The 57,671-nt window shown below is 42.6% G+C and carries 60 protein-coding genes (1 of these 60 running past the window's edge); 41 read left to right on the top strand and 19 right to left on the bottom strand.

Annotated elements, in window-relative coordinates; all coding sequences use genetic code 11:
• The 4 genes from KO501_RS03435 to KO501_RS03420 all read left to right on the top strand — a co-directional run.
• A protein-coding gene (locus KO501_RS03435) for an SCP2 sterol-binding domain-containing protein (RefSeq protein ID WP_216028256.1) crosses the window boundary here: on the top strand, nt 1–67 show its end. 587 nt of this gene lie to the left of the window's left edge; 67 of the gene's 654 nt are visible here — the last part of the coding sequence; the start codon falls outside the window, past its left edge; it ends in the stop codon at nt 65–67.
• A gap of 14 nt (nt 68–81) precedes the next feature.
• Nucleotides 82–1,716, top strand: coding sequence for a ubiquinone biosynthesis regulatory protein kinase UbiB (gene ubiB, locus KO501_RS03430; RefSeq protein WP_216028255.1), 1,635 nt, complete (start codon nt 82–84; stop codon nt 1,714–1,716).
• 293 nt (nt 1,717–2,009) lie between these two features.
• On the top strand, nt 2,010–2,219 hold the full coding sequence (locus tag KO501_RS03425; protein ID WP_216027005.1) for a cold-shock protein: 210 nt from the start codon (nt 2,010–2,012) through the stop codon (nt 2,217–2,219).
• A gap of 272 nt (nt 2,220–2,491) precedes the next feature.
• Nucleotides 2,492–3,199: a hypothetical protein gene (locus KO501_RS03420; RefSeq protein ID WP_216028254.1), complete on the top strand. Its 708-nt coding sequence runs from the start codon at nt 2,492–2,494 to the stop codon at nt 3,197–3,199.
• A 42-nt stretch (nt 3,200–3,241) separates the two neighbouring features.
• Here KO501_RS03420 and KO501_RS03415 read toward each other — a convergent pair whose 3' ends face one another.
• The 5 genes from KO501_RS03415 to tatA form a co-directional block, all read right to left on the bottom strand.
• The gene (locus tag KO501_RS03415; protein ID WP_216028253.1) at nt 3,242–3,790 is read right to left on the bottom strand and encodes a PEP-CTERM sorting domain-containing protein; all 549 of its coding nucleotides are present in this window, start codon (nt 3,788–3,790) and stop codon (nt 3,242–3,244) included.
• Between the two features lie 57 nt (nt 3,791–3,847).
• Nucleotides 3,848–5,272 carry an alkaline phosphatase PhoX gene (locus KO501_RS03410; protein ID WP_216028252.1) on the bottom strand — a complete coding sequence of 475 codons (1,425 nt, stop codon included), beginning with the start codon at nt 5,270–5,272 and terminating at the stop codon, nt 3,848–3,850.
• A 150-nt stretch (nt 5,273–5,422) separates the two neighbouring features.
• Nucleotides 5,423–6,220 carry a twin-arginine translocase subunit TatC gene (tatC, locus tag KO501_RS03405; RefSeq protein ID WP_216028251.1) on the bottom strand — a complete coding sequence of 266 codons (798 nt, stop codon included), beginning with the start codon at nt 6,218–6,220 and terminating at the stop codon, nt 5,423–5,425.
• Nucleotides 6,220–6,600, bottom strand: a complete 381-nt coding sequence (locus KO501_RS03400; RefSeq protein ID WP_216028250.1) for a preprotein translocase subunit TatB — start codon at nt 6,598–6,600, stop codon at nt 6,220–6,222. The genes tatC and KO501_RS03400 overlap by 1 nt, the downstream gene beginning before the upstream one ends.
• Complete coding sequence (gene tatA / locus KO501_RS03395) at nt 6,593–6,826, bottom strand: twin-arginine translocase TatA/TatE family subunit (protein ID WP_216028249.1); 234 nt, start codon at nt 6,824–6,826, stop codon at nt 6,593–6,595. Before tatA ends, KO501_RS03400 begins: the two co-directional genes overlap by 8 nt.
• Nucleotides 6,827–7,064: 238 nt before the next feature.
• On the opposite strand from tatA, the gene KO501_RS03390 reads away from it, so the two are divergent.
• Nucleotides 7,065–7,538, top strand: a complete 474-nt coding sequence (locus KO501_RS03390) for an Lrp/AsnC family transcriptional regulator (RefSeq protein ID WP_216028248.1) — start codon at nt 7,065–7,067, stop codon at nt 7,536–7,538.
• 424 nt (nt 7,539–7,962) lie between these two features.
• On the opposite strand, the gene KO501_RS03385 is transcribed toward KO501_RS03390, so the two are convergent.
• The 4 genes from KO501_RS03385 to ubiD all read right to left on the bottom strand — a co-directional run bounded on the left by KO501_RS03385 (nt 7,963) and on the right by ubiD (nt 12,756).
• A complete protein-coding gene (locus KO501_RS03385) occupies nt 7,963–8,949 on the bottom strand; it encodes a transporter substrate-binding domain-containing protein (protein WP_216028247.1) in 987 nt (328 codons plus the stop codon).
• Between the two features lie 133 nt (nt 8,950–9,082).
• Complete coding sequence (locus KO501_RS03380) at nt 9,083–10,411, bottom strand: M28 family metallopeptidase (protein ID WP_252728142.1); 1,329 nt, start codon at nt 10,409–10,411, stop codon at nt 9,083–9,085.
• Nucleotides 10,412–10,499: 88 nt separating this feature from the next.
• Nucleotides 10,500–11,195, bottom strand: a complete 696-nt coding sequence (gene fre / locus KO501_RS03375; protein WP_216028245.1) for an NAD(P)H-flavin reductase — start codon at nt 11,193–11,195, stop codon at nt 10,500–10,502.
• Between the two features lie 91 nt (nt 11,196–11,286).
• Nucleotides 11,287–12,756, bottom strand: coding sequence for a 4-hydroxy-3-polyprenylbenzoate decarboxylase (gene ubiD, locus KO501_RS03370; RefSeq protein ID WP_216028244.1), 1,470 nt, complete (start codon nt 12,754–12,756; stop codon nt 11,287–11,289).
• A 264-nt stretch (nt 12,757–13,020) separates the two neighbouring features.
• Here ubiD and KO501_RS03365 point away from each other — a divergent pair, with 264 nt between their 5' ends.
• From KO501_RS03365 to KO501_RS03215, 31 genes are all read left to right on the top strand, one after another.
• Nucleotides 13,021–13,266: a TIGR02647 family protein gene (locus tag KO501_RS03365; RefSeq protein ID WP_216028243.1), complete on the top strand. Its 246-nt coding sequence runs from the start codon at nt 13,021–13,023 to the stop codon at nt 13,264–13,266.
• A gap of 192 nt (nt 13,267–13,458) precedes the next feature.
• Nucleotides 13,459–14,046: a tetratricopeptide repeat protein gene (locus KO501_RS03360; protein WP_252728141.1), complete on the top strand. Its 588-nt coding sequence runs from the start codon at nt 13,459–13,461 to the stop codon at nt 14,044–14,046.
• Nucleotides 14,047–14,199: 153 nt separating this feature from the next.
• A complete protein-coding gene (gene rnr, locus KO501_RS03355; RefSeq protein ID WP_216028241.1) occupies nt 14,200–16,548 on the top strand; it encodes a ribonuclease R in 2,349 nt (782 codons plus the stop codon).
• Complete coding sequence (rlmB, locus tag KO501_RS03350; protein ID WP_216028240.1) at nt 16,549–17,289, top strand: 23S rRNA (guanosine(2251)-2'-O)-methyltransferase RlmB; 741 nt, start codon at nt 16,549–16,551, stop codon at nt 17,287–17,289.
• 255 nt (nt 17,290–17,544) lie between these two features.
• Nucleotides 17,545–18,915 (top strand): DUF4397 domain-containing protein, encoded by a 1,371-nt coding sequence (locus KO501_RS03345; RefSeq protein WP_216028239.1) that lies wholly within the window; start codon nt 17,545–17,547, stop codon nt 18,913–18,915.
• A 225-nt stretch (nt 18,916–19,140) separates the two neighbouring features.
• On the top strand, nt 19,141–21,204 hold the full coding sequence (locus KO501_RS03340; RefSeq protein WP_216028238.1) for an ATP-binding protein: 2,064 nt from the start codon (nt 19,141–19,143) through the stop codon (nt 21,202–21,204).
• 218 nt (nt 21,205–21,422) lie between these two features.
• Nucleotides 21,423–21,791, top strand: a complete 369-nt coding sequence (gene rplN, locus KO501_RS03335) for a 50S ribosomal protein L14 (RefSeq protein ID WP_070125772.1) — start codon at nt 21,423–21,425, stop codon at nt 21,789–21,791.
• A 12-nt stretch (nt 21,792–21,803) separates the two neighbouring features.
• A complete protein-coding gene (rplX, locus tag KO501_RS03330; protein WP_216028237.1) occupies nt 21,804–22,118 on the top strand; it encodes a 50S ribosomal protein L24 in 315 nt (104 codons plus the stop codon).
• 16 nt (nt 22,119–22,134) lie between these two features.
• The gene (gene rplE / locus KO501_RS03325) at nt 22,135–22,674 is read left to right on the top strand and encodes a 50S ribosomal protein L5 (RefSeq protein ID WP_216028236.1); all 540 of its coding nucleotides are present in this window, start codon (nt 22,135–22,137) and stop codon (nt 22,672–22,674) included.
• Nucleotides 22,675–22,687: 13 nt separating this feature from the next.
• Nucleotides 22,688–22,993, top strand: coding sequence for a 30S ribosomal protein S14 (gene rpsN / locus KO501_RS03320; protein WP_216026981.1), 306 nt, complete (start codon nt 22,688–22,690; stop codon nt 22,991–22,993).
• 12 nt (nt 22,994–23,005) lie between these two features.
• Nucleotides 23,006–23,398, top strand: coding sequence for a 30S ribosomal protein S8 (gene rpsH, locus KO501_RS03315; protein ID WP_216028235.1), 393 nt, complete (start codon nt 23,006–23,008; stop codon nt 23,396–23,398).
• 14 nt (nt 23,399–23,412) lie between these two features.
• Entirely contained in the window at nt 23,413–23,946 is a 534-nt protein-coding gene (gene rplF, locus KO501_RS03310) for a 50S ribosomal protein L6 (RefSeq protein ID WP_216028234.1), read from the top strand.
• Between the two features lie 12 nt (nt 23,947–23,958).
• Nucleotides 23,959–24,312, top strand: coding sequence for a 50S ribosomal protein L18 (rplR, locus tag KO501_RS03305; RefSeq protein WP_216028233.1), 354 nt, complete (start codon nt 23,959–23,961; stop codon nt 24,310–24,312).
• 12 nt (nt 24,313–24,324) lie between these two features.
• The gene (gene rpsE / locus KO501_RS03300; RefSeq protein WP_216028232.1) at nt 24,325–24,825 is read left to right on the top strand and encodes a 30S ribosomal protein S5; all 501 of its coding nucleotides are present in this window, start codon (nt 24,325–24,327) and stop codon (nt 24,823–24,825) included.
• 6 nt (nt 24,826–24,831) lie between these two features.
• Nucleotides 24,832–25,011: a 50S ribosomal protein L30 gene (rpmD, locus tag KO501_RS03295; protein ID WP_216028231.1), complete on the top strand. Its 180-nt coding sequence runs from the start codon at nt 24,832–24,834 to the stop codon at nt 25,009–25,011.
• Nucleotides 25,012–25,014: 3 nt separating this feature from the next.
• Nucleotides 25,015–25,449 carry a 50S ribosomal protein L15 gene (gene rplO, locus KO501_RS03290; protein ID WP_216028230.1) on the top strand — a complete coding sequence of 145 codons (435 nt, stop codon included), beginning with the start codon at nt 25,015–25,017 and terminating at the stop codon, nt 25,447–25,449.
• A 5-nt stretch (nt 25,450–25,454) separates the two neighbouring features.
• Nucleotides 25,455–26,774: a preprotein translocase subunit SecY gene (secY, locus tag KO501_RS03285; RefSeq protein WP_216028229.1), complete on the top strand. Its 1,320-nt coding sequence runs from the start codon at nt 25,455–25,457 to the stop codon at nt 26,772–26,774.
• 25 nt (nt 26,775–26,799) lie between these two features.
• Entirely contained in the window at nt 26,800–26,916 is a 117-nt protein-coding gene (rpmJ, locus tag KO501_RS03280) for a 50S ribosomal protein L36 (protein ID WP_073325329.1), read from the top strand.
• 163 nt (nt 26,917–27,079) lie between these two features.
• Nucleotides 27,080–27,436, top strand: a complete 357-nt coding sequence (gene rpsM / locus KO501_RS03275) for a 30S ribosomal protein S13 (protein WP_216028228.1) — start codon at nt 27,080–27,082, stop codon at nt 27,434–27,436.
• 15 nt (nt 27,437–27,451) lie between these two features.
• On the top strand, nt 27,452–27,844 hold the full coding sequence (gene rpsK / locus KO501_RS03270; RefSeq protein ID WP_070125761.1) for a 30S ribosomal protein S11: 393 nt from the start codon (nt 27,452–27,454) through the stop codon (nt 27,842–27,844).
• A 24-nt stretch (nt 27,845–27,868) separates the two neighbouring features.
• A complete protein-coding gene (gene rpsD, locus KO501_RS03265) occupies nt 27,869–28,489 on the top strand; it encodes a 30S ribosomal protein S4 (RefSeq protein WP_216026973.1) in 621 nt (206 codons plus the stop codon).
• 19 nt (nt 28,490–28,508) lie between these two features.
• Nucleotides 28,509–29,498: a DNA-directed RNA polymerase subunit alpha gene (gene rpoA, locus KO501_RS03260; protein ID WP_216028320.1), complete on the top strand. Its 990-nt coding sequence runs from the start codon at nt 28,509–28,511 to the stop codon at nt 29,496–29,498.
• A 41-nt stretch (nt 29,499–29,539) separates the two neighbouring features.
• Complete coding sequence (gene rplQ, locus KO501_RS03255; RefSeq protein WP_216028227.1) at nt 29,540–29,941, top strand: 50S ribosomal protein L17; 402 nt, start codon at nt 29,540–29,542, stop codon at nt 29,939–29,941.
• 595 nt (nt 29,942–30,536) lie between these two features.
• Entirely contained in the window at nt 30,537–31,577 is a 1,041-nt protein-coding gene (locus KO501_RS03250; RefSeq protein ID WP_216028226.1) for an HAD family hydrolase, read from the top strand.
• Between the two features lies 1 nt (nt 31,578).
• Nucleotides 31,579–33,504 (top strand): rhamnan synthesis F family protein, encoded by a 1,926-nt coding sequence (locus tag KO501_RS03245; RefSeq protein ID WP_216028225.1) that lies wholly within the window; start codon nt 31,579–31,581, stop codon nt 33,502–33,504.
• Between the two features lie 10 nt (nt 33,505–33,514).
• Entirely contained in the window at nt 33,515–34,960 is a 1,446-nt protein-coding gene (locus KO501_RS03240; protein ID WP_216028224.1) for a glycosyltransferase family 2 protein, read from the top strand.
• Nucleotides 34,953–35,969, top strand: coding sequence for a hypothetical protein (locus tag KO501_RS03235; RefSeq protein ID WP_216028223.1), 1,017 nt, complete (start codon nt 34,953–34,955; stop codon nt 35,967–35,969). Before KO501_RS03240 ends, KO501_RS03235 begins: the two co-directional genes overlap by 8 nt.
• 25 nt (nt 35,970–35,994) lie before the next feature.
• Nucleotides 35,995–36,918 (top strand): hypothetical protein, encoded by a 924-nt coding sequence (locus KO501_RS03230; protein ID WP_216028222.1) that lies wholly within the window; start codon nt 35,995–35,997, stop codon nt 36,916–36,918.
• A gap of 2 nt (nt 36,919–36,920) precedes the next feature.
• Nucleotides 36,921–37,589, top strand: coding sequence for a glycosyltransferase (locus KO501_RS03225; RefSeq protein ID WP_216028221.1), 669 nt, complete (start codon nt 36,921–36,923; stop codon nt 37,587–37,589).
• 79 nt (nt 37,590–37,668) lie between these two features.
• Entirely contained in the window at nt 37,669–38,868 is a 1,200-nt protein-coding gene (locus KO501_RS03220) for a glycosyltransferase family 2 protein (RefSeq protein ID WP_216028220.1), read from the top strand.
• Between the two features lie 3 nt (nt 38,869–38,871).
• Nucleotides 38,872–39,543, top strand: a complete 672-nt coding sequence (locus KO501_RS03215) for a sulfotransferase family 2 domain-containing protein (RefSeq protein WP_216028219.1) — start codon at nt 38,872–38,874, stop codon at nt 39,541–39,543.
• A 68-nt stretch (nt 39,544–39,611) separates the two neighbouring features.
• Here the strand turns inward: KO501_RS03215 and KO501_RS03210 are convergent, their stop codons facing one another.
• The 9 genes from KO501_RS03210 to KO501_RS03170 all read right to left on the bottom strand — a co-directional run bounded on the left by KO501_RS03210 (nt 39,612) and on the right by KO501_RS03170 (nt 50,980).
• Nucleotides 39,612–40,412 (bottom strand): sulfotransferase family 2 domain-containing protein, encoded by an 801-nt coding sequence (locus KO501_RS03210; RefSeq protein WP_216028218.1) that lies wholly within the window; start codon nt 40,410–40,412, stop codon nt 39,612–39,614.
• A 120-nt stretch (nt 40,413–40,532) separates the two neighbouring features.
• Complete coding sequence (locus tag KO501_RS03205) at nt 40,533–41,279, bottom strand: capsular biosynthesis protein (RefSeq protein WP_216028217.1); 747 nt, start codon at nt 41,277–41,279, stop codon at nt 40,533–40,535.
• On the bottom strand, nt 41,276–42,898 hold the full coding sequence (locus KO501_RS03200; protein ID WP_216028216.1) for an aminoglycoside phosphotransferase family protein: 1,623 nt from the start codon (nt 42,896–42,898) through the stop codon (nt 41,276–41,278). The genes KO501_RS03205 and KO501_RS03200 overlap by 4 nt, the downstream gene beginning before the upstream one ends.
• A complete protein-coding gene (locus tag KO501_RS03195) occupies nt 42,895–43,290 on the bottom strand; it encodes an HAD hydrolase family protein (protein ID WP_216028215.1) in 396 nt (131 codons plus the stop codon). Before KO501_RS03195 ends, KO501_RS03200 begins: the two co-directional genes overlap by 4 nt.
• Before the next feature lie 26 nt (nt 43,291–43,316).
• A complete protein-coding gene (locus tag KO501_RS03190; protein ID WP_216028214.1) occupies nt 43,317–44,612 on the bottom strand; it encodes a hypothetical protein in 1,296 nt (431 codons plus the stop codon).
• Between the two features lie 74 nt (nt 44,613–44,686).
• Nucleotides 44,687–46,630 (bottom strand): sulfotransferase, encoded by a 1,944-nt coding sequence (locus KO501_RS03185; protein WP_216028213.1) that lies wholly within the window; start codon nt 46,628–46,630, stop codon nt 44,687–44,689.
• Between the two features lie 11 nt (nt 46,631–46,641).
• Nucleotides 46,642–47,517, bottom strand: a complete 876-nt coding sequence (locus KO501_RS03180; RefSeq protein WP_216028212.1) for a WcbI family polysaccharide biosynthesis putative acetyltransferase — start codon at nt 47,515–47,517, stop codon at nt 46,642–46,644.
• Nucleotides 47,510–48,250 carry a sulfotransferase family 2 domain-containing protein gene (locus KO501_RS03175; RefSeq protein ID WP_216028211.1) on the bottom strand — a complete coding sequence of 247 codons (741 nt, stop codon included), beginning with the start codon at nt 48,248–48,250 and terminating at the stop codon, nt 47,510–47,512. Before KO501_RS03175 ends, KO501_RS03180 begins: the two co-directional genes overlap by 8 nt.
• Nucleotides 48,251–48,262: 12 nt before the next feature.
• Nucleotides 48,263–50,980: a glycosyltransferase gene (locus KO501_RS03170; protein WP_252728126.1), complete on the bottom strand. Its 2,718-nt coding sequence runs from the start codon at nt 50,978–50,980 to the stop codon at nt 48,263–48,265.
• Nucleotides 50,981–51,195: 215 nt separating this feature from the next.
• Here KO501_RS03170 and rfbA point away from each other — a divergent pair, with 215 nt between their 5' ends.
• The 5 genes from rfbA to KO501_RS03145 all read left to right on the top strand — a co-directional run bounded on the left by rfbA (nt 51,196) and on the right by KO501_RS03145 (nt 56,468).
• Entirely contained in the window at nt 51,196–52,074 is an 879-nt protein-coding gene (rfbA, locus tag KO501_RS03165; protein WP_216028210.1) for a glucose-1-phosphate thymidylyltransferase RfbA, read from the top strand.
• Nucleotides 52,075–52,164: 90 nt separating this feature from the next.
• Nucleotides 52,165–52,710, top strand: a complete 546-nt coding sequence (gene rfbC / locus KO501_RS03160) for a dTDP-4-dehydrorhamnose 3,5-epimerase (RefSeq protein WP_216028209.1) — start codon at nt 52,165–52,167, stop codon at nt 52,708–52,710.
• A gap of 8 nt (nt 52,711–52,718) precedes the next feature.
• Nucleotides 52,719–53,579 (top strand): dTDP-4-dehydrorhamnose reductase, encoded by an 861-nt coding sequence (rfbD, locus tag KO501_RS03155; RefSeq protein WP_216028208.1) that lies wholly within the window; start codon nt 52,719–52,721, stop codon nt 53,577–53,579.
• A gap of 16 nt (nt 53,580–53,595) precedes the next feature.
• A complete protein-coding gene (rfbB, locus tag KO501_RS03150) occupies nt 53,596–54,678 on the top strand; it encodes a dTDP-glucose 4,6-dehydratase (protein ID WP_216028318.1) in 1,083 nt (360 codons plus the stop codon).
• An 83-nt stretch (nt 54,679–54,761) separates the two neighbouring features.
• Nucleotides 54,762–56,468, top strand: coding sequence for a glycosyltransferase family 2 protein (locus KO501_RS03145; RefSeq protein ID WP_216028207.1), 1,707 nt, complete (start codon nt 54,762–54,764; stop codon nt 56,466–56,468).
• 48 nt (nt 56,469–56,516) lie between these two features.
• On the opposite strand, the gene KO501_RS03140 is transcribed toward KO501_RS03145, so the two are convergent.
• Entirely contained in the window at nt 56,517–57,227 is a 711-nt protein-coding gene (locus KO501_RS03140) for a hypothetical protein (protein WP_252728125.1), read from the bottom strand.
• Nucleotides 57,228–57,671 lie beyond the last annotated feature (444 nt).

The following is a 57,671-nucleotide window of genomic DNA, read 5'->3' as shown; positions in this document are numbered from 1 at the left end:
AGAACGATTTGCGGCCCGTTTAGCGCACCTTGAAGCCTCACTCAGTTTACCCCAAGAAACAGATTAACCTGGAATCACCCTATGCGCATTGGCCGATTGTATTTCATCAATAAAATCATGTTGCAGCACGGTTTAGATGAACTCATCCCGTCTCGTTGGTTACCTTGGTATGCCCGCGCCATGCGTAAGCTTATCTTTTGGATCCCAAACCAGCATAAGGATAAGCCAGCAGGCGAGCGAATTACCTTCGCGTTACAGGCCTTAGGCCCGGTATTTATTAAGTTTGGACAAATGCTGTCTACCCGACGGGACCTCCTATCGCCAGACATTGCTAACGAGCTAGCGCGGCTACAAGATAAGGTGACGCCGTTTTCCAGTGCAGAGGCGGAAGAAATCGTCCTTAAAAGCCTCAATGTTCCGGCACTAGATGTTATTTTCAGTGAGTTTGAAAAAACGCCCCTAGCGTCAGCCTCTATTGCTCAGGTGCACGCAGCTCGGCTAAAAAGTAATGGCAAAGATGTGGTGGTGAAGGTGTTACGGCCTGGTATTCGCAAGACCATCGATGCGGACATGGAGTTGCTTTTCACTTTAGCGGGGGTCTTACAAAAATGGCTGCCTGACGGTAAACGGCTGCGCCCTGAAGAAGTTGTCACCGAATATCAAAAAACCTTAGTGGATGAGTTGGACTTATTAAGAGAGTCGGCCAATGGCATGCAGTTGCGCCGGAATTTCGATAACTCGGACAGCTTGTATATACCCGAAATATACAGCGACTATTGTCGTCGAGACGTGCTGGTCATGGAACGTATTTATGGCATTCCCATTGCCAACTTAGATGCGCTTTTTGCCCAAAAGACGAATATGAAGCTGTTAGCCGAGCGGGGGGTAGAAGTGTTCTTTACCCAGGTATTTAGAGATAGCTTCTTCCATGCAGACATGCACCCTGGCAATATTTTTGTGTCCACAGAGCACCCAGAAAACCCCCGTTATATCGCCATTGACTTTGGCATTGTGGGTACCCTTAATCAAGACGACAAACGTTATCTTGCAGAAAACTTCATTGCCTTTTTTAATCGCGACTACCGTAAGGTGGCGCAACTTCATGCCGATTCGGGGTGGGTGCCTAGCGATACCAATATTGATGAATTTGAAATGGCAATTCGTACGGTATGTGAGCCAATTTTTCAAAAACCACTGGCGGAAATTTCTTTCGGTAACGTGTTGTTGCAACTGTTTAATACCGCGCGCCGTTTTAACATGGTGGTACAGCCTCAGCTGGTGTTATTGCAAAAAACCTTGTTGTACATCGAAGGCTTAGGCAGACAACTATATCCTCAGTTAGATTTATGGCAAACCGCAAAGCCCTTTTTAGAAAACTGGATGAAAGAACAAATTGGGGTGGCGGCCATGTTGTCGAAGGTAAAAGACAATTTACCGTATTGGTCAGAGAAACTCCCTGATATCCCCGATTTGTTATATGACAGCCTTAAGCAGATGAAAGGTTTACCTATTCAGATGACCCGAGGACAACAGGAGTTGGCCCGTTTGCAACTGGAAACCGCCAAAGCCAATCATTGGGTTGTGGTTGGGTCGACGTTCGTTGTTGTTGGGGCAATTTTACCCATCTATACACTACATTGGACGTTACCTGTGACCAGTGGTGTTATCGGTTTATGCTGTTGGTTAAGAGGGTGGCGACATAGCCATCCTAAATAGGTAGCGGTAACGTATTGCTGACAATACAGTTACATAGATATGATATTTTTCTTATATAGGTGAATTTTTGTATCATTTTTTTTCCTAGCTGTTATAGTGAATTTGGCTGTATTGCCAACGGTCTTTTAAGACGAGATAAATTTGTTTCTGCCATGATGTTAAACACTCTGGTTACGTTTGTAATTGTAGTAAGTTGTTTCTCCATTCAATGTAAGACCCAAAATATCCCGTCCTAAATAGATCACGAGTAAAGCGCCTTGTGCGCAGTTTCATAGAAAGTTTTTGAGGTCTACATGTCTAAAGTTACAGGCACCGTTAAATGGTTTAACGCAGATAAAGGTTATGGATTCCTGACTCAGGATAGCGGCGATAAGGATGTATTCGTACATTTTCGTGCTATCGTTTCTGAAGGGTACAAAACCCTGAATGAAGGTCAGCGAGTTGAGTTCGAAGTCGAGCAAGGTCAAAAAGGCCTGCAGGCTGCCAACGTACAGGCTATCTGATTTCAGAAAAACGGTGGCATTAGCCACCGTTTTTTATCTCTATCCACTTTACGTTTGTGCGTAAAGGGCTATTATCGTTCTTCATTTCTATTTTCACTTCCTGTTATCTCTTGTCTTGTTATTCCATCATTTGACCTAGAAATCGTGCATCTTCGTAGTACATGGTTACAATATATTACGAGAAGATAATTTGATATTCATCGCTAATCTGTGTACACACGCTAATAGACTGATGGCTTTGTATAGCCTGCAGAAAATATTAAGGAGCGTTCATGTTGTTCGTCGTTCATCGATTTCTTCGTAATGTATGGTGGGTTGCTTGTTTAAGCTTGCTATCCGTAGGTGTGCGAGCCGAAGGCACTGTGGTTGCCACCCTGCTTGGTAAGCCCATTTACGAAAATGCGGTGATGCCCTCCGCCGAGCAACTAAATATGGTGGCACGAACCCTGGGTGTGTCAAAAGAAATGGCGGTGGCACATTTTAAACATGCAAAGCTTTCCGATATCATTATTGAAGGGGTGCTGGATGACTATGCAAAACAGCATAATATCGAGCCTGATCCTGCATTAGTGACACGTTTTATTGACGTTTTTGGTGAAAGCCTAAAGTCTGCGGCAACATTACCCCAAGAGCCTGAGCAAGAAAGTGAAAAAGACAAAGCCGAGGTAGATAACCTAGTATCGGCTACGCCACCGACGGAAAAACGGGATCCCCAAACCGTTGCCCAAGAACAGATTAAACTATGGTTAATTAACAAAGCCTTATATGCGCAGTACGGTGGCGCTGTGGTGTTTCGTTCTAATACACCACAATTTCCCATTGCTGCTTATAATGCACTGTTCAAAGACTACGCCGCACAAGGCAAGTTAGTGATAAAAGAAGAAAGCTTTGCCGGGTTGTTCTGGCGGAGTTTTGCGCCCCCCTATAATGCTGAAATTGACCCGGAATTTGTAGATTTCAGCCACCCTTGGTGGTTTTAAATAACCCGGTAGAAAAACGGCAGGGTAGCCCTGCCGTGGCCATTATCTTTTAGCGGCCGAATATCGCCATGCCATGGCGCCAAGCATCATCATGACCAAAGCGAAGGTGGATGGCTCGGGTACTTCAGTGCCGGTTACTGTGCTGGTAAGCACATATTCAATAGCGCCAAAATCAAAGCCTTCATTGCCACCTAGGGCTAAAGTATATTCGCCTGCGCCAAGTAAACCGGCAGCCAGTGTATTGTCACCGGCGTTAGGAACATAACCGTCGGTGCCAACTAAATAGGCGTAGCTGTTCCCCATAAAGTCGATAAAGTCGTTGTTATGACTGAACAGAAACGACGGATCACTCGATAAGGTGCCTTGATACAAACTCAGGCCGATGGAAGCTACCGCAGACACGGAAAAGGCAATGTCTGTATCGGCAGTCAATTCGAAAGTGTAAAAGTCCACTGCTGCGGTATTGTCGGTTAACCAGCCATCGCTAGATGATACCGAGCCACTGTTGTCGTTAGTTAAATCCAAAGTATAAATATCTGCGTTCGCGCTTACCGTTACGAACATCGCAGCTAAAAAGAATAGGTGTTTCATTTTCATTGTTCCCTTAATAAATAAAAAAAAGGGGGCTGGCGAAAGCCCCATTTTGCGTTATAGCGCGCCGTCTTCCCACGGACCTGTAATAGCAAACGTAACACCTGGAGACTGTACGTTTACAAACAACCAGCGACCATAAAAGCAGGCGCCACACCATTCGCGACTGGTAAAGCTGGCACGGTCTGAGCCATCAGTTGAGGAGCCTACCGAGTCATAAAAGTTTTCAGCGACACCAGGGTAAATGCTGTCGATGGTTTGTAAGTCACCTTGGTCAAGCTCAATGCGGTTTTCGCAGAATGTGAAGGTGTCACCAGATTGGGTGAGGCCAACTAAACGTTTTGGATTAGAGCTTCCGTCTTCGCACATTAAAATACTGCCACGAGGAGACACGGCAATGTTGTCGGGACCGTCTACGTCTGAGCTGCTTGTTGATTCAAACACAACAGTAAGCTGCTGCTTGCGGGGGTCGAAACAGAAAATTTGGCCAAGGTTAGCGGCGCCGCCTGAGGTGGACACAAAGTAGATTTTTCCGTCATCGTACCAACAGCCTTCGCCGCGCTCGATAATGGCCGCGTCGGACGCTTGGTCAAAACAACGGTCATTAAATGCATCAGGCTCGGGCACTTCCTGCCAGGTCACATCCCATGTTGTGCCTTCAACTAATCCACCACGTAAATCCATTCGGCTAGTGCCATCGAGCACCATGGCATATAAACGACCGCCGGATTTTAAATCGCCCCACTCACCGGTAGGCTCGAATTTGTAAAAACAAGATTGGCCAGCATCTTCGGTTTCGTAAACAAACCCTGTGGCAGGATCCACGGCCACCGCTTCGTGTGAAAAACGGCCCATTTCACGAATGGGTAAACCATCAGAAATACCAAATCCGGGTACTTCAAACACATAGCCGTGATCGTAGCCGCCGGTTGACTGGTAAGTTTCTTCGCAAGACAGCCAAGTGCCCCATGGGGTGGCACCGCCGGCACAGTTTCTAATGGTGCCACCTAAGCTGTTGTACGAAGACAAGAAGCGGCCGTTAACCACATCAAACAATACATTAGTGGTACCGCCATATTGTGCTGGGTTGTAAATACCTCGACCGCTAACAGGATCGCATTTAGATCCTTCTCCTTCGTTTAATTCATGGTTACGAACAAGACAAACGATATTCTGTTTTACCGCGGCCACGGCCATGCCATCGTGATCGGTAGGTGTGATGGTACGGTCAGACTGAATTTGCCCCGTCCAACCGTAAGAGCTGTACTCAAAGCCTTCAGGTAGGGCTAGTAAGGGTAAGCCTGTGGTTTTGTCCGCTTTTACGGTAAGGGGGCCATAGCTAGTGGAAAAGGGCAGGGTAGCGGCCTTTGACGATAACGACGCGAGGGCCGTACTTGCAGCGACAACCGAGCCACCTTTTACAAAGTCGCGACGATTGACTTCGGGTTGGTTTAATAGGGTTTTTTGTGTGTCTTGTGTCATTTTTATTTACCTGTACATAATGTGTGGTGATTAAATGCCAGGAACCCCGTCATCAACGGGTACAACTCCTCGAGGTCTCGCTGGCAACCAATGTACGGTGGAAAAATGACGCTCTTGCGTTAATTTTTTGACATTTTTAATACGACTTTATTACGAGCCCACAGAATCCGATGGGGCCAATTGGCTGTTGTTTGCTTTGGTTTCGCCCATCGCAACCAGCCACACCGACAACTCATAAAGCAAGATAATAGGCGTGCCAAGGGCTATTTGAGAGATAAGATCCGGCGGGGTGATAAACGCCGCCAACAGAAAAATAATCACAATGGCATGGCGTCGATAATGTCGCAGGGTCTGGGCCGTGATCAACCGTGCTTTAGCTAAAACTAATAGAAACACCGGCAGTTCAAAGCAAATGCCAAAAGCCAATATAAGTTTGATCACCAGTGACAAATATTCACTGACTTTGGCTTCTAACTCTACCCGAATGGTGTTGTCTGCCCCAGTGGTTTCAAAACTCATGAAAAATTCCCACGCCACCGGCATAACCACATAAAATGCCAATGCTGCCCCAGCAACAAACAGAACTGGGGTCATTAAAAATAGAGGCAACATGCCCTTTTTTTCGTGTTGATACATGCCAGGAGACAAAAATCGCCACACCTGTATTAGCATTAAAGGAATAGAAAAAAACAGCGCACTAAAAAATGCCACCTTCATGTAGGTAAAAAAGGCTTCTTGCAAGCCGGTATAGATCATTCTACGAGGGTGGGTACCGTCGAATTGTGCAGCCAAAGGCTGCTGTAAAAATTGATAAATTTCTACCGAAAAATAATAAGACACACCAAACACACAAAGGAAAAAGGCTAAGCAGTACAGCAATCTACTACGCAATTCGCAAAGGTGAGTAAGTAGGGGCGCTTTTGAGTCGTTTACCGTGTCTTGTGCCATTACTGTTTCTCCTTAGTCGCATCATCATCTGACGATGGGGGCGTGGGGGTGACCGTTTGACGGGCTACTTCAATGTGTTGTTGTCGGGCTTTGTGATCTTCGGCGCTTAACGAGCCGGGTACAAAGTCCTTGGGTAATCCACGCACTTCCGGCGGTAAAAATTCACGCCAACTCTCGTCCCCAGGCTGGGCTTTACCCGACACAATGTTCACCTCTTTTTGCAATTGGGTCATGCTGCCTTGTAAATCGGCGTACATGCGGCGAAGCTTGCTGGCAAGTTTGGCAAATAATTGAAATAGCTCGGGCAAATCTTTTGGCCCGATAATAATCAAGGCCAGCACCGCAACGAAGAAAAGTTCAGGCCAGCTTAAATCAAGCATGGGTATCTTCCTGTGCCTGACGGGATTGCACGGTAGGGGGTGAGGACGGGTTGATAGCCTTTGCGTTATTGTTCATGTCTACCGAACTAGGCTCGTCGTCTAACCCTCGTTTAAAGCTTTTAATGCCGCTGGCAATATCACCTATTAATGCAGGAATGCGACCGCGGCCAAACAGCAAAATAACCACAATAAGAACTAACAGCAGTTGCCAAATATTAAAACCCATAATGTAAACCTGTTTGGAGAGTTGACTGCCTATGCTGATTGGGTTTTATGACTAGGGAGTGAAACATTTATGAATAAACAATGAGACAAGACATGGCCAGAAAACCTGCTTAATAGCTTAGCCAGTGCTAATTAGTTTGAGTTAAGGAACTAATCGCCTTTAAATTACTGCAGAATAAAGCTATTTTGTGGGATTTTGCGTAGTAACTAGATTATAAACTGAGGTGCTCCAAACCCCCATGAAATTGCATAACCTCGATAAAACCGATAAAGCTATTTTGTCATTGTTGCAAAGTAACTGTGAAACTCCCGTCAATGATATCGCAGAAGCGGTGGGCCTGACTTCGACACCCTGTTGGCGACGTATCCAGCGCTTACAGCGCGACGGCTATATCACTCGGCGAGTCGCTCTGCTGAGTGCTAAACAATTAGGGTTGGCAATGACCGTATTTGTGCAGGTGAAGGCTGCCAGACACGACGACAAATGGTTGGATAAATTTGCCCAACATGCCGCTGGCTTTGAAGAGGTGGTGGAATTTTATCGGATGTCAGGCGAGTATGATTATCTGTTGAAGGTGCTGGTGACCGATATGGCAAGCTTTGATCATTTTTATAAGCGGTTAGTTGCCGGTATCGACTTAAGCGATGTGACATCCAGTTTTGCCATGGAGCAGATCAAGTATTCTACCGAAATGCCTTTGGCTCATTTATAGTGATAATGACTGGAGTGATTGAGACGTATGCTGCAGAAATAAAAATAGGCCTTAAAAGTAAGGCCTATTTAACGGGTGTTTAAGCTTTTGCTAATGGTTCGCTTTTGCGAGCAGCTTGGATTTCTTCTTGATCTTACAATCAAAAATCTTCTCAGCATTTTTCCTTCCAATATAGTATGCAACTGTATATGGGTGAGCCCGCTCAAAAAAGCGTGAAAATGACTTGGTCAATGCATGCATAAAAATGAGCCCTCCTTTTATTTACCCGGTACTATCATAGTATTATGACAGTAATATGTCTAACGTGTTAAAGCGAAAAAAAGTTCACTCCACGATAAAAAGATATGATTAGGCATACCAAAAACACGGGTGTAAATTCATAATTAACTGATATTTATGCAATTTATTATTTCTTTCCCTTAACTTACCACTGGCGAATAATTTTTTTGTAGATCTCTGGATCGAGCAAGCTGTCTCGCATAGTGGGCGCTGTAACCCCCAGAATGTCGTTTGCTTCTTCCCACGAATCGTATTTAGTGCCATCAATAACAAATAATGATCCCGTGTTGGGTTGAGAATTATCCAAAGAATAGGCGTGGGTTAACAGCGCAGGGTCGGTGAGGTGAGAAAGCTGTTTGGTCGATACGTAATCACCCACACCGTCGTTATCTACATCCTTGATAATCCAAGGTAGGCCAAGCAACCGGTTATAGCTGCCGTCTGTCTGCATGGTTTCAATGGTTGCGTTAAAGCGTGCCATTAACTGTGCGCTGTCGGCGGAGTTATCGGTAAGGGTAAGATAAAAACCGCCAGTGATAAGCGGCGCGGCGGAGCGAAAAACCGGCTCTTCGTTATCTTTTACTAGCAGTCGATTAAATTCATCAATTAGTAAGGCCGATGTCATTAAATAGGGAGCACGTTCATCGGCAAATTGTTTAAAGGCGTCGAAGGTGGTGGGGTTTCGTGACCATTTTATTTCACGAATGCCACGTATTTGGTCAGTATTGGCAAATCGGTTTTCGATGGCAATACGACTATCTCGCAGTTGGGGAATCAGATTTATGTCGATGACGTCAGGACGTTTACTGGCCACAAATAGTTTTAATGGCAAATAGGGTTGGGAGTAAAGGAGCCCGGTCTTTTTGGGATCCAAATCGAGAAACGCAAATTCGCCGTCGATTTGCCCCGCGCTTAGGGCGCTGCCTAAAAAGGCCCGACGTAATACCTGTAATTCCACGTCTTCACCCATACGGGTAAACGCTTCTTCCACGATGTGATTCAGTTTTGCCGGTTCGCCGCCATTATCTACATAGGTTGCCAGCGATGATGCCCCTAACTTGATTTGTGCTAAGGCGGTGGTACAGAAAAACACGGTTACCAATAAACAGAGAAAACTACATACCCTTGTCATCTAATATTTCCTAAGTAGTTCAGGGAACCACGGTATAGGTAATTGTTATGAAAGTGTAGGGTAAACCTGTAATAAATGAAAAAAAGCGCGACAAGTTGTCGCGCTTATAAGGTTTACCGTGTGTCGATAAGCGTTAGTCGCCAAAACTACCGGCGGCCCCTGGGAAAACCACGGGGCTTTCAATACCGGATTTACTTACGCTTGCTACTCCAAAAAAGTAGTTATCGATAACCACATTTTCTAAGGTGGCTTCGGTGACATTGCCCACGTACCGGCTAAATTGCCATTGGGGGGCATCGGTATAGCGCCAATATATTTTATAACCAGCGAGTTGGGGGTTTTGTGCGGTATCAGCGCCTTTCCAGCTAAGTGTGGTGGAAGGCTGCACGGCTCCTTTTATGGACACATCAGCAGGTGGTGTGGGTGCCCAAGACATGGCAGCTAGGCTTACCGCATTAAGGCTGGTTAGCTTTGCCGTGTAATCAAAATTTACCCCATCGAGTGTGTCTCCGTACTTAATGCCATCTTCTGTACGTAAGTCTTGATGTTGGCGGGTGTAATTTTCGTTGGTTTCCATTATACGGATCCCAGGGTAACCGAGGTCGTTGAATGGGCGGTGATGGCCGCCACGGCCATACCGATCCAAGCGGTAGATCACCATGGTATCGAGGTTCTCAATGTACTGGTCGGCAATACGATCAATATATCGAGCGAGGTTACGACTTGGAGAATCAACTTCACCGCCGGTAAAACGGCGGGTACGGGCTTCTGCTGCAGTTTCTGTTACCCGTGTGCCTTCGGCAAACAAGCGCGCTGTACTGTTATCGATAACCCCATTTACACCTTCGATATTGCCAATCATGTCGTTATTTAATACGGCTTTAATACGCCATCCATCTTTTTGCGCTTTGGCGGCTAAAATCTTGCCACCAAATAGCCCCTGTTCTTCGCCGGATAAGGCGGCATAAACAATGGTGCCATTAAAGGAATATTGGCTAAGCACTCGGGCGGCTTCTATAGCTCCAGCCACCCCTGTTGCATTGTCGTTAGCGCCTGGACTGTCAGAGGTATAGTCCATCACATCAGAAACCCGAGAGTCGATGTCGCCAGACATGATCACGTATCGGTTCGGATCGGTGGTGCCCCGTTGAATGGCGATAACATTCACAACTTCAACCGGATCAGGAATGCGTTTTTGGCCGCTAATGGTATCGCTAACGGTGATCACTTCTAAGCAACCGCCACAATCTGCCGATATTTTTTCAAATTCGGCTTTTATCCAGCGCCTTGCCGCTCCGATGCCTCGGGTGTCAGATTGGGTTTCAGACAGGGTGTGTCGGGTACCAAAATTCACCAGCGTGGTAATATCGCTTTCTATGCGTTCGGCGGAAATCGCCCCTGCAATATCGTGCAAGCGAGCATCATCATGGAATGTGGGGGCAGCGAATGTTGTGGTGGACATTAGCAAGGTTGCAGCAACAAGTGTGCGTGGCAACATAAACTCTCCTTTTTACTCTTGTTATAGGTTGCCACGTATATTGTGCGTGGCTTTATATGAATGCGTAAGCGTCACCAAACAGCTTGTCTGCTTGCAAGCCTAACGGGGTAAAATCATCGCGGGCGATTTTCGCCATTTCAAAACGACCAGCAATATAAACTTGTGTGTTCGATAAATCTGGAAAATCAGTCATAACTGCTTTGTGCACATAACCTGTTTTTCCTTGCCAATCTTGCTCGGGAAATTCCACCACAGGGGCAAAGGTAAAGGTAGGGTATTGGCTAGCCAGAGCATTGAGTTCTTGGGCTAAATACAGATCTTTTTCGTGACGTCCCCCCCAGTATAAGGAAACTGGCGTTTCAGGGGCGTCGTTTAATACCTGTTGTAGAATGGACCAGGTGTAAGAAAAGCCGGTGCCGCCAGCAATTAATATGATTGGCGTGCCATCAGCGTGTAAGCTGGCTTCTCCATGACCACCGCTTAGGGTAATCACCCCTTCGCGCCGCATTTTATCAAGCACTTCTGTTGCGTAGGCATTATTTTCGTCTGCGCCGATATGCAATTCAATACGGCCATTGTCATATGCCGGGTTAGCAATCGAAAAAGGGCGTTGATCCTTTTCACCCATATGCACCATGATGTACTGACCTGCTTTGAAGTCTACGGGTTGTGCTGGGGTAAGTTCTACCTTGTATACCACATCGGTTAACGGCGTAATCGACGCAACCTTACATTCAAATTCCGACATATTTACTCAATTGGTTAAAAAAAGAAGCCCAAAATACACATGGGCCGAAAAAGCAGAATCTCTGCAATTCGGCGCAAGATGCATATGCAAGTTACTTCATGATACCAAGTTCATCCCAGATGTCATCCACACGCTGTTTCACCTGCTCATCCATCACAATTGGTGTGCCCCATTCCCGGTCGGTTTCTCCGGGCATTTTATTGGTGGCATCCATACCCATTTTAGAACCTAATCCGGACACCGGCGACGCAAAGTCGAGATAATCAATGGGGGTGTTTTCAATTAACACCGTATCTCTGGCCGGATCCATTCGGGTGGTAATGGCCCAAATAACATCTTCCCAATTGCGAGCATCCACATCATCGTCACAAACGATCACAAATTTGGTATACATAAATTGTCGCAGGAACGACCACACGCCCATCATCACCCGTTTGGCGTGGCCCGGATATTGTTTTTTCATGGTGACCACAGCCATCCGGTAAGAACAGCCTTCTGGGGGCAGGTAAAAATCTACAATCTCGGGGAACTGCTTTTGTAAAATAGGAACAAAAACCTCATTGAGCGCCACACCGAGTATGGCCGGTTCATCCGGTGGGCGGCCAGTGTAGGTAGAATGATAGATAGGTTGTTTACGGTGGGTAATATGAGTCACGGTAAACACAGGGAATTCATCTACTTCATTATAATAACCGGTGTGGTCACCATAAGGCCCTTCGGGGGCGGTTTCTTCCTGCGCAATGTAACCTTCAAGCACAATTTCTGCACTGGCCGGTACCTGCAGTTGATTACTTACCGATTTAACCACTTCGGTTTTACTGCCTCGGAGTAAACCGGCAAAGGCGTATTCCGACAGGGTATCTGGCACTGGGGTAACAGCCCCGAGTATGGTTGCTGGATCGGCGCCGAGGGCTACCGATACCGGATACGGTTCGCCGGGATGGGTTTGACACCACTCTCTAAAATCCAACGCGCCGCCACGGTGAGACAACCAACGCATTATGACTTTATTTTTACCGATAACTTGCTGGCGATAAATACCCAGGTTTTGACGCTTTTTGTGGGGGCCCTTGGTGATGGTTAACCCCCAAGTGATCAATGGGGCAGCATCGCCCGGCCAGCAACGCTGCACCGGTAACATGGATAAATCCACATCGTCGCCGGAAATTACGACTTCCTGGCAGGGTGCTTTTTTCACTTCCTTGGCTGGCATGTTCAAGACTTGCTTAAACACCGGCAGTTTTTCCCACAAGTCTTTTAAACCTTTTGGGGGTTCAGGCTCTTTTAAGTAGGCCAATAAGGTGCCCACTTCGCGTAAAGCAGCCACCGACGTTTGCCCCATGCCCATGGCAACCCGTTCCGGAGTGCCAAATAAATTCGCCAGTACCGGAATATCAGAACCTTTTGGGTTTTCAAATAACAGTGCTGGGCCCTTTGCGCGCAAGGTGCGATCGGCAATTTCGGTCATTTCTAGGTTGGTGTCTATTGCTTGGGTGATACGTTTTAATTCACCCTTTGCTTCCAGTTGGTTAATAAAATCCCGCAGGTCTTTATATTTCATGGTTGCTGCTTAAACCGCTCGTCATCCTGTAATGGTGAGCAGTATATCATTGTAAAGGGGGCACTGTTCACTCCCAAAAAGGCAGTATGAAAAATTCGTCATGCTTTATGAATTGCCCCCTAACTGGCACATAATTGGCGGTATGGTCTAAATTAAGGTAGACAGCGCAGTAAAATGGTAGTGTTATAGCGTTGAAGTAGGTTGCTGTGATTGCCTGAGTTTTCTCACCGCGCTTACGAAAATACTTATAATTAGGAGAGCGTGATGGTGTTAGTAGATCAGAATATGGTCGACGAGTTAAATCTTCTTCTTCGTTTCCCCGCATCAAGTCTTATGCAAGGGTTAAAAATTCACAATGATGCCAGCCAGACTGTGGTTCACGCAGCAGGGCGCTTATACGCCAAAGGCATTATTACCCAGCCCGATGGTGGTTACCTTACCGACCTCGGCATTGATTTGGCTGAACACGCCCGTACCTTGCAGGTGGCTCTATCAATGAAGCTTAATTAAATCGGTCATTCCCTGTAGTTTACGCAAAAACAGTTATATCGGGTTTAAGAATTCTGTCATTTGGTCGATACTGATGAAGTGGGTGCAGCAATGTAACGACGTCGTTGTTGCTCGTGCTTTTAATTCTTTTTCCTGTGGCAGGTTGCGACGATGATAAAACATATTTCCTCTATTTTGACTGCTACCTTGTGCATGCTTGTGTCTGCATCTGCCTTGTCTGAGGAAATAAAAGCCGTACAGTTGTATACCCAAGACCAATTGATTTCTATGATCAATAAAAACACCCACCTAAATCGGGTCGTCACCGATCGCTGTCAGCTAGTACAGGATATAGAAGCTCATGCCGAAGTGCTTAAAGAGCCGGCGTACCAGTTTTTGTGGGGCGATATGCTAGCCTGGGGTGTGTGTGTGGAAGCCGATCCTAAGCGAGGCGTTAGTTTTATGCGTGATGCCTCAGAGCAAGGCTTACCCGCGGCCTTAGAGCAAATGGGACGTTATTACGCTAAAGGCACGTTAGTTCAACAAGATAAACAACGAGCGGTGTTTTATTTACGTGAGGCCGCTGCCATGGGTTTTTTGAAGGCTCAGTTAGAACTGGCGCAATTATTCGTTGATGGCTACGGGAGTCCATACGATTACGAAGATGCTTATCGTTGGTTGTACAATGCGGTCACAGACGATAAAGCTACCCACCAACAAATAGCATCTTATCTTGGCCAGCTAGAAAAACTGATGCATCCTAAAGCGGTGCGTAACGCGCGTAGACCCATGGATAGCTAACGGTTACCTGCAAATATCTCCTGCCAAATTTCACACATGACTGTGTTTTGTGACAAAATTGCTGTGACAACAAAATGATAACCGTCGAACAAGGCGATGTTTTCACCAGATAACTGTTATACTAAGGCCAAATTAAGTTAAAAAAGAGAGTACATGAGCGACGATCCCCATTTTCAACGAGAAAAAGAAAAATACGACAAGCCGGTAGCCAGCCGGGAATTTTTAATGTCTGTTATGAAAGAACAAGAAAAACCCTTGTCCTTTCTAGAAATTTGCTCGTTAGTAAATGCAACCGATGAAGAAAGCCGCATCGGCATTCAAAGACGCCTTCGCGCCATGGAAAGACAAGGCCAAATCCAATTTAATAAGCAGAAGAAATATGCGCTGCAAAACCGCGATGAACTGATCCGCGGCAGGGTGATTGGACACCGAGATGGCTTTGGCTTTTTGCGTCCAGAAGATAACAGTGGCGATCTTTACATCACTGCCGGTCAGATGAACCTGTTTATGCACGACGATATTGTGGAAGCCCGAGAAAGTGGGACTGATCGTCGAGGCCGACGTGAAGCATTTATCAATCAGGTTATTGAACCCCGCAGCGAGCCCATTGTTGGCCGGTATTTTATTGAAAACGGCATGGCTGTAGTGGTGCCTGACGATAGCCGTCTACAACACGAAATTATTATTCCAGCTGAGGCCACGAAAGGGGCCAGAATGGGCCAGGTTGTGGTGGTGGAAATCACCCAGCGTCCCCGTCGTCGGGTCAGTCCAGTAGGTAAGATTATCGAAATTCTCGGTGAGCACATGGCACCTGGAATGGAAATCGAAATGGCGCTACGCACCTACGATATTCCTCACGTTTGGCCCAAAGCGGTTGAGCGTTACGTTACCAAGTTTGGCAGTGAAGTACCTGAAGACAGTAAAACCGGCCGGGTTGATCTGCGCCAACTGCCTTTAGTGACCATCGATGGTGAAGATGCCCGAGATTTTGACGATGCCGTATTTTGTGAGCCTCTTGATAATGGCGGCTGGCAACTTTGGGTGGCCATCGCCGATGTAAGCACGTATGTGAAATTAGGCACGGCGTTAGATAAAGAAGCGCAAAACCGGGGGAACTCGGTTTATTTTCCAGAGCAAGTGATCCCCATGTTGCCGGAAGTCCTGTCTAACGGGTTGTGTTCTTTAAACCCAGAAGTAGACCGCCTGTGTATGGTGTGTGAAATGACCATCACAGAGCAGGGTAAATTAGACAACTTTCAGTTTTATGAAGCGGTAATGAACTCTCATGCCAGACTGACATACACTAAAGTTTGGCAGATCTTGCAAGGGGACAAAACCCTGAATCAGCGCTATAGCGATCAGGTTCCTCATTTACGTAATTTGCACGATTTATATCGGGCACTTAAAAAGTCTCGTTCCCAGCGCGGCGCCATAGAATTTGAAACACAGGAAAGCAAATTTGTATTTAACGCCCAGCGTAAAATAGAAAACATTGTGCCTGTGGTGCGCAATGATGCCCACAAGATGATCGAAGAATGCATGATCATGGCAAACGTCAGTGCAGCGCAATTTCTTGAAAAGCATTCGATGCCTGCGCTTTACCGGGTGCATGATAAACCGGATGCCGACAGGCTAACGGCCTTTATTTCCTATTTAAGCGAAATTGGCATTCCTCATCGCATTACCGAAGAGGCGAGGCCAGCAGATTTTACCGATGTGGTAAGTAAAACCAAAGCAAGGCCAGATCAAGAACTCATTCAAACCATGTTATTGCGTTCAATGAAGCAGGCAGTGTATGGCGGCGACAATGTGGGCCATTTTGGCCTGGCACTGGATGCTTACGCCCATTTTACATCGCCGATTCGTCGCTATCCTGATTTGGTAGTACACCGGGCGATCAAAGCCATCTTGAAAAAGCAAAAACAAAAAGTGCACGGTGCTAAAGCCTATACCGATGAAGAAATCGACCAACTTGGCGAGCAGTGTTCCACCACCGAACGCCGAGCTGACGATGCTACCCGAGATGTGGCAGATTGGCTTAAGTGCGAGTTTATGCAAGACCATGTGGGGTCAAGTTTTGAAGGCGTGGTGAGTTCGGTAACTAACTTTGGTTTGTTTGTACGTATTACCGAATACCATATTGATGGCTTAGTTCACATTACCTCATTAGACGATGATTACTACCGTTATGACGATGTTAAGCAAACCCTGGTTGGTGAGTCTGGCGCGCGTCAGTTCCGTTTGGGCGATACGCTAATAGTAAAAGTGGCGGCGGTTAACCTTGATGAGCGCAAAATTGATCTGGTATTAGACGGTGTCACATTGAAAGGGCCGGGTGGCAAACAAGTCACGGTTCGCGCTAAATCTGGCAAGAAAGAACGGGGCCGTAAAGACAGTAGCAAACGCAAAGCCAACAACGGTAAGCAGCAAGACGGAAATAATAAAACAGAGCGTGGCCCGAAAAAACCACGTTCTCGTGCGGGTAAAGGTAAAAAGAAATAAATGGCACAACAAGAATGGCTATATGGTCTGCATGCCATGCAGGCAGTACTGGAAAATGAGCCTGAACGGGTTATCGAAATATTTGCGTTAAAAGGTCGGGATGATGCTCGCTTAACGCAAATTGTAAATCAAGCTCGTCGTTTTGGTATTAGTGTGCAGTTTTGTCAGCGTAAAGTTCTGGATGACAAAGTGCATGGTGAACAGCATCAAGGTGTGGTTGCTCGTGCTAAACCGCAACGGGTGATGGACGAGAGCGATTTAGACCGAGTGCTTGAAAAACAGTCAGAACCCTTCATTCTCGTTCTTGATGGCGTAACCGATCCCCACAATATTGGTGCTTGTTTGCGTACCGCTGATGCGGCCGGCGTGCATGCGGTGGTTGTGCCTAAAGATAAAGCCGGTGGACTGACTGCCACGGTGCGAAAAGTGGCTTGTGGTGCGGCCGAATCTGTTCCTTTTATACAGGTTACAAATTTATCCCGTACGTTAAAACACATGCAGGATAAAGGGGTTTGGGTAACCGGTACCGCCGGAGAAGCTAAACAAACCCTTTACGAGGTAAGCCTTACCGGGCCGACCGCCTTGGTGATGGGCGCTGAAGGTAAGGGCATGCGGCGACTAACCCGCGAGCACTGCGATCAACTTATTAAACTGCCCATGGCTGGAGCAGTCTCTTCTTTAAATGTTTCTGTGGCTACAGGCGTATGCTTGTATGAAATAGTCAGGCAACGTCAGCAATAAACGTTTATATTACACGGTCAGCGTTTACGTTATTGACGTAACGCTCCCTGTTTTTTGGCGACAATTGCACCGGTTGGTTATCAAGTTTTACAAAGCATGTTGAATGTAAAGATTTGGTAAAGCTATGAACTAGCGCAGGTTTCGTAAAGACTTAACAGGGTAAGATAATGCTGTATAATGCGGCTTCGCTGTAGAATGTGGCTTCGGCAAATGTCGTGGCTCAAACACCACTTTTAGTTAAGGATTTACGTTTTTATGGTATTTCGAACACTTACGTCGCTGATGAAATTCGCAGCCGTGCTCGCTGTAGCTGTAGGGCTTACTGCCTGCGGCAGCGATAGCGACTCCGACTATTCATACGCTTATATACAGTTTTATAATGCGTCTCCTAATGGTTCTACTGTTACCATGCAGGATGACGATGGCGATGAACTAGGCTCCGCCCAATTCGGTGATTCAACGTCGTTGATTTCAACCGATAACGGTGATTTGGATTTAGAGTTTATCCGTACTGACTCAGACGATCAGGAAGTGTTGTTACACGAAATGACCGTAAAACTTAAGACGGGCTACAAAACTCTTATCGTATTAAGTGGCGATTTCGACGATCCTGATTGGACTGAATATCAGTTTAAGCGTGAATCTATCGAAGACGATCACTTCCGTTTGTTCGTAACCAGCGTGCGTGAAGATCAAAGTCAATATGACTTCTACATGAGCGATGATGGCGACCCGTTTGAAGCTGCAAACTACCTAGGCACTATGACTTACGGTGAGTTAAACGAGCTTGAATTCTGGGATCCAGATGACGACAGCGACGACTTCGATTCTGATGAATACACTATCTACATCACTAATCCAGGTGAAACAGAAGTGTTATTCGAATCTCAAACATTGGATTTCGATTATGACATCGAATATGTACTTGCAGTACGTGATTTAAGTGGTGCTTTGAATGATGGAATGTCAGTAGATGCCATTTTGAACTCCTCTTATGTAACTAATATCACCGATGTCGATGCCGATGCTCAGTACCGTATTTATAACAGTACCGATTACGATGTGACGGTTACCTTTGGTGGTGAAGACGGCGTAGACGACACTGTATTCACTTTAAATGCAGGTGAATTGTCTGACTTTACCGATATTGACTACGGCGACTATCGCGTTACTGTTGATACTGAAGAAGACGGTATTGAATCGTTAAGCAACAAACTTGTTACCTTGAACCAAGGTGAAAGTAAGGCGATCATGATCGACCTTAACGGTAATAAATTAAGCGCAAACTCCTTTGTAGAAAGTGACTTGCCTCAGTCTTACGACAAAACCGTTAGCTTCGTAAACTTAGTTGATGATTTTGATGACATCGATTTTTATCTAGTACGTAACGATGAAACTATCGATACTGCAGATTACTACACGCTAAACATGGAATTTGAAGAGAGCAGCACATTAGTTCTGCCTTCAGACTACTATGAAGTTATCGCCGTGTATGAAGACGACAACGATGAGCAAATCTTACTGGATAGAACCGCCCTATATGGTTTCACAGAAGATGAAAACTACATTGTTACCGTTGAACCTGCGGATAACGCCACCGGATACGAGATCAATGTTCTGTTTTAACCAAGCAGGTTAATTACAAAATACCCTCGAAATTTAATTCGGACACAAGCGGCAGAAATTTCCTTTTGGATTTTTCTGCCGTTTTTTTATTTGCGTGTTATTCTTAATTCATAATCGTGAGAATATGTTCAAACAGTGCCTAGCTATGCAGACATCATAGGCGACATAGTAAAAGACTGTTTATGATGTTCGGTGCAATGGTGGTTCTATGAATTGCAGGGGTTTATGAATTTACTAAGAGCGCTTCACGAGATATCGTCCGATGCGCAGACAACGACTGATGAAAAATTAGAACGTTTGCTGCGTTTGGGTCTAGATGCGTTGGGCATGGATATCGGTTTAGTAAGTCGTATAACTGAGAATGATTACACGGTTATTGCCGCAGTAACCCCTGATAACAGCATAGAAAAGCACACTGTTTTCCCCCTCGCCGATACCTTCTGTAAGGATACCTTACAAGCCAATTCTATTGTGGCCTATCACAATGTTCCTGAGCATCCTGGCATTACCCATCCGGCCTATCAAAGTTTTTCGTTAAGAAGTTATATTGGGATCCCTTACTTTGTTAATGGCGTTCGCCAAGGCACGGTTAATTTTTCCAAACCCGATGCCCGTGAATGGGCGTTTGAACCCCATGAACAAGACTATATTGTGTTACTGGCCGAGTGGGTGGGTTCAGAGTTATCTCGACAAGAACAAGTGAATAAGTTGCTTGAACAGCAACATCAGATGCAGCATCAAAACCGGCTGCACAAACAAATGGCTGAACTGGCCCGGGTGGGAACTTGGGAGGTAGACCTTGAAACAGGTAACGTCTGGTTGTCAGACTCTCTGAGGTTTCGCTACGAAGTGCCTGAAGGGTATCCACTGACCATGGAGACGACTAAAAATTTTGTACTCCACGAAAAAGACCAGCAGACCATTGGACGTATGTTCAGAGAGTCTATTGAAACCAAAGAACCTTGGTCTTATGAGTTCGAAGCAGTATCCCTGACCGGTAAGCGCTTTTGGGTACAAACCCGCGCTAAAGTAGATGAGCAGGCCGATGGCGGTAAACGCTTTTTTGGTGCTACACAAGATGTTACCCACAGGGTGCTTGCAGCCAAAGAAATGGAACATCGTCGCCAGATCGCCGAGCAAGCGTTGCAATCAAGAAGCCTGTTTCTGGCCAATATGAGTCATGAAATTCGTACGCCCATTAATGGTGTACTAGGCATGTTAGATGCATTGTCGAAAACCCCGTTGTCAGCAAAACAAAAAGAATATTGTCAGTTAGCGAGTCAAAGCGCAGATAACCTGCTGCAAATTATTAACGACGTGTTGGATTTCTCAAAAATTGACGCCGGCGAGCTAGTACTCGAAAGCCTACCACTGAATATAAGTAAGGTTGTACACGAGCAACAACGTGTATTTGCAATGACCGCACAGAAAAAGCAACTTAGGTTAACGGTGGATACCAAGGCCACTGACGGTTTGCAGTTGTTAGGCGATCCTACCCGTATTCGCCAAATATTAACGAACCTACTTAGCAACGCCATTAAGTTCAGTTACGAAGGTGAAGTGAGTGTAAAAACACGGGCAATAAAGCAAACCGATAGCCAGTATTTAGTGCAAATAGAGGTTAAAGACACCGGGGTAGGGATCGCACCAGAACATCAGTCAGCGATATTTTCCCCTTTTCAGCAAGGCGACAGTAATACTACCCGTCGTTTTGGTGGCACGGGGTTGGGGCTTTCCATTGTGTCGCAAATTGCTGAGCAAATGCATGGCGGTATACGGGTAAAAAGTCAGTTAGGAGAAGGGTCGACCTTTATTGTGGCGCTTTCTCTGCCTATCTCTAATCATTCTTTAGAGGCAGACGAACCCACAGAACTTCCCGTTCCTGTGCACCACTCCCGCTTAGAAAAGAAACGGGTATTGGTGGTGGAAGACAACGAAATAAACCAAATTGTTGTAACCGAGCAATTGCGGGCATTTAGCATTACCCCAGAAATTGCGGCGCATGGGGCAGAGTCGGTGGAGATGGTTGTGCAAAGCCTTTCGTCGGGTCATCCTTACGATCTTATTTTAATGGATTGTCAGATGCCCATTATGGACGGCTACCAAGCGTCGAAAAAAATACGTGAGTTGGGAGAAACAGCCCAAGTCATTCCAATTATTGCCCTTACCGCTAATGTGTTGGTAGGGGAAAGAGAAAAATGTATTTTAGCCGGTATGAACGATTATTTGACCAAACCTGTGGATTCAGTACAATTTGGTCGTTGCATTAATCGCTATTTACTGGCTTAATACGCCCATCGGCACAACTTTGCCGATAGAGTGCAGACACAAAATCCCATCCGTCGCATCGTTTAAAAATAATTCACTTTTACGCTATCACTTCCCTATCTTTTCTGTTATCATTTCGCGCCCTTTTTATGGGGGTATGTATATAAAAACGTCAATTTCTGTCGTTTTTAGCAGCGAAACGACTCGTATGAGTCTTAATTTTAGAGCGGAGCACTAACATGATCCAAATGCAAACTAACCTGGACGTTGCAGATAACAGCGGCGCTCGCAGGGTTCAGTGTATTAAGGTTCTTGGTGGCTCGCATCGCCGTTATGCAGGTATCGGTGACATCATCAAAGTTACCGTCAAGGAAGCAATTCCTCGCGGTAAAGTTAAAAAAGGTGACGTACTGAACGCAGTGGTGGTGCGTACTAGAAAAGGCGTTCGTCGTGCAGATGGTTCTACCATCCGTTTTGACGCAAACGCGGCTGTATTGTTGAATAACAATAAGCAACCTATTGGTACGCGTATCTTTGGACCGGTAACCCGTGAGTTGAGAAGTGATAACTTCATGAAAATCATCTCATTGGCCCCAGAGGTACTATAAGGAGTCACGATAATGGCTAGAAAAATTCGTCGTGATGATGAAGTAGTCGTATTGGCGGGTAAAGACAAAGGCAAACAAGGCAAAGTCCTGAAAGTGCTGGTGTCTGAAGACCGTGTAGTTGTAGAAGGTGTAAACCTTGTCAAGAAACACCAGAAGCCTAACCCTCAACTGGGTCAAGCTGGCGGTATTATTGAAAAAGAAGCATCTCTGCACGTTTCTAATGTAGCGGTTGTTAACCCGGCAACGGGCAAAGCAGATCGCGTTGGTTTCCGTGAAGATGACGGTAAGAAAGTTCGTTTCTTTAAGTCTAACGGTGAACTTGTTTAATTAATTGGAGAGTACGATGGCGAAACTGCATGATTTCTATAAAGAAACAGTAGTAGCTGACCTTGCGAAGCAGTTCAGTTACAAAAGCGTCATGCAAGTCCCTCGGATTGAAAAAATCACCCTGAACATGGGTCTGGGTGAAGCTGTAGCAGACAAAAAGGTACTTGAGAACGCGACTGCCGATATGGCTGCCATCGCGGGTCAAAAACCTGTTGTAACTGTTGCACGTAAATCTGTTGCGGGTTTTAAAATCCGTGAAGGTTATCCGATTGGCTGTAAAGTAACCCTACGTGGCGAGCGTATGTGGGAATTTTTAGAGCGTTTGATTTCAATCGCAATTCCTCGTGTACGTGACTTCCGTGGCTTAAGCGCAAAGTCTTTTGACGGTCGTGGAAACTACAGCATGGGTGTTCGTGAACAAATCATCTTCCCTGAAATCGATTTCGATAAAGTGGATAAGGTTCGCGGTATGGATATTACTATCACTACCAGCGCAAACACTGATGATGAAGCACGTGCTCTGTTGACCGCGTTCAACTTCCCATTCAGAAAATAAGGGGTGTAGGGTTATGGCAAAAGAATCAATGAAGGCCCGCGAAGTAAAGCGTACCAAGCTTGTAGCTAAGTACGCCGAAAAACGTGCCGCACTTAAAGCGATTATCAGCGATGTTAACGCCTCTGAAGAAGAGCGTTGGGATGCTGTTCTGAAGCTACAACAACTGCCACGTGATTCGAGCAAAGCTCGTCAGCAAAACCGCTGTCGTGTAACTGGTCGTCCACATGGTTACCTACGCAAATTCGGTCTGAGCCGTATCAAGCTTCGTGAAGCTGCGATGCGCGGTGAAGTCCCTGGCCTTAAAAAAGCCAGCTGGTAAGGAGTAGCTAAAATGAGCATGCAAGATCCTATCGCGGATATGTTTACCCGCATCCGTAACGGCCAGATGGCACAGAAAGTATCTGTGGTAATGCCTTCTTCTAAACTTCGCTCTGCAATTTGTGAAGTATTGAAATCTGAAGGTTATATTACAGATTATGCTGCGTCTGGTGACGTTAAGCCTACTCTTGAAGTGACACTTAAGTACTTCGAAGGTAAGCAAGTAATTGACACTATTGAACGTGTAAGCCGTCCTGGTCTGCGCATCTATAAGAAAAAAGATGAGCTGCCAAAAGTTATGGGCGGTCTGGGCGTTGCTATCGTGTCGACTTCTAAAGGTGTGATGACTGACCGTGCAGCGCGTAAAGCTGGCATGGGCGGTGAGATCATCGGTTATGTTGCGTAATCGGAGGAGTTGAAATGTCACGAGTAGCAAAAGCCCCCGTTAACGTTCTTTCTGGTGTAGAGATTTCTATCTCTGGCCAAGAAGTAACGGTTAAAGGTAAAAAAGGCACCCTAACACGCGTATTTAATAACGCTGTTGAAGTTGTACAAGAAGAAAGCCAGTTGAAAGCATTACCTCGCGAAGGTTTTGCCGATGCATGGGCTCAAGCTGGTACAGTTCGCGCGCTGTTGAATTCTATGGTTCAAGGTGTGTCTGAAGGTTTCGAGAAAAAACTACAGTTGCAAGGTGTTGGTTACCGTGCGCAAGCACAAGGTGCCAAACTGAACCTAACATTAGGTTTCTCACACCCTGTAGTTTATGAAATGCCTGCGGGCATTACAGTTGAAACTCCGAGCCAAACTGAAATCGTCGTTAAAGGCGCCGATAAGCAGGTGGTAGGACAGGTTGCGGCGAACATTCGCGCGTATCGTCCACCAGAGCCTTACAAAGGTAAAGGTGTTCGCTATGCAGACGAACAAGTGCGTCGTAAAGAAGCTAAGAAAAAGTAGGTGGGTGATACGATGGATAAGAAAACATCACGCTTGCGTCGCGCAACTCGCGCACGCGCAAAAATTCGTGAATTGGCCGCGCATCGCCTGGTAGTAAACCGTACACCTCGCCACATCTATGCACAGTTAATCGCGCCTAGCGGTTCTGAGGTGTTGGCATCGGCTTCTACCGTTGAAAAAGATCTGGCTAAGGATCTGAAATCAACTGGTAACGCTGAAGCAGCAGCTATTGTTGGTAAAGCAATCGCTGAACGTGCTATCGAAAAAGGCATCAAAGATGTTGCTTTCGATCGTAGCGGTTTCAAATACCACGGTCGCGTAAAGGCATTAGCTGATGCAGCTCGCGAAGCTGGTCTTCAGTTCTAGGAGTGAAGAATAATGGCTAAACAAGAAGTTCAAAACGGTGAACTGTTAGAGAAATTGATTGCTGTAAACCGCGTTTCTAAAGTGGTTAAAGGTGGTCGTATCTTTAGTTTCACTGCATTGACAGTAGTAGGTGACGGCAATGGCCGTGTTGGTTTTGGTTACGGTAAAGCACGTGAAGTGCCAGCTGCTATCCAAAAAGCGATGGAGAAAGCCCGTCGTAACATGGTTAATGTTGATCTGAACGGTCATACATTGCAGCATCCGATTAAAGGTCGTCACTCTGGCTCTAAAGTTTACATGCAGCCTGCATCTGAAGGTACTGGTATTATTGCCGGTGGTGCGATGCGTGCAGTACTTGAAGTAGCTGGTGTGCAGAACGTACTTTCAAAATGCTACGGCTCTACAAATCCAATCAACGTTGTACGTGCAACAATCAACGCGCTGACAGAGATGAACTCTCCAGCAAGTGTTGCCGCTAAGCGTGGATTGTCTGTAGATGAAATTTTGGGGTAATCAGACATGGCAACGATTAAAGTAAAGCAAATCAAAAGTGCAATTGGCCGTTTGCCAAAGCACAGAGCGACGCTTAAGGGCTTAGGCCTTCGTAAAATCAACCATGTCCGTGAGTTGGAAGACACCCCAGCAGTACGTGGCATGATCAACCGTGTAAATTACATGGTTGAAATCGTGGAGGAGTAAGATATGCGTTTAAACACAATTTCTCCTGCAGAAGGTTCAAAACCATCGCCTAAGCGTGTTGGCCGCGGTATTGGTTCTGGTCTGGGAAAAACTGGTGGACGTGGTCATAAAGGCCAAACCAGCCGTTCAGGCGGTTCCATCAAGCCAGGCTTTGAAGGTGGTCAAATGCCACTTCAGCGCCGTCTGCCTAAATTCGGTTTCACATCGCGTAAAAGCTTTGTGTCTGATCAGGTTACACTGACCGAAATTGCTAAGGTAGAAGGTGATACAGCTTCTTTGGAAACATTGAAAGCTGCGGGTCTTATCAAGAAAGATGTGCAGTTTGTCAAAGTTGTAAAAAGTGGCGAAGTATCGCGCGCTGTTACAGTTAGCGGGTTGAAGGTTACTAAAGGCGCGCTTGAAGCAATTGAAGCTGCCGGCGGTAAAGTAGAGGAATAAGCTAGATGGCTAAACCAGGATTGGATTCAGGCGCGAAAAGCGGCTTGAGTGAGCTAAAGTCAAGGTTGTTGTTCGTACTCGGTGCGATCGTCGTATTCAGACTGGGCTCTTATGTGCCTATTCCTGGCATCGACGCAGCAGTACTTGCTGAGTTGTTTGAGCAACAAAAAGGTACCATCGTAGAAATGTTTAACATGTTCTCCGGTGGTGCGCTTGAGCGTGCATCCGTTCTGGCTTTGGGCATTATGCCATACATTACTGCATCGATTATTATGCAGTTGCTCACGGTGGTTCATCCACCGATGATGGAGCTTAAAAAAGAAGGCGAAGCAGGCCGTCGTAAAATTAGTCAATACACCCGTTATTTAACGCTAGTGTTGGCCACATTCCAATCTATTGGTATTGCGACGAACCTGCCTAACCTAATTAATGGTTTGGTTATAGACCCTGGCTTCGGATTCTACTTTACAGCAGTAGTCAGCTTAGTCACTGGAACCATGTTCCTTATGTGGCTGGGTGAGCAAATTACTGAACGAGGTATCGGTAACGGTATTTCTATATTGATATTTGCTGGTATTGTTGCCGGTCTACCTACAGCGATTGGTCAGACTGCGGAACAAGCAAGACAGGGCGATATTAACTTATTGTTCCTGATGTTAATTGGCGTTATCGTCATTGGCTTAATTTACCTTGTCGTGTTCGTAGAACGCGCACAGCGTCGTATAGTTGTGAATTATGCAAAGCGTCAGCAGGGCCGCAAGGTTTTCGCTGCACAGAGCACACACTTACCGCTTAAGGTGAACATGGCTGGTGTTATTCCACCAATTTTCGCTTCCAGTATCATTCTGTTTCCTTCCACCATTGCTGGTTGGTTTGGACAAAATGAATCTACAGCGTGGTTACAGGATATCGCATTAATGCTTTCCCCTGGTCAGCCCCTGTACGTGATGTTGTACGCAACAGCTATCATTTTCTTCTGTTTCTTCTATACTGCGTTGGTGTTTAACCCGCGTGAGACAGCAGATAACCTGAAGAAGTCTGGTGCGTTCATTCCTGGTATTCGTCCAGGTGAACAAACGTCACGTTATATCGATAAAGTAATGACTCGCCTTACCCTGGCTGGCGCACTTTACATAACCTTTATTTGTTTGGTGCCTGAATTCATGCTTATCGCGTGGAATGTGCCGTTCTACTTCGGTGGTACGTCGCTTCTAATTATCGTGGTTGTTATCATGGACTTTATGGCACAGGTGCAGACGCATTTGATGAGTAGTCAATATGAGTCTGTTCTGAAGAAAGCTAATCTGAAAGGCTACGGCCGCTAAGATTAGTGCACTACGGAGTGATGTAATGAAAGTTCGTGCATCAGTAAAGAAGATTTGCCGTAACTGCAAAATTATCAAGCGCAACGGTGTTGTGCGTGTGATTTGCAGCTCTGACCCTAAGCATAAGCAGCGTCAAGGCTAATCAAAAAGCGGTTAATAAGTTCGAACGGTAAGCTGAGCCTTATACTGGGTTCAGCTTACGTTATTTCGTTTTTATGAACCTTAAGTTGCAATTTTGTCGTCGGGTAAGTATCCTATCGGGCTTTTTAGGTCGTCGACATTAAATTTTAAGAGGAGTGCTGTTAATGGCCCGTATCGCTGGCATTAACATTCCTGAACACAAGCATACTGTAATCGCGCTTCAAGCGATTTTCGGTATCGGCGCAACTCGTGCTAAAGAGATCTGTGCCAATGCTGGTGTTGCAGAATCAACAAAAGTAAAAGAGCTTGACGAAGCGACTGTAGAGAAGCTTCGTGAGCAAGTGGCTAAGTTTACCGTTGAAGGTGATCTTCGTCGTGAAGTCTCTATGAGCATCAAACGTCTGATGGACCTGGGTTGCTTCCGTGGCATCCGCCACCGTCGTAGCTTGCCTCTACGTGGTCAGCGCACTAAAACTAATGCGCGTACCCGTAAAGGTCCTCGTAAGCCAATTAAGAAGTAAGCGGGGGAATAAGTTATGGCAAAAGCACCTACTCGTACTACGCGTAAACGCGCTAAACGTCAGGTTGCAGACGGAATGGCTCATATCCATGCGTCTTTCAACAACACTATTGTGACTATTACTGACCGTCAGGGTAACGCTCTGGCATGGGCAACGTCAGGTGGTTCAGGTTTCCGTGGTTCACGTAAATCTACACCATTTGCTGCTCAGGTAGCTGCTGAGCGCGCTGGTGTCGCTGCTCAGGATTACGGTCTGAAAAACCTTGAAGTTTTCGTTAAAGGTCCAGGTCCAGGCCGTGAGTCTGCGATCCGTGCACTTAACGCAACTGGTTATAAGATCACAAACATTACCGATGTGACGCCTATTCCTCACAACGGTTGTCGTCCACCGAAAAAACGTCGCGTTTAATCGCCGGACAGTTGGAGAAAGATCATGGCAAGATATTTGGGTCCAAAACTCAAACTTAGCCGTCGCGAAGGAACAGACCTGTTCCTAAAAAGCGGCGTTCGCGCAATCGATTCTAAATGTAAAATCGATAATGCGCCTGGTCAGCATGGTGCCCGTCGTGGCCGTTTGTCTGATTACGGTGTACAGCTGCGTGAAAAACAAAAAGTTCGTCGTATGTACGGCGTTCTGGAAAAGCAATTCCGTAACTACTATAAAGAAGCTGCGCGTCTTAAAGGCAACACCGGTGAAAACCTGTTGCAATTATTAGAGCAGCGTCTTGATAACGTAGTATACCGGATGGGATTCGCCAGTACGCGTGCTGAAGCACGTCAATTGGTTAGCCACAAGGCGATCATGGTAAATGGTCAAGTTGTGAACATTCCATCTTTTAACGTTTCTGCCGAAGACGTGGTTTCTGTTCGTGAAAAAGCTAAGAAGCAAGCGCGTATTGTCGCTGCTTTAGAACTGGCTGACCAACGTGAGAAGCCAACCTGGATTGAAGTAGACAGCACTAAAATGGAAGGCACTTTCAAGCGCGTTCCAGAAAGAACTGACTTGTCTGCGGAAATTAACGAACAGTTGATCGTCGAACTTTACTCTAAGTAAAGATAACTAAAGAGGAAGCATTGTGGGTTCTGTGACTGAATTCCTGAAACCGAGATTAGTTGAGATCGAAAACGTTTCTCCTACTCGTGCCAAAGTAACTTTGGAACCCCTAGAGCGCGGCTTTGGCCACACTCTAGGAAACGCCCTTCGCCGCATTTTGCTGTCATCCATGCCAGGATGTGCGGTAACAGAGGTGGAAATTGACGGCGTATTACACGAGTACAGCACCAAAGAAGGTGTGCAGGAAGATGTAATCGAAATTCTGCTGAATCTGAAAGGTTTAGCGGTTCGCCTTGAAGGTAAAACTGAGGCAACCCTGACAATAGTGAAATCTGGCGCTGGCCCTGTTGTTGCTGGTGATATTCAGCATGACGGTGATGTAGAGATTGTTAACCCGGACCATGTCATTTGTACTTTGACTGGCGAAGCTGAAATCAGCATGCGTATCAAAGTTGAAACGGCTCGCGGTTATGTTCCTGCTGCTACTCGTCGCTCCTCCGAAGAAGATGATCGTCCAATTGGTCGTTTGTTAGTTGATGCTTCATTCAGCCCAGTTGAACGTATTGCTTATTCTGTTGAGTCTGCACGTGTTGAACAGCGCACAGACTTGGACAAACTGATCATCGACATGGAAACAAATGGTACCTTGGATCCTGAAGAAGCGATCCGCCGCGCAGCCACTATTTTGGCTGAGCAATTAGATGCCTTTGTTGATTTACGTGACGTTTCTGAACCTGTTCAGAAAGAAGAGAAGCCGGAATTTGATCCTATTCTCTTACGTCCTGTAGATGACCTGGAATTGACAGTACGTTCTGCAAACTGTTTGAAAGCAGAAGCTATCCAGTACATTGGTGACCTGGTTCAGCGTACTGAGGTTGAGTTACTTAAAACGCCTAACCTTGGTAAGAAATCGCTAACTGAAATCAAAGACGTGTTAGCCTCTCGCGGTCTGTCTCTAGGTATGCGCCTAGAAAACTGGCCACCAGAGAGCATCGCTGAGAAAGATTAATCAGGTTTTTATCAAACTGATTTGTAGAGAAGGATAAAACTATGCGCCATCGTAAGAGTGGTCGTCAGTTGAATCGCAACAGCAGCCATCGTCAAGCTATGTTTAAAAACATGGCCGGCTCATTGGTCAAGCACGAAGTGATCAAAACGACGTTACCAAAAGCGAAAGAATTACGTCGCGTAATTGAGCCTTTAATCACACTGGCAAAACAAGACAGCGTTGCAAACCGCCGTCTGGCTATGGCCCGCACAGGTGATAAAGAGGTTGTCGGTAAACTGTTCAACGAGCTTGGTCCTCGTTACGAAGCTCGCCCAGGCGGATACACTCGCATTTTAAAATGCGGTTTCCGTGCCGGTGACAACGCGCCTATGGCGTTCATTGAACTTGTAGACCGTCCTGCTGAAGAAGTTTCTGAAGAAGAAGCGGAAGCAGTAGAAGAGTAAGTTATTACTCGTTTCGATTAGTTTTACACTAATTGAATTTGATAAAAAACCCGCCTTTTGGCGGGTTTTTTGTTTCTAGGATTTAGGCGAACAAATCCATTGCTTATAAGGCTATTAACAGGGCTTGTTGATGTGCGCAGTTAGGCGACTTAGTTAACAGAAAAGGTTTGTTGCGAAATGCCTCGACTGTTAAAATCGCCGATGGCTCTATAAAGTATAGCGGCTGGTGATTGTTGAATCGGCTTATCGAATTATAAGTGATATTCCTCCAAATCTTCTTACGTTGATTAGTGAGCTAATTTAGAATATTAAACGTATTTCATGTCGTTTCGCTTAGTCTAAGCACATATACATGTACTGCCTATCAGACCCAGAAAAATTTTAAGCAAGCGGCTGAATGATTCATTAGTGATTAGGTTGACGCTATTGGTAACTGAGGAAGAGAAATTAGACGATTCAGTAGTACTTCCTCACGATGCGCATGTGTATTAAAGACCTAAAGAGAAGGTTTCATCTGTTGTAACTCTTAATATGAATTGAAGATGACACAGTTCAGTCCTTAAATTGTAGAAACATAAATTAAAAGAAAATATTAATGCTTAAAAATACATCGCTGAAGGAATTTGGTTACAATTTTCTTGGTCCACTCCTTACAGCTTATATGAATGAAGTGCATAAAAAAATTATGTCACTTTCATCAGTAAAAGTGTTCCATTTAGCACGTGAAGGGCATGTGTTAAAGCAAGCCTTCGAGATTGGCAATAGCAGCAATGTGGACGCAGAATATTTGTCGGTGTCACGTACCTTTCTATTTAGGATCATGGCTGATATAGAAGCAGCTTGGCCCTACAGTGTAAAACACAACTATAAAGGTTCGTTAGCGTCTTTTTTCCATGCAAGATTTGCTTTTTCCTATGACGAAATAGCGCTTATCTTACCGCAAGATATGCACGATGAAGTCATATCATTGCCAGACGACTATCCTCGAATCTGTGACATTCTTAAACAGCAAAAGCCTCTTATTAATGAGTTAGTGCAGCCGATTCGGGACATATACCTAAAATACCTTGATTCAGTTGGCTTCACAGACCCAGCCGTTACGCCTTTAGTTACGGACGTAGGCTACTCTGGCACCATTCAAAAGCTACTTTGCTTACTGCTTAGCCGAGACGTTCATGGCATCTATATGATAGCAACTAAAGCTGGTGAACATCCCATCGCAAATAGCACTGCTAACATTGATTATGTCTTTAAATCAGACGTTAAAATGGGCGGTGGATACACTATGTTAGATCGCTCCATGTTTTTAGAGGCGCTGTTAACCGCGCCCAACGGGCAATTTGTAGACATTCTCCAAGATGCTAACACCCAAGAATTTCATTTCTGCTACGGTAAAAGAACCCATACCCAAGAGTGCTTTGTTGATTTAAATACATTGCATCAGGGAGCATTAGATTGCGTACAAAACGCTGTTGAAAATAATTTCTCTTATACACCGTCAGAGGTGGAATCGATATTTGAGTCCTATGTCACCAAGCGTAATTTATTGCCCAGGGCAACATGGCCGTTATTTGTTTTAGATGATGCCATTTCAGGTGAAGGTAACCTCAACCCACTCGATTTTTTTGGTCTGTAATATGAATAGTAACTTAAAAAAATCCGTTCGACGCATTCAGCAATCTCTTGAAATGACAACAAAGCCGAAAATAGCCAAAGCTTTTAAAGAAGCCAAGCGTCTTGGATTATTTGATGTCGAGTGGTACCAGGAACACTATGGCTCTTTTCCGCACGAACTAGCGGCATTTGAGGATTACCTCGAAAAATCCAAATCTTCAAATGTGAACCCTTCGGCTAATTTTGATACCGAACTGTACTTGCGGTGTAATGTTGATATTTATCTTAATGGCATTAGCCCGCTACCGCACTATATGTATCATGGCAGACATGAAGGTAGAAATAGTTCAAGGGTAGTAAATCGCTGGTTACCGGCTACCGAATTGGTTCCCCACGAAACCGCTACCTGGAAAAGTCAAAAGGTAGCGATAGTGCTACATATCTTCTATCCAGATTTTGTAGAAAAGTTTGCCCAGACTCTGCGCAAGTTTCCTACCTCTGTAGATGTATTTGTTACAGCGGCTACCAAGAAGATTGAACGAGATGCCACCGAAACCTTTGGTAGCTTAGATAATGTAAACCAAGTAAAAACGGCGCTTTGTGAAAATAGAGGAAGGAACTTCGGACCTTTCTTAGTTAACTTCAGTAAAGAGTTGCTTGAATACGATTTAATGTGTCATATGCACTCGAAGAAGTCGTTGTACAGTGGCCGCGAGCAAACACAATGGTTTGATTATCTAAATAATTTTTTATTAAAAGATAAGCATGTAGTTAAATCTGTACTGCGATTATTCGATGAACACAAAGAGCTAGGCACTTACTACCCTTCGTCTTTCTGGATGATGCCTTCTTGGGTAAACCACTGGACATGTAACAAACCCCATGCAGAAGGGTTTGTAAATGACTGGGGGTTGGATATTAACGACGATTTTGTTAATTACCCCGTAGGTGGGATGTTTTGGGCCAGGCCTAAAGCGATAAAGCCCATACTAAACAAAAACTATCAATATGACGATTTCCCCGCCGAACCATTGCCTAATGACGGTAGTTGGTTACATGCACTTGAACGGGTAATCGGATTACTGGCAGAAAAACAAGGGTTTAAGCAGTTTTTCTACTACCCACCGTTAGGCCGTTTTACCACAGACAAAACGCAAATATCGTCCAGTTACTACAAAACGCCAGAGCAACTTTTAAGCGATGTGAGTAATTTCGATGTCGTGTCTTTTGATATTTTCGACACCGTGCTGAGACGAGAGTTTACCTACCCTGACTATGCGAAATACAAACTGGGTAAAGAGCTTACTAAGCTGGAGTATTTTGATTCTGCCGAGGAGTTTGTAGAACATCGCAATAATGCAGAGTTGGCTTGTCGTAAGGCGGTAAATTTTGAAGGTGACATTGATATATACCAAGCCTACCAACAGCTGGCCAAGCAAAAGGGCATCGCAGAAGAGCTTGCGGCTTCTTGGGCAGACAAAGAGTTTTACTACGATTTAGCCATGGCTTTACCCAAAGATGAAATGGTTAAAATTGTGCATGAACTTAATGCTAAAGGCAGGGAAATTTGGTTTGTAACAGATATTTATTACACCAAAGCGCAAATAACCAAAATGCTAAGAAAGATCGGCATTTCTGTACCCTATAAATTGTTTGTTAGCTCGGATATTAAGAAGCGTAAGGATGCGGGCACCATGTGGACATTCATAAAGCAACTGGTAGATGAAAGCGGGCAAAGCTTCCTACATGTGGGCGACAACGTGCGCTCTGATGCGCAGATATGTGGTGATTTTGGTTTGCAGAATATGCATATACTCAATCCTATGGATAAATGGAGTATTTCTGGACTAGCCAAGCTAAATAGTTTCAAGTCGCCTGATGAAGCTACAATACAAAAGTGGGGGCCGTTAATTAGCCACCATGGGCGTTATCCGTTTTTTGGAGAGTGAGTAGTCATTGATGACAAGTGATTCTTTACCTACGGTTAAGCTTATCGCAATAGCCAAGGATGAAGCTGCATATTTACCTGATTGGATTTTCCATCATCTAATTGCTGGATTTTGTAGTATCGACATCTATGTTAATAACACTACAGATAACACCTGGGAAATAGCAAAAAAACTAGCAGAATTGAAAAACGTCAATTTCATCGATGCAGATGAGATGTTTTTAAAACACTTACCTAATCCCCAAGACGGTATTTATCGTGAAGCCATCGATAAGGCTGTCGTAGAGGAATATAGTCATGCAATGTTCCTCGATATTGACGAGTTTTGGGTAGATGTTGACGGTAAAACCATTTCTGAGCGTATAGAAGTATTTCCAACTAACGCAGTGGTTGGTTTTGGGTGGTTTGTGAAAACAAACGAGAAGCCATTTAGCCGTCCATTCGAAGATGGTATTGAAGGGTTTAACGGTGCTTGGGTTAAATCTTGCTTTCCGCTTTCTTTTGAGATCGATAGAGTGGACGTACATTCCGTAAAAATAAAGGATGCCCAGTACTTTTACGCAGATGGCGAAGAACGCTCGTTGCCATATTATGCCGGGGGAATCGAAGGGGCTGCTAGGTATACAGCAGTGCAACAGAAGCAACCGGTTAAATCTAGTTTCGTATTGCATCGAATGTTTCGTAGTCAACTAGAATATGTATCTTTACTTTCGAGACAAAACCCTAATGACTTGAACTCGAAAAACGTAAGTTTTAAGAACAACCGAAACGGCTATTTGAAAAAGTTTAAACAACAAACGAAAGTTATTTTAACTGATCAATATACAAAGAATTGGCAAGAAGAGTTTGATGCATTTAATAACAAATATAGCTTAGGGGACGAGAGAGAAAAAGCGATTCGTTTTATCAAACAGCGCTATTTGCAGGTTATTAATGCTATTAATTCTGCTTCCTACAAGGATGTTTTTATTCTCGATAATTTGCTAACCGGCGTGACTGACGAAGCAGTACTCGGCCCGTATAAAAAGCTTAAAAAGAAATTTTATAAACGAGCTTTAGTATATAGACAACGTACGAGACAACTTGAAGCTCTTGAAGTGCTAAAAACTATACAGTCCAAATTAGGGAGTTCGACTCAGGGCTTGAACTTGGAAGTTACTCGATTGGTGTCTAGGGCAGGTTTATTAAAAGATAAAATTTTATATATTCATAACCGTATTAGAGTAATCATGTTTCATCGCAAAGACGGTACATATGAGCCAATTTCTATGACGACAAAAGAACGTAGTGAAGTTATCAATTATGTGCTTAAAAATCTTTCTAAAGTAGAATCGTATAGTCCTTCAATAGCGTACGAATTGATGCTAATAATAAAAAAATTGCGTCCAGGTGGTATTTATATAAATAGAGCCATATGTACTTTAAAAAGAAGATTAGAAGAGAGTAATAATGATTGAATTAGTATTGCACCCAGGGCATTCCAAATGCGGTTCTACATCTGTGCAGCGAGCCTTATTACGTAACCGCAATGAGCTTGAAAAAAACGGTGTCTTCCTTCCTGATTCAAACATGAAGCTATCGTTTGAAGAAGGCTTCCGCAAGCAAGACGATACACCTCGTGCCTACTTTAAAAAAATACATGAAGCGTCTAATGATGATGAACTAGATCGTTTACTAAATGAGATGAGAATCCGTCTTGAACGCATCAGAGAACTTGCAGAAAAATTTAATGTAAAAAAGATAATTATTTCTGCGGAAAATTTAATTAATAAACTCAGTCTGAAAAATGGTTACTCTATTCACAATCTTTTAGCTGAATATTTCGAAAAATCTCGTGTTGTATATTGTATTAGACCAGAAGATGACTTTATTCAGTCATCATGGCAACAGTGGGATCATAAGTTAGGAAATTCATTTGAAGACTATTTATCCGACTGTTTAAATAAAGGTATGCCTAATTATTTTTTTGTAGCCAACTTTCTGGCTAAAATCTATGGTAAAAAAAATATTAGAGTTATCCCTATAAATATGCTTCATCGTTCAAATAGGAACCTAATACGGATGTTTTTCGTTGAATCAAGGGTGCCAGTGAGGAACCTTGACACTTCAAATGAAGTTTTCAATGAAACACTTAACCCTTATATCTGTAAGGTGGCATCTCAAGTCGAAGGGTTATACGAAAATGTGCATGATCAGTCTGTAAAAGATATACTTACTAAGTTTTTCAATGGTAATACATTATTAAACAAAAGTTCGTATACGTTCATTTGTCAAGAGCAGAGAAAAAAGATTCAAGACTTGTATTCACCGAGGACAGAGAAACTATTTAAAAAATTCATCAGTGATTTTCAGTTTGACGAATTTTATAAGAAAACTAGCGAAGATGAACTCGAACCTTCAGAAGCAATTCGGAAAGCATATGAAGAATTAATAGCGATGTTTATAACACAGATAGTTAAACAGTAAACACAAGATAAGGAACATAATTTCTGTGAGAGTTTTGTATATCCATCCAGGTTGGTCAAAAACTGGCACATCTGCTATTCAGAGCGCGTTATGTCAACACAGTACTAGTTTGCAGGAACAAGGTATTCTTTATCCTGAAAGTGTACGTTGGACAGACGGTTCCCATCACACCTTTGCTTGGGCTTTTTCTAAGCAGGATGCTGTTTATTCGAATGATTATACAGCTGCTGACGTTATCGAGATGGTTTACGAAGAAATGACACAAAAGGGATGTCATTCGTTATTACTTTCTTCTGAACTCTCACCGGTTTATCTCAATAACCCACGTTTTAAACAATGGTGTGACAAAACTTTTGATAAAGTGGAAGTTATTTTTACTGTTAGGCGCCAGTCTGAGTTAGTCGTTTCTCTGTATAACCAACTTATTAAAGATCCTAACGTTCGATATAAGGCTTCACTACATACGCTGATATTTAATAATCTCAATTGGTTAAACTTCAAAGAGTCTATCTTAAATTGGACTAAGTTTGTCGGCGACGAGAATATACGTGTACTACCTTTTTCAAGACAAATCGTATCGGAATTTCTAGAATTATTTAATATTAATGAGCAGTTACCGGAAGATAAGGCTACGGTCAATACTTCTATTCCAAATGCAGTGCTAGAGGTAGTAAAAACCTATAATTTAGATACAAAGAGTAATCAAGAATACCTTGAGAAGCGTGACCGAATTATTAATATATATAAAGAACAACAACCTCCGCTTAACCAAATGTTATTCTCGGTTTCAGAACAACAAGCATTAGATAAACATTTTAACCCTTCAAATCAATATATCGCTCAGCGCTTTATGCACAGGGACACATTATTTGACAATAAAGAGTACGAGCCTGTTAGGGGACTAGGATGGCCTTTAATAATGAAGCTACTTAAAGAGTCAGGTTTTTAATAGTGAAGCTAAATAAAGAGCGTATTCCACGTAGAATTATCCAATTTTGCCACGATAAAACATCGCTACCAAATGAGCTGCGCAATGCTGCGAATAATACGCGACGAAGCCAATGGTTTTATGACTATCGATTTTTTGACGACGAAAGCGTGGTTGCTTTTATACGACAGCACTACTGCACTGACACACTAAATTTATACCAAAATAACCATATCGCCGCATCCAGATGTGATATGGCTAGATTACTAATACTATATAAATTAGGAGGTTTCTACGTTGATTTATCAATGGAAATTAAATCTAGTCTTAGTCTATTTCGAAAGAATGATTTAGTGTTATTACAGCGGGATGATATGGCTGTGAAGGCTAATCGCGATCCTGCGGATGCGCATTGTACTAACAGCATAATTGGTGTTCCTCCTGAAAGTGCTTACATCGAAAAATGTTTGATGTTAATGCGTCAAAGATTAAGGTCGAGAAAATACAACTTTGATGTCATTCAAGCTACAGGGCCTGGCATCTTAAATACTGTTTTATCTGAATTTTCTAATATACAGGTATGCAAAGTGCCCTTCTCTCAAGCCAGGGAATCGTTATTTAACTATGTTCGTATACAGAAATTTTCCAACACTTGGACTGAACAACAAAAATTTGGAATTTACAGAGACTAGTTTTGATGGCAATTGAAGTGATTGGGTTTGCATAAATGAAACGAATAGACACTAACTCCTTGTAGCCTCTGGAGGGTTCTTGAATAATAAAGTTCTATTGGCAGCCATCGCTAAGGATGAGGCGGCCTATTTGCCAGATTGGATTTTTCATCATAAATACTTTGGTTTCGATGAAATTGCCATCTATGTGAATAACACTTCAGACCCAACAAGTGAATTGAAGTCGGCGCTCAAAACACTTCCCGGAGTAACTTTTCATAAAGGTGATTGGTACTTTTCTCGCTTCTACAATGCACCACAAATTGCGATATATCGTAAAGTGATAGCGATGGCGAGAAAGAAGGGCTTCACACATATTTTATTCCTAGATATTGATGAGTTCTGGACACCGTTAGATTTTACTACGTCTATAAAGGACTATATAGAATCTTATAAGGCTGACGTCGTTTCGTTTGAATGGTTGATGAAAAATGATGAAGTTAGCCCATTTAGTGCGCCATTTGGTGGGAAAAACCAATGTGAACGAGCCCGTCATGTTAAGTCCCTTTTTCGAACCGATTTAACTATTACAGATATTAACCCGCATAATGTTACGGCCGTAAATGCTGATTATCGATTAGCTGACGGCAGCCCTTGGCCGAGTTTGTTTGATTCGAATTTCCGTGTGCCAAAAATACGAGAAATGCATTCCATTCCCCACTATTTTATTTTACATCGTTTTTGCAGAAGCCAAATTGAATATATTTCGTTGCTCGGACGAGGACGGCCAACTAAAACTGGTTCAATTTTTAAGGACAACCGCAACGGTTATCCGGCTAAATCGGGACCACTAGAGTTTACTATTAGTGACAATTCTCTTTCAGCTTACCTGAACGAGCGTAGCCAATTTTATAATCAGTATAAGCTTGAAAAGATAATCTCTAATGCAAAGGCGTTTATATTGAATCGATATCAAACTGTACTAGCAACAGTAGAATCAGCACCTTTTCGAGAAGCGCCTGTTTTAGCCAAAGTGCTAAGAGACGTAACTGATAGCGGCATACTTAACGCTTACAAAAAGTTTTGCCAAACTTATGGAATACCACTTGGGACGCAAAGCGAGAAAGCAGAACTGTCCAGCGAAGATTTTTTAGTATTAAGAAAAGCTGCGTTTGTGCTGGCTGAAGGTAACCCTCAACTAGCGTTGTCGTTGTTAATGATATTGAAGAAAACAAAGCCTGAAGGCAAAGTGATTAATAGTAAAATTAAAGAACTCAAGCGTAGGCTGAACATAAGGTAAGCCATGATTAAATTTTTTCACAAGCGAAAGTTGCAAGATGAGTATGTATGGTTTTCACACCACATACCAAAAACTGCAGGCACATCACTTCGTATTGCCTACGAAAAGGCGTTAGGAAAACGTAAAGTATATAAGTTGTATAAGCCTTTTGAAGTGAAACAGGCAGAAAGCGGCGACCTTAGTATGCTGCCGAAGAATATAAAGATTGTACATGGGCATTTTAAACCTAGAGAGTGTCATGAGATAGCAAATACAGTGATTAAGCGTGCTGTGTGGTTGAGAGACCCAGTTCAACGAGCCTGGTCTCTTATGCGGCATATCATCTCTGTTCAAAAACACACCAACGAATATAAATTGTTGAAAGAGGTATTCGGCGAGCGATTAAATTCACCGGATGAAACAATTTTTCATTTTTTTCTGACTAACGAGAAACTAAAACATTTAAGGAAGCCTTACAGGAGCTATTTTTCACAATTTTCTCTATCAGGTTTCGATTTCGTGGGCGTTACAGAGAATTTTGCAGAGGATCTTGAAAGGTTATCTCAACTCATGAATATGAGACTTGGCTATCAGGAAAGTAACGTTCGGGTAAATTCTAAGAAGATAGACACAGCACAATTCAAACCGTTCTTAAAAGAAGAATACGCAGTAGTAAAAAAGTACATTCCATACTAATTCAGAGGGAAAGGGCAGGACTATACGAACGATCGAATTCGCTGAAATAGGAAGCTTCTACACGGATACTAAAATAATAGCGCTTGAGGCCCAAATTTTTCCGTATAAAGTGAGATGTCCTCTCGATAGAGTTCGCGTACAGTTTCGATCAATTCATCGTTGTACATGGCTTTGTGACTAGGGCATTGTCCATTACGTTTCATTACGGATATGTCAAAGCCACATGTATTTGCAAAACAATTATTATCTATAATTTCAAATCCGTCTGAGCCATGATTGGTAAGCGGCCTTGCATCATGGACTGTAAATCCAATTTTTTCGCGTAGTGTGTCAATTGCCTCAGGGAAGTTTTCAAGACAAAAGTAGTCTGAATACTCCTGATAAAGTAAAAAGTCGACTTGTTTCCGCCAATGAATATTCGCGGTAAGAAGCCAACCTTTTTTTAATGACAGCACAAAGTCTTTAAATGTAAGGTTGTCTAATTCCACCTGGCGCCCTAACATCTGCCGGTACTGCCAAGCTTCCGGTTCTTTGGCTACAAACTTATCAAGGAATACTGATGATAAGCGTCGAAAGGGGCATCTTAGTATGGTGAAGGTATAGTCAGCTTTTATCGCTTCGCCAAGTGTGGCATTAAAGGTACCATTGTTGCTGTGAATCCAATGCCCCTGTTCTATTCCTTCGATACATCCATTTTCAATAGCTACACTTAGCCTAAGCGTAGAGCATCCATTTTTAGGAATAAAAGTGTAGAGCGCATTTTTGTTATAAATCATCATGCTATGATTCATAGCAAAATTATGTATAGGGTTTTGCCGTAAATTATTTAGGCTGTTCTGCGCGTTTTTTAAAAAATTATTTTTTTTCATAAATGTTCTTATTAAAATTGAGACAGAAGTGTGCGTTGATAATTATTATGAAACCATTTTAAATTAATATTGATTTCTGTAATTTAAAATCCGGGAAAAACCTACCATTTTCTCGTGCTATTAATACAATTTTAGAGGATGATTTAAAAACTCTTTGTATTCATCGGGAATTCCACAAAATATAACATCTTCTTTTGGTATAACTGAATAATTAATTGTTAAACCATTTTCTATTAATATATTATACATAGGCGCAATGTAATATTCCTGAGCGTCTACCTCTTCCAAGTCTAACTTTGAAAACTTTAAAAATGCATCTTTAAAATATTTTGATTTCGAAAAATAATAAAGGCCAGTACAGCAGAATTCTGAAATTTCTTTTTTTTCAGCAGTATATTTAACAGTCCTTTCGTTCGATGATAACGGAACAATATTACTCCAGTTTTTACCGGAACCTACAAATGTCTCTAGGTATCCATCAGATTTTTTAAAATCGAACTCTGAGGGAAATTGGTAACCTGGCCTAAAGGTATCGATATTAAAAATTAATATGGATTCATCGTCTGAAACATTAGCTAAGGATAGCCCTAAATTAACTGTCTCAGCTTGACCGCGGGTAGGCTTTTCTAGAAATACTGTTTGATAATTTTCTATTCCTAACTTTAAACATTCTTCTTGAATAAAAGATCTAGAATCATTCAAATCTAAAGCAATGAACAAAAAACTTTCTGACTTGAAATAAGCTTTGAAGCTATTTAACGAATGATAAAACAACGTATTTCCATGAGCCTCGAGCATATACTTAGGTTTCAAAAATCCAGCTTTTTTAAATCGGGTAGACAAGCCCGCCATGGGTATAACAATCATTTATCAAATCCTAGTAATTTTTCGAATAAGCGGATAGCATTGGCTATAAACGCTTTTTGTCGATCTGGCCGATCTGAATGTAGTGGTAACATTGACAAAAATAGATGAATAGTTATAGCTAGTATTTCTTTTTCAGAATACCCGCATTTATTTAGTAGTTCAGTTCTGAAAGCTTCTTGAATTACTGAGTCAACTTCTAGTTCTTTTGCAAAAGAGATTGATAAAGAATCATTACTTTCTTCGAGTGTGTAATAACCTGCAATGATGAAATCGTATAGACCAATTACAGAATGGTACAGCTTGGCTATATCATAGCGCCTATCGCCATATATGCTACGCTTTCCATTAGGTAGAACTCCGCGCGGATCAATGCATCTTATAGATTCATTTTTACTGTCGAAGAGCAAGTTACTAAAACAAAAGTCGCCATGACAAACACTGATTTCTTTATCTGTAGTTTCTCTAATATATTCAGCGCTATATTCCGCTATCTCTGCTAAATTGACAACGCAGCCACAAGTTAACTTGAAGCGACGTGCAGTGTAACCTTCACGTTCACAGTCTTCTACCTTGTAATCAGCTAACCTATCTATAGTTTTTTCTAAGTACATAGAGTCAAAGACAGAAACGTCCAGTTCTCCCTCCTTCGGCGTCCAGCGTTTAAAGTCAGATATTGTAGACTCTATTGAGTTAAAAACTGTTTTCCACTGCCTTTCAGGTAGTTTTCCAAAGACATAGAGATCACTTAAGGGTAAAAGATATAAATATTCTAACCGATAGATTGAGAATCCAGTGGTGCCATTCTCTTTCTCGAGTGATAAAAGGTGAGGCGTATGAATACGTAACTCATACGGCAAGCTATCGAACCAGCATCCCTCAGCGTATATTTTTTCTGACTTCGATTTGGAGTACTTTTCTACATACCGCTTCGTAATGCTAAGCTCATTAAATGCTCGTTGAGTAGTCATCGCTGTTCTGGAAGCAAAAAAACTATTTACATGCCCGAAATCTAACCATTTCCCTGCACGAAAGATTTCGAATCTATATGCTTTGTCATACTCATAAAGAGCTCTAAGAAAGTTACCGGACTGCTCTACTAATGATTTCATAAAGTAAAGAGGCTCGCTAAACCCAAAAAATCCCGATACAACGACATCATTGTCTGAAGACAATTTATTATGAATGTCGTTAGAATCGCCTTCTCCAGCGTTCCAAATCGCTCTTTGATAAACGCCCTTATTAGGATGAGTCGAAATAGCGTTTTTGTTTGGTAACAATGTTTCTACAAATAAAGTGTCACCATGAAGAATTTTTAGATTTTTATAGTGTTTAGCAGTAGCATTCCAGCAATAAAGTATTGAGTTTCCCAGAGTCAATTCTTCCGCCACGCGTAGAAGCTTTATTTCTAGGGTTTTTAACGCCGCCAGATCATAATCTGTTAGCGCAAAGCTATCAGGGATTGAAAGATAGATATCTTCACCAGGAAAGCTATTTTTAACTAAAGATATTTGGTATTCGTAAAGTCGCTTGTTACCTATTGGGAGAAGACTAGGCGGTAGCGCTCCGACTTCAGAGACCAGTTCTCCCTGCACAAAGGCTCCAGAAGTAATCAAAATCATTTGTTGCCACTATCTCGATTAGGGTTTTCATTGGCAAGGAGTATTTTAATCTCTTCGTAAGTCATTGACGCAAACTCAGAGGGTCTTATAGCCTTGTCATCGACGTAAAAGCCATCTAATCCACACCATGGTTTACCTACGACAACTTCGTCATAGGGCACCTGGTTGTCGTCTAACCAACGAATAATACCAGGTAACGTGTGAATGTTAATCTCTCCAACATTTCCTTTGTAAGTTCGCATATTTCTGGCAGTAAATATCACGATCCTAAATCCCTGATTCTTATACTCTCTTAGTGCATCTAATACTGCGGTATTGATAGGCTTATTCGGATAGGAGGCTTCTGAATCTACCGTAAGTGTACCATCGAGGTCTATAACTATATTTTTCATATAAATATTTTACATCTCTATTGTCGTTAAGCGGTTTTTAAGCTAGGACAAATTCTATGAGCCACGGAGATTATTGTTAACGATAGATTTTCGTCTCGTGAAGCAATAGAAAGCCCCTTATTGTAAAGCCTTTTACCTACGTGATGTTTTACTACGCAATTCTCATCCAATTCTAATAACCTATCAAAATCCCCATTTTCTATGATTCTTATAATAATTGATGAATAAATGGTTTGCTTTACTTTTAGACTTTGTAATAACATCTCGGTGTTATCTTTACAGATATTGTTAAACTTACTAGAAATTTGATCGCGAATCTCAGAAAAACTGTATAATTCGAGAGAAATTAAATAGTTACAAAACCTCTCTCGAATATGGACATTAAAACCACGATTACCCCGCTCAAAACTATCGAAACGTATAGTCGATAAGTAGGAACCCAAGAAACAATTAAAGGCCCTCTCGACTTCACCCATTTGTTCGTATAAATCAGCCATTCTCATCATGACTATATTTTGAAGATCTTGATCATCACAGGACAACTTTGTCGATTTCTTTTTAATACCTTCACTGGCTAGTTTAAGAGCAGAATCTAACATTTTATTCCTGCCTGAAATTGCATCCAGGCCAATAGGATTATCTCTATATAAAAAATCAAATTTAATAAACTTGAGAGGGCGCTCTACTATTTTTTGAGATTTCAAAAATTCATTTAGTTCTAGATGTATTCCACGCCAGATTTCTTTCGAAATTGATTTTGAAAAAAGAGAACAGTAAGTGTCCATAACATCTTGATCGCCATAGGCTATGATATCGTTTGTAAATTTTTTTTCCGCGTCAGGATGAGGTACATAAACCGTCGCTTCCTCAGTAAGATCTATTTCGTCATTTAAAAGAGTGAATTGAGCGTCAGGTCGTGTAACGATAACTAAATCGAACTCTTCAGAGTTATCCATACAGTACTTTTTTAATAACTCATTACATCGCCAACGTTTATACAGCATTTTAATTGAATTCTTATCGCCTCGTTCATATGGAAACTCTAACAGCATTGAACTAGACTCTATGTCTATAATACTGTCCGGAAACCAAGTATTTAAACTTTCTTCAATAAATTTGTCTTCTTTCGGCTTAATGCTTTCCAATACGTGTGGGAGGTGATCCCAGAAAGTGGAACTATAAAAATATGGAGGAAAAATATTGATCGCTTCATCAGAGAAAATCCGTTTCATTTGGCCCAAAGCAATAGCTCCATCTACTTTGTTTCCAATATTACTCCATAAACTAAATACAACCTTGACCTGATGTTTAACTTCCAACACCGATATGATATTTCTTAGGCTATCTAAGCAATTCAAACTGCCCCTAAGTTGTCCGCTTATGCAAAAACAAATTTTCATCTAGACCGGCCGTAATTTAATTTTTGAGACAATGTCGTATCAAGTTCATCAATATTAATTAAGACGTTACGACGATTATATTTTCCGGGATTATGTTTCCAACTTTGGTAGTCAGGAACTTCATACTCTTCATCTCTTGCCAAGATAAAACGATAATTTAGATTGGAAGCTATTGAGATTTTGTAAAAAGCAGGTGTAGCGCACAAAGCTGGTAATATTTCTATAACATTAGTATCTGACTTACAAAACATTACATTTGTCAGGCCGGCCCCATGTACTCCGATAACAAGTTCGGCGCAACTAAATAATTCTATTTGCTCTAATAAACTAAGACTTTCTAATTTCACTTTTTCTATTTTGTATTTATCCAACAAATCATTTAATTGGACAATATTTACAATATTTCTAGAATTTGCTCCTGACCGATCTATAAAAAATTTTCTAGGAATTTTATTGTCGATATTTTGGCCTAAACCCCTAGTAATACGAGCTTTAAGTTTATTAAAATGGCTGTCCAAATTTTGAGCGGGATGTATAAAGCTATATGTAGATGAGGAACTACAGATTAACTCTTTTATTTTTAGAGTGACATATCCTTTTTGCGTAATATCTAATATGTTTAACGCGAGTAGTTTTTTTATCTGATCAATGTAACTATTATTGTGATAGAGAATATATCCATCAGTTTTTATAACTTCTTCGATTTGAAAAATACGTGAAAGCTTGTCAGTTAAAAGGTGGCAAACATTAAAATTAGAGAATTTATCCTCTATAAATCCAATAGATTTATCTACCTTTTGAACTTCATCTAAAATAAAAGGTGATTCTCCATGGGAACAGCGATCTAGGTATTCTTTATTTTCGTTAAAAATGTAAAATTTATAACTATATTTCTTAGTGAAATCGAAACTGATATATGCATTAGGTATTTTTAAAATATTTAATTCTTTATTCTTTCCAGACGCTCTTGATATAGCGTAATGAATATTTTCTTCGTCAAGTGTAGGTAGGATTAAATCGTTTGGTTTTTCGATAGTTTTCGATATATAATTTTTAACTGGTATAGATGTAAATTTTTCAGAGAGATATTTAAGTTCCTCAACCGAATGACCTAAAATTTTATGTATTAAATCTAGGTTCTTATCAAACTTTTGTAATTTAATATTTTTTCTAGGGAACGGTTTTAACGGCGTAAACGGGGTGCCAAGAAATTCTGATAGCCTTATCCATTTTTCTTCATCAGGTAAACCAACATCAAGCATCAATAAATTTGCATCTTTTTTGTTAGAAAAGAATTTTTTTACACGGCGATCAAATTTATTGTAAGCATCTTCCCAACTACTAGCATTGGCGTACAAATTTCGATGGATAACCGCCCAAAGAGGAATGTTGATGATTTTATTTGGCGTAGATTTAGTTCTAAATACTAGCTCTTTAAATCCTTGGAATCCGTTTGACCATTCAAAGTGATTCTCTAAAGATTTAGCCCAACTGCTAACTTCACGGGTAGTATAAATAAAGTAAGCATCTGGGTATGCGTAATAGAGTGTTTCAAATATAAATGAAACAGGAGTATCGCTAACGAATTGAAAATGCTCTATTTCTTCCCAATCTAATATCGGCTTTCCATTTGGTCCATTCCAATGAGCTCCTGAAAGCGAATATTCTCTCAACGCTGTTGATAACGAGTTCGTGCCAGTACGACTCAACCCGATCACAAATACTTTTTTCTTGATTTCTTGCGGAATAGCTAAACCGCGTTCATTTAATAAATTTGTGAGTCCAAGATTATTTCTATACGTAAATGAACCAGTTTGCAGTACTTTATTGCTTAAGTCACAGAGCCCGAGATCGCCAAGTTTCTTAGCTAAATTCATATACTCATTTGGCTTAAGAATATTATTTTTAAGTTCGTGCTCAATTTTTTCTAGAAAATCCATATGATTCTTTACTATAGTAGGTTAGCGTGTATTAGTTCTTTATTCTCATCGTAATTTTTGAAAAATTCCTCGACAAGTTCTGGAACTGTATAGAAACCCCTGTGACAATATTTGCCGCGCTCGTCTTTTTTTAAGCCTCTGCAATTAGTAACAGGGTCATTCTCCAGTTTGAAACCGATAATTTGTGCCGCGTATGGGTTTACAGGAAGATAGAATTGATTCAGTGGCTCTGGTACATCTGTGACAGTAAATGATGTCTTACGCTTTCTACTGAATAGAACAGCTAGTTTTTCAACCACTTCAATTAGCATTTCTAAGCAAGGGTGGTTAAATGTGTAAAACAACCTTTTTATACTCAATTTTTCTCTTAATATATCAGTAACTTCAATATCTAAATCATCCTCTCGATTTGAGAGTTCTGATAAAGACTGTTTCGGTATTAAGGAATATTTGGCTAGCCACATATCTTCATCATATAGGTGCTCAATAGTATGGGTAACGCTATTCCCATGAGCCCAAGAATTAAAAATTAATTCGTTGTGATAATCACCCATTGGGCCAGTTAAGGTGCCTTGGCCTGGAATCCGATAATATCTTAACTCTGGGTTGTACCCCCGATAAAAAAGATTGGGAATTTCTATAATCTTATGGCTATATTTTTTGCGAAGTGTAGCAGTTTGAATAAACTGGCAAGGATAATTGTCTGCAATTTTTTGAGTTATAATAAAATCAGCACTATCAAAGTGTTTTTCATATTCTTCAGCTTGATCATCTTTAAGTAAGTGCACAATAGCAGTAGTTACTACTTTCACATTATCAAGGGCATTTTCTAATAGAAATGCAATTGGCCTTGCTTGACAGTTTGCTACTACAGCTACCTTAAGCATTATTAAACCTTTCCTTCACTAACTTATATAGTTCAAAGTCATTCTGATTGGCGTTTAATATTCGATTATAGAAGTCATCACCTAATTTTCCTTTTACCATTTCTACTTTTTCATCAATAGAAAGTTTTGAATCTTGTGAAACATTCTGTTTCACTGCCTGAATGGAGATACCTTTGAATCCGAACTTAATCAAGAGACTTTCTAATAATTCAAGAGATTTTTCGTAGTTTTCTACTAATCCCACGAAAGGTAGTTCATCCAACGCCTTTAAAGAGGAAATATGTTCGTCTTCAGTCTTCAAATTTGTTGTTGCAAAACGGTGAGCATGAAAATTACGACACTGTCTATCATGTGGGAGTGATAGCCTGGTCTCAATATAACCCTTAAGGTCTGTGTTTCTGGCTAATACAGAACCAAAAGTGTCTACTGTTTGCTTCTTTTCGAAAGAATAGGCGGATGCAATTCTATCGAGAGGATGCCTGACAAAAATAACAGGAAAAACTTCTATATCTTCAAATTTAGGAACTGGTAGCAGTGCAGTATGTGAAGAAAAGCAAACTGCTTTTGGATTGTTTAATATCCATTCTTTTACTTGTTTTTGGTTCAATGCAGGGTTCATAGGAAATTCTTTCGTTACCCACTGACCTTCTTCACTAAAATTTTCTTTAAAAGCGGCGTCCAAAGAAGTTCCTGCGTTTTTAAACAGATGGTAGTGTAAAATGACCTTTCTCAAATTGTTATCCTTCTAGTGAGTCGTGAACAAGCCTACAGAAGCAAATATTTCTTTGAAAGCTGCTTTTCCACCTTCAAAAGAAAAGTTTGATTTAACCAGAGTCAGTTCATTTTCTGCAAACTTGTTCCATAGCTTTTTATCATCGTAAAGCTTAATGATTGCATCTACCCACTCATCCGTCTTTTGAGGTATCAGCGTACTAATGCCGTGGGTTAATCCTGTGCCCTCGGCCGCAATTTCTGAAAGTACACCGGGTAACTGGTAGGCCATAGATTCAAGAACCTTACCTTTAATGCCTGCTCCGGATAACAAAGGTGCTACAAATACGCGGTGGTTATGGAACACATCATCTAAGTGTTCAGCAAATCCTACCATTTTGATATTGTTGCACTCTAACTCTTTCATAACCGCTGGCATATTGCTGCCGTATACATAAAGTGTTATATCAGGCCTTTTTTTAGCAAGGGCTGGCATTATTTTATCTGCTAAAAACTCTACACACTCCACATTTGGTCTATGATTAAAACCGCCTAGAAATACTATACCATTGCGCTTTTCAAAGCTTGGTCCTGCTTGTTTATCTTCTAGAACCCATGGGGTGATATGAAGTTTTTCTGCGTCGAGTATGAAGCTGGTGATCACGGCCTGTTCTGTACTGTTATACGTTAAAATGGCATCTACGCTATTACACACACGTAGTTCTCGTTCTCGAGTTTTAACTGCCGCAGCTAATTTATCTTCATCTTTACCATTTTGCAGCGCTGCGCGTATCTCTCTTAAAAAATGCAGGTCGGCATTATTGAAAACTACCTTTTTCCCTTTTTCTTTAATTTTTGTTAAATAAGCTTCGGCAACATAATAACGGGTAATATACACCGCATCCATTTCATCTAAACGTCGCTCTAATACATCATCCATAGACGTATAAAACGGTGCATACAGTACTTCTACACCTAATTTTTGTAGTGTTGTGGTGTACTTACCAAAATGGGCTAAATTCTCGGGAACAAAGGTTACCTTAAACCCTAGGGAAAGCATTAACTTCATTTCTTGAATAGCGGCGTAGCTACCAGCATCCTTATCCGACTGAGGGCTAGCATAATCTAAAACCAATATACGCTGATCGATATTGCGGTCTTTTTCTATTTTGAGGTTTTCAAGGCTAGCTGTACCGTTATGTTTGAATGCTTTAAACCACTTGTTTCGGAAGGTTTTCTCATTTATAACTTGATAGCGCTTTAACCCTTTCGTAACATCTCGGCCGTGGCTTTGTCCCTCAAAATGCACTACTTGTGAGGTTGGTACATAAATAGTTTTGTATCCAGCGTCACGCACTTTAAACGCCAAATCTGTATCTTCATAGTAGCAAGGGATCAACTCTTCGCTGAACATGCCAACTTCTTCCCAAACCGTTTTGGAAATACACATCGCGGCCCCTGAAACGTAATCAACTTCACGGGCATAATTAAATTCTGGTTGCAGAGGGTTAGCATCTCTACCCACGTTCCAAGGTTGACCATTCTCCCAAACTATACCGCCAGCCTCTTGCATACTGCCGTCTAAATTAAGCAATTTAGAACCTGTTAAACCGATAGAATTATCCGACTTATGCTTTTCTATTAGCTCATCAATCCAAAAAGACGAAACTTCAGTGTCGTTGTTCAGAAAAATAATGAACTTACCATTAGCTTTTTTAGTTGCTCTGTTGCAGCTTCTTAAAAATCGTAAGTTTTCAGGGTTTCTTGATATAACCAAGTTTTCGATTATTTTTTCTGCTCTAGCTGTTTCATCCGTAGAGCAATCGTCTGCTAAAATCACTTCATAGCTGCATTGATTGTAAGCAAGAAGTATTGAGGCAATACAGTGGTAAGTCAGTTCAAATTTATTATATGCGGGTACTATTATTGATACTTCAGGCTTATCAAATTTGGGAAGGCTAAACTCAGGGAAGCTAGATCTTCCTTCATACCCCTCCACAACTACCGCATGTGCCGTCATTACCGATTTCATATCGCTAGAAGAGGTGCCTTTTACAATGGATTCTAGCTGGTAATGTAGAGATTCATATCTGGAGTCAGCTTGGCGAGGTAAACTCATAAAACCAGGCTTTTTGTGGCTTTCTTTTAAATACATCCATGGAGTTACAATTGGCTTTAGGGTAAAAAATCCGCCGCCTAACTTTTGTTCAAAGCCCTTTATTGATATTTCGAGTAAGTGGCACTGATTGTCTAAAACATGAGCCGGAAGCCACACATGTTCCTGAATGTACTTAGCTTGGGTGTTAATTGTATGCTGACAAATTTCTTTACCATCACAGGATATAGCTACAGTTTTTTCGTGAATGGGCGCGTTAGATGCTATAGCAAAAAAGAACTGGTTATCTCTTACTCCTTGGGCTTCTGCCCAACACGAAGGGGAAATAATGCCAACGTTATATCCATTCGTTTCAATTATAGCGTCGGTGGATTGCTCTCGAAGCTCAATGTTTGCATTGTTCACCAGCATGGAAGTATCAACATCTATTTCAAAGCCATGGAAGCCAGAATGAATGTCTGCTTCCTTGAGATCCTGCCTGAATATATCGGCTTTACCCACACCCATTAACTGGTTATTGCAATAAATGGCGATAGAAATGCTTTCTTCAGAATTCAAATTAGCAGCCCACCCACACACGATCCCAGCGTTGAGTACATCTATACAGCCAACTAATTTCATACTTTTTGCGTCCATTGAAATGCCTTTTCATTCGAAATTGTGAGGTAAGACAAGCAGTAAAGCACAAAGATCTGTGTGTGGTGTTACTTTACTTTAATTATTATATAAATAATCTACTTACGAAAAAGCATTGTGTAAGTTTGCACTATTCAGGTCAAGAATAAGGTTTGATTATTTAATTACTCTTGATAACGCGCTACCATACCGACATAAAATCTAGGAGCAGACAAATGCGCAAAGGAATAATACTAGCGGGTGGCTCAGGAACCCGTTTGCATCCGCTGACAAAAGTAGTCAGCAAGCAACTGATGCCGGTTTATGACAAACCGATGATTTACTATCCTCTTGCAACCCTGATGATGTCAGGTATCAAAGATATTCTTATCATCACTACCCCTCAAGAACAGCAGCGCTTTATTGACTTAATTGGCGATGGTTCTAGTTTAGGTATTAACGTGCAATACGCGGCGCAACCGTCTCCCGATGGCCTTGCACAAGCCTTTATTATTGGCGAGCAATTCATTGGCAACGATGCCTGTACCCTTATTTTGGGCGATAACATTTATTATGGTCACGACTTACGTCAGTCTTTAACTAATGCTTATGCGCAAGAGCAGGGCGCTACCGTATTTGGTTATCACGTTACCGACCCCGAACGTTATGGCGTGGTAGATTTTGATGAAAACTGGAAGGCGTTATCGATAGAAGAAAAGCCTAAAGTGGCTAAATCGAATTATGCTGTTACCGGTTTGTATTATTACGATAATCGGGTTGTCGATTTTGCGAAAGAAGTAAAGCCTTCTCCTCGTGGCGAGCTTGAAATCACAGATCTAAATACAATGTATTTAGAAGAAGGCTCGCTAAAAGTAGAGCTAATGGGTCGAGGCTCGGCTTGGCTCGACACCGGTACATTAGATAGCCTGCTTGATGCCGCTAACTTTGTGGCCGCCATAGAAAAACGCCAAGGCTTAAAGATATGTTGCCCTGAAGAAGTGGCTTATCGAATGGGTTATATTGATGCTCAGCAACTAGAAAAGCTTGCTGCGCCCCTAGTTAAAAGCGGTTATGGCACGTATCTATTAAAAGTCATCAACGATCGCATAAGGTAGTATCTTCGTACTTTAAAGTGGAAAGCCATCGTTGGCTTTCCCACGCTACTCAATATATTGTCGTATCTAATAATTTGGAATAGTAATTTCATGCAAGTTATTCAAACTGACATCCCTGATGTTAAAGTTATAGAGCCACGTGTCTTCGGTGACGAACGTGGTTTTTTTATGGAAACCTTCCGCACCGATTGGTTTAAGAAAGAATGTGCAGACGTTGAATTTGTGCAAGACAACCATTCGAAATCTAAGCAGGGCATTTTGCGTGGGCTGCACTATCAGCTTGAACACACCCAAGGTAAGTTGGTACGTGTGGTAAGTGGTGAAGTATTCGATGTTGCGGTAGATATGCGCAAAAGTTCTCCCACCTTTGGTAAATGGGTAGGTGTGCTGTTAAATGCTGAAAATAAGCGTCAGCTTTGGGTACCAGCTGGGTTTGCACACGGTTTTTACGTTACCAGTGAGTCGGCCGAATTTGTGTATAAATGCACAGATTACTATCATCCAGAATCTGAAGTTAGTATTAAGTACGACGATCCCACCATTGGCATTAAATGGCCGCTAGTGAATGGGCAAGCGCCTGCGTTATCAGCCAAAGATGCTGACGGATTGGCGTTTTCAGACGCCCCAACGTTCTAAGGATTATCATGAACATGGTGGTAATTGGCAAATCAGGCCAACTGTCTTTCGAACTTCAGCAACTACTTGGCGATCATGTTTCATGCTTTGGTCGCGACGACATTGATATTACGGATCTTAACGCGCTAACAAAAACCTTGGATGCTGTTAAGCCCGATGCCATTATTAACGCATCAGCTTATACCGCGGTAGATAAAGCCGAAACCGACGAGCAGGCTGCAGCATTAATTAATACTCAGGGTGTGGCCAATTTGGCTTCGTACTGTAAACAAGCCGGCGTGTTTTTAGTGCATGTGTCTACCGACTATGTGTTCAACGGTAGCAAAGGGTCTCCATATACGGTGGATGATGCTATTGAACCCCAGGGCGTTTATGGCAAAACCAAGGCCGAGGGTGAAAAGGCGCTGCTTCAAACGTTACCAGAGGCCAGTTGTCTTATCCGCACTGCGTGGGTGTATTCCTCTCACGGCAATAATTTTGTTAAAACTATGCTGCGCTTAATGGCCGAAAAACCTCAGCTTGGGGTAATTGACGACCAAGTGGGCACACCAACGTGGGCAAAAGGGTTGGCACAAGCCTGTGTGTACGCAGCACAGAATAAAACCCACGGGGTATATCACTGGACAGACGAAGGCGTTTGTAGTTGGTATGACTTTGCCTTAGCTATTCAAGAGTTAGGCATAGAAAAGGGACTATTGGAAAATGCCGTTCCGGTAATGCCCATTCCTTCGTCCCAATATCCTACGCCGGCAAAGCGTCCCCATTATAGCGTGTTAGATAAAACCCTAACGCGAGACACTTTTTCTTCTATTCATCCTACCCATTGGCGCAAGCAATTGTCGGCGATGATGGATGAGCTGAAAGCTTAATACAGAGTTAATAATGATGAGCAAAACAATATTAGTCACAGGTGGGGCAGGGTTTATTGGCTCAGCCGTGGTACGACACCTTATCAACGACACCGATCATGCTGTGATTAATGTCGACAAGCTAACCTACGCAGGGAACTTAGAATCCCTTGCGCCAGTTTCTAATAGCGAGCGCTACCATTTTGAAAAAGTGGATATATGCGATGCTGATGAAATAAAACGTGTGCTTACCACCTGGCAGCCAGATATTATTATGCACTTGGCGGCAGAGTCTCATGTGGATCGCTCCATTGATGGCCCAGGCGAGTTTATTCAAACCAATGTGGTAGGTACTTACACATTGCTAGAGCAAGCACGGGCTTATTGGTCGTCGTTAGACGGTGATAAAAAAGCAGGCTTTAAGTTTCACCACATTTCCACTGATGAAGTGTATGGCGATTTGCCTCATCCAGATGATGTGGCGCCAGGTACAGAGCTGCCGTTATTCACCGAAACAACGCCTTATGCACCTAGCTCGCCGTATTCGGCGAGTAAAGCCAGTTCAGACCAACTTGTGCGGTCATGGTTGCGTACTTATAAACTGCCTACGTTAGTAACGAATTGCTCAAATAATTATGGGCCTTATCACTTCCCCGAAAAACTTATTCCATTAGTCATACTTAATGCGTTGGCCGGTAAGCCTTTGCCTGTTTATGGTAAAGGGAATCAAATTCGTGACTGGTTGTATGTGGAAGATCACGCCCGGGCGTTAGTGTTAGTTGCCCTACAAGGCGAAATAGGTGAAACCTATAACATTGGTGGGCACAACGAAAAGCAGAATATCGACGTTGTTAAAACCATTTGTACCATTTTAGATGACGTTAAACCAAAAGACGCTCCTTACGAAGAACAAATTACCTATGTTCAAGATCGCCCTGGTCATGACATGCGTTATGCCATCGATGCTTCAAAAATACAGCGCGAGTTAGGGTGGGCACCGCAAGAGACGTTTGAAAGCGGTATTCGTAAAACCGTAGAGTGGTATTTAAATAATGAAACATGGTGGAAGGCAGTGCTTGACGGTAGTTATCAAGGCGAGCGTTTAGGCACAGGAAGTTAAATCCCGCCGTTAAACCGTGTTACACTTTTAAGGCCGCTATTACAGCGGCCTTTTTGTTGAATAGTTGAGGAATATCTCGCGGTATGAAGAAGATTGCTATGCTAACGGTGAAAGGGGCCATAGGCCTGTTGCCACTCACCATCAAAAATAAACTCAAAAGTAATCACAAGCTCACCGAGTTTTATAGTAAATCTTTACAGCGTTCGGGCCTGTTCTACGGCTTTCCCAGCAAAAAAAAGCGGATGGCCATGTATGGTAAATATCAACAACAACAAAACCAAACGGTCACTGCATTAGCAAGTGGTTATACAACTCCTGATGCCTTGCAAGTGATTATTGTGGGTAACAGTGGTGTGGAAGTCACCCTTGGTGCATTGTCGCGCTTACGGTTGTCATCTTTAAAGGTCATTGTTGTAGGCGAAAGCGGCCCTCGCACCGATGTGCTGCAGGCAAGCCGGCTTAGTGGCGCCATCGATCGTTTAGACAAGGGCGCTCCGGTTTTATTGCTCAACGCTGGTGATACATTACACCAACATGCCTTAAAGTTACTATTTCATGCACTAAGCACGCATTCCCTCGTGTATTGCGATACCGATATGCGGGACAAACAAGGAAAGCTCAGCTCTCCTCATTTTTTACCCGATTGGAACCCAGAACTGTTTTATTCTACCGCCTATATAGATACAGGCGTGTTAGTAACAGCAGCAGCCTTACAACAGGTGCGGTATACAGATGTACAAAGTATTGCTGGTCTGGTGGCTGAACTGGCCTTTATAAGCCCTGCAATTTCCATGGGGCATGTACCTTATACCGTGGTGCATCGGTCTTCAAAATCTGCCCATATAAAAGTCGGCTTAAATGATGTGTCGAAGGTGCTAACAGATCAAACGCCGGCGGCGTTGGCCTATAATGAAGCCTTACAGGTAAATCACGTGCAATGGCCGGTAACAAAGAACCCTCTGGTGTCGCTAATTATTCCTACCAAAAATGGCAAAGACTTAGTTAAAGCCTGTATCGATTCCATTCTTACTAAAACCACGTATAAACATTACGAAATTTTGCTTATTGATAATGGCTCTGACGAACCCGACAGCTTAGCGTATTTTGAATCATTAAAGCAGATAGCGAACATTCGTGTGTTGTCCTATCCCGGGCCGTTCAATTATTCGGCGATCAACAACTTTGGCGTTCAGCACGCTAAAGGAGACGTGGTGGGGTTGGTAAACAACGACATTGAGGTCATTAAACCCGATTGGCTAACCTTTATGGTCGGTCATGCCATACGGGAAGATATTGGCTGCGTAGGGGCGAAGCTTATTTATTCGGATGGCCGCATTCAGCATGGTGGCGTGGTATTAGGTTACGGTGGTGGCGCAGGTCACGCACATAAGTATTTCCCTCGCTATCATCCAGGGTACATGAAGCGTTTAATAGCCACCCAGAATTACAGTGCAGTTACTGCTGCCTGCTTGCTGGTGAAGAAGTCGCTATTTAACGCAGTAGGGGGCTTAAATGAAAAAGACCTTACGGTGGCGTTTAACGATGTGGATTTTTGTCTTCGGATAAAAGAGGCTGGTGTTAGAAATGTGTATTGTGCCGAAGCGGAACTTTATCATCATGAATCGGTAAGCCGAGGGCTGGATATTGCTCCTGAAAAAGCGGCGCGGTTTCAACGAGAGCTGACATACCTACAAACGAAGTGGGCAGACGTTATAGCCCATGATCCGGCTTATAGTCCGAATTTAACGCTAAAACGAGAAAACTTTTCAATTAAAGAATACACAGAGTAACTTTAAAGGAATTAACGTTACTCTGTGTAAGATGTGCAAGTATGAAAGCTAGTTATTCAGAACTTGTGCAATTTCTGTTTCGTTTAAACCCGCAGTTTCACCATACTCCGTTAGCTTAGCATCTGAAACGCCATAGCTTTGCGCGGTTTGCAAAATACGCATTGTTTGTTCTTTCTCGGCTGACGTCTCTTTTAGCGCGGTAGTCACAACTTCTTCAGATTGGCCGGGAAACACTGCTAATAAGGCATCAACAACATATTCGCCAACATAGGGTACAGCGTGTAACGCTGTAGACATGATCTGCACAAGTTTATTAGGGTGTTCCTGCGACAGGGTTTGTACAATGCGATCCGCCGAGTCAGGCTCAGTTTGCACGGCAACACGCACAATATCATTTAGTTCGTCTGGTGTTGCATTAGCGGCGGCCTGAACAACAAAGTCGACATAGCTCGGTTCGGCTTGAATGGCTAGCTGAACAATCGACGGACAACTACCTACTTCTTTTTCGATAGCCATTCTTACAATATCTTCGGTTGAGGCGGGTTGTGCAGAAATAGCAGCGAAGATGATTTCGCGGTATTTATCTGGATAGGTATCTAACGCAACATCCACAATAGAGACGACGTCTTGAGGGTAATGACTGGCAATCGATCGTATAGCACGACCAATTGACATGTTTTGATCGACCTGGCGTTTTAAAAACTGTACCTGGTACTCATCAGTTTTTTGCGGTTCGTTGTTCGTTGTAGCTAAACACATAGTAGGGAAACACATTGCTACTACGAAAAAGCGTAAGCAAATTATCGGAGACATACTCCACCCTCTGTTGGTTATTTATCCATTTAGGATTTTATTATTGTTCTTATATATGAACAATTGTATACACAATTAGTTCAAGTTGTTTGTTTTTTGACTTGTTTGTTTGCAAAGTGAGCATTCAAACAATAAAACACGATTTTTTCAACTTTCCCTGTTGACCGTTCCTTAGAATTCCCTATAATGCGCACCACTTCGACGGAGAACGTCAAACGGGACACGGAGGAGTTGTTATAGCAGATAACGTAAGTGATTGTTATAACAGTTTTCAAGAAAGCAGCTTAAGAAATTAAATTTCAAAAAGATGTTGACACTGAAAACAAACCGCGTAGAATGCGCGTCCCGCTTCAGGGTAAACCGCTGAAGCCGCTAACGAAAGTTAGCAAA

Source organism: Alteromonas sp. C1M14, assembly GCF_018860965.1.
Lineage (GTDB): Bacteria > Pseudomonadota > Gammaproteobacteria > Enterobacterales > Alteromonadaceae > Alteromonas.
This window is presented reverse-complemented; position numbering and strand designations above follow the sequence as displayed.

What these genes read in the sequence shown, in the direction of transcription:
- KO501_RS03365 (WP_216028243.1), top strand. Translation starts at nt 13,021, where the DNA reads ATGGTGTTAGTAGATCAGAATATGGTCGACGAGTTAAATCTTCTTCTT.
- KO501_RS03170 (WP_252728126.1), bottom strand. Translation starts at nt 50,980, where the DNA reads ATGGACGCAAAAAGTATGAAATTAGTTGGCTGTATAGATGTACTCAAC.
- KO501_RS03195 (WP_216028215.1), bottom strand. Translation starts at nt 43,290, where the DNA reads ATGAAAAATATAGTTATAGACCTCGATGGTACACTTACGGTAGATTCA.
- rpsK (WP_070125761.1), top strand. Translation starts at nt 27,452, where the DNA reads ATGGCAAAAGCACCTACTCGTACTACGCGTAAACGCGCTAAACGTCAG.
- KO501_RS03145 (WP_216028207.1), top strand. Translation starts at nt 54,762, where the DNA reads ATGAAGAAGATTGCTATGCTAACGGTGAAAGGGGCCATAGGCCTGTTG.
- rplE (WP_216028236.1), top strand. Translation starts at nt 22,135, where the DNA reads ATGGCGAAACTGCATGATTTCTATAAAGAAACAGTAGTAGCTGACCTT.
- KO501_RS03240 (WP_216028224.1), top strand. Translation starts at nt 33,515, where the DNA reads ATGACAAGTGATTCTTTACCTACGGTTAAGCTTATCGCAATAGCCAAG.
- KO501_RS03360 (WP_252728141.1), top strand. Translation starts at nt 13,459, where the DNA reads ATGCTTGTGTCTGCATCTGCCTTGTCTGAGGAAATAAAAGCCGTACAG.
- KO501_RS03205 (WP_216028217.1), bottom strand. Translation starts at nt 41,279, where the DNA reads ATGATTGTTATACCCATGGCGGGCTTGTCTACCCGATTTAAAAAAGCT.
- rfbB (WP_216028318.1), top strand. Translation starts at nt 53,596, where the DNA reads ATGAGCAAAACAATATTAGTCACAGGTGGGGCAGGGTTTATTGGCTCA.
- rlmB (WP_216028240.1), top strand. Translation starts at nt 16,549, where the DNA reads ATGGCACAACAAGAATGGCTATATGGTCTGCATGCCATGCAGGCAGTA.
- rfbD (WP_216028208.1), top strand. Translation starts at nt 52,719, where the DNA reads ATGAACATGGTGGTAATTGGCAAATCAGGCCAACTGTCTTTCGAACTT.
- ubiD (WP_216028244.1), bottom strand. Translation starts at nt 12,756, where the DNA reads ATGAAATATAAAGACCTGCGGGATTTTATTAACCAACTGGAAGCAAAG.
- rpsN (WP_216026981.1), top strand. Translation starts at nt 22,688, where the DNA reads ATGGCAAAAGAATCAATGAAGGCCCGCGAAGTAAAGCGTACCAAGCTT.
- KO501_RS03420 (WP_216028254.1), top strand. Translation starts at nt 2,492, where the DNA reads ATGTTGTTCGTCGTTCATCGATTTCTTCGTAATGTATGGTGGGTTGCT.
- rplR (WP_216028233.1), top strand. Translation starts at nt 23,959, where the DNA reads ATGGATAAGAAAACATCACGCTTGCGTCGCGCAACTCGCGCACGCGCA.
- rplO (WP_216028230.1), top strand. Translation starts at nt 25,015, where the DNA reads ATGCGTTTAAACACAATTTCTCCTGCAGAAGGTTCAAAACCATCGCCT.
- rpsM (WP_216028228.1), top strand. Translation starts at nt 27,080, where the DNA reads ATGGCCCGTATCGCTGGCATTAACATTCCTGAACACAAGCATACTGTA.
- KO501_RS03200 (WP_216028216.1), bottom strand. Translation starts at nt 42,898, where the DNA reads ATGATTTTGATTACTTCTGGAGCCTTTGTGCAGGGAGAACTGGTCTCT.
- KO501_RS03140 (WP_252728125.1), bottom strand. Translation starts at nt 57,227, where the DNA reads ATGTGTTTAGCTACAACGAACAACGAACCGCAAAAAACTGATGAGTAC.
- fre (WP_216028245.1), bottom strand. Translation starts at nt 11,195, where the DNA reads ATGTCGGAATTTGAATGTAAGGTTGCGTCGATTACGCCGTTAACCGAT.
- KO501_RS03345 (WP_216028239.1), top strand. Translation starts at nt 17,545, where the DNA reads ATGGTATTTCGAACACTTACGTCGCTGATGAAATTCGCAGCCGTGCTC.
- KO501_RS03215 (WP_216028219.1), top strand. Translation starts at nt 38,872, where the DNA reads ATGATTAAATTTTTTCACAAGCGAAAGTTGCAAGATGAGTATGTATGG.
- rfbC (WP_216028209.1), top strand. Translation starts at nt 52,165, where the DNA reads ATGCAAGTTATTCAAACTGACATCCCTGATGTTAAAGTTATAGAGCCA.
- rpmD (WP_216028231.1), top strand. Translation starts at nt 24,832, where the DNA reads ATGGCAACGATTAAAGTAAAGCAAATCAAAAGTGCAATTGGCCGTTTG.
- KO501_RS03385 (WP_216028247.1), bottom strand. Translation starts at nt 8,949, where the DNA reads ATGACAAGGGTATGTAGTTTTCTCTGTTTATTGGTAACCGTGTTTTTC.
- KO501_RS03210 (WP_216028218.1), bottom strand. Translation starts at nt 40,412, where the DNA reads ATGAAAAAAAATAATTTTTTAAAAAACGCGCAGAACAGCCTAAATAAT.
- KO501_RS03340 (WP_216028238.1), top strand. Translation starts at nt 19,141, where the DNA reads ATGAATTTACTAAGAGCGCTTCACGAGATATCGTCCGATGCGCAGACA.
- rplN (WP_070125772.1), top strand. Translation starts at nt 21,423, where the DNA reads ATGATCCAAATGCAAACTAACCTGGACGTTGCAGATAACAGCGGCGCT.
- rpsD (WP_216026973.1), top strand. Translation starts at nt 27,869, where the DNA reads ATGGCAAGATATTTGGGTCCAAAACTCAAACTTAGCCGTCGCGAAGGA.
- KO501_RS03185 (WP_216028213.1), bottom strand. Translation starts at nt 46,630, where the DNA reads ATGGATTTTCTAGAAAAAATTGAGCACGAACTTAAAAATAATATTCTT.
- rpmJ (WP_073325329.1), top strand. Translation starts at nt 26,800, where the DNA reads ATGAAAGTTCGTGCATCAGTAAAGAAGATTTGCCGTAACTGCAAAATT.
- tatC (WP_216028251.1), bottom strand. Translation starts at nt 6,220, where the DNA reads ATGGCACAAGACACGGTAAACGACTCAAAAGCGCCCCTACTTACTCAC.
- rpsH (WP_216028235.1), top strand. Translation starts at nt 23,006, where the DNA reads ATGAGCATGCAAGATCCTATCGCGGATATGTTTACCCGCATCCGTAAC.
- KO501_RS03380 (WP_252728142.1), bottom strand. Translation starts at nt 10,411, where the DNA reads ATGTCCACCACAACATTCGCTGCCCCCACATTCCATGATGATGCTCGC.
- secY (WP_216028229.1), top strand. Translation starts at nt 25,455, where the DNA reads ATGGCTAAACCAGGATTGGATTCAGGCGCGAAAAGCGGCTTGAGTGAG.
- tatA (WP_216028249.1), bottom strand. Translation starts at nt 6,826, where the DNA reads ATGGGTTTTAATATTTGGCAACTGCTGTTAGTTCTTATTGTGGTTATT.
- KO501_RS03250 (WP_216028226.1), top strand. Translation starts at nt 30,537, where the DNA reads ATGCTTAAAAATACATCGCTGAAGGAATTTGGTTACAATTTTCTTGGT.
- rplQ (WP_216028227.1), top strand. Translation starts at nt 29,540, where the DNA reads ATGCGCCATCGTAAGAGTGGTCGTCAGTTGAATCGCAACAGCAGCCAT.
- KO501_RS03180 (WP_216028212.1), bottom strand. Translation starts at nt 47,517, where the DNA reads ATGCTTAAGGTAGCTGTAGTAGCAAACTGTCAAGCAAGGCCAATTGCA.
- rfbA (WP_216028210.1), top strand. Translation starts at nt 51,196, where the DNA reads ATGCGCAAAGGAATAATACTAGCGGGTGGCTCAGGAACCCGTTTGCAT.
- KO501_RS03235 (WP_216028223.1), top strand. Translation starts at nt 34,953, where the DNA reads ATGATTGAATTAGTATTGCACCCAGGGCATTCCAAATGCGGTTCTACA.
- ubiB (WP_216028255.1), top strand. Translation starts at nt 82, where the DNA reads ATGCGCATTGGCCGATTGTATTTCATCAATAAAATCATGTTGCAGCAC.
- KO501_RS03245 (WP_216028225.1), top strand. Translation starts at nt 31,579, where the DNA reads ATGAATAGTAACTTAAAAAAATCCGTTCGACGCATTCAGCAATCTCTT.
- KO501_RS03425 (WP_216027005.1), top strand. Translation starts at nt 2,010, where the DNA reads ATGTCTAAAGTTACAGGCACCGTTAAATGGTTTAACGCAGATAAAGGT.
- rpsE (WP_216028232.1), top strand. Translation starts at nt 24,325, where the DNA reads ATGGCTAAACAAGAAGTTCAAAACGGTGAACTGTTAGAGAAATTGATT.
- rplX (WP_216028237.1), top strand. Translation starts at nt 21,804, where the DNA reads ATGGCTAGAAAAATTCGTCGTGATGATGAAGTAGTCGTATTGGCGGGT.
- rplF (WP_216028234.1), top strand. Translation starts at nt 23,413, where the DNA reads ATGTCACGAGTAGCAAAAGCCCCCGTTAACGTTCTTTCTGGTGTAGAG.
- rnr (WP_216028241.1), top strand. Translation starts at nt 14,200, where the DNA reads ATGAGCGACGATCCCCATTTTCAACGAGAAAAAGAAAAATACGACAAG.
- KO501_RS03410 (WP_216028252.1), bottom strand. Translation starts at nt 5,272, where the DNA reads ATGACACAAGACACACAAAAAACCCTATTAAACCAACCCGAAGTCAAT.
- KO501_RS03415 (WP_216028253.1), bottom strand. Translation starts at nt 3,790, where the DNA reads ATGAAACACCTATTCTTTTTAGCTGCGATGTTCGTAACGGTAAGCGCG.
- KO501_RS03390 (WP_216028248.1), top strand. Translation starts at nt 7,065, where the DNA reads ATGAAATTGCATAACCTCGATAAAACCGATAAAGCTATTTTGTCATTG.
- KO501_RS03400 (WP_216028250.1), bottom strand. Translation starts at nt 6,600, where the DNA reads ATGCTTGATTTAAGCTGGCCTGAACTTTTCTTCGTTGCGGTGCTGGCC.